47 protein-coding genes and 1 pseudogene (1 of these 48 running past the window's edge) are annotated in these 57,447 nt (G+C 69.9%); 22 read left to right on the top strand and 26 right to left on the bottom strand.

Features of this window, described 5'->3' with window-relative positions:
* From efeU to ACIBK4_RS17005, 3 genes are all read left to right on the top strand, one after another.
* Positions 1-68: the final stretch of an iron uptake transporter permease EfeU gene (gene efeU / locus ACIBK4_RS16995; RefSeq protein WP_398995523.1), read on the top strand. The gene continues 1,966 nt to the left of window position 1, outside the view; only the last 68 of its 2,034 coding nucleotides appear in the window; the start codon falls outside the window, past its left edge; the stop codon is at positions 66-68.
* A 56-nt stretch (positions 69-124) separates the two neighbouring features.
* Positions 125-1,396, top strand: a complete 1,272-nt coding sequence (efeB, locus tag ACIBK4_RS17000; RefSeq protein ID WP_398995524.1) for an iron uptake transporter deferrochelatase/peroxidase subunit — start codon at positions 125-127, stop codon at positions 1,394-1,396.
* Between the two features lie 159 nt (positions 1,397-1,555).
* Positions 1,556-2,719: a HoxN/HupN/NixA family nickel/cobalt transporter gene (locus ACIBK4_RS17005; protein WP_398995525.1), complete on the top strand. Its 1,164-nt coding sequence runs from the start codon at positions 1,556-1,558 to the stop codon at positions 2,717-2,719.
* Positions 2,720-2,751: 32 nt separating this feature from the next.
* Here ACIBK4_RS17005 and ACIBK4_RS17010 read toward each other — a convergent pair whose 3' ends face one another.
* The 4 genes from ACIBK4_RS17010 to ACIBK4_RS17025 all read right to left on the bottom strand — a co-directional run bounded on the left by ACIBK4_RS17010 (position 2,752) and on the right by ACIBK4_RS17025 (position 7,112).
* Positions 2,752-3,711 (bottom strand): hypothetical protein, encoded by a 960-nt coding sequence (locus ACIBK4_RS17010; RefSeq protein ID WP_398995526.1) that lies wholly within the window; start codon positions 3,709-3,711, stop codon positions 2,752-2,754.
* Between the two features lie 11 nt (positions 3,712-3,722).
* Positions 3,723-5,195: an APC family permease gene (locus ACIBK4_RS17015; protein ID WP_398995527.1), complete on the bottom strand. Its 1,473-nt coding sequence runs from the start codon at positions 5,193-5,195 to the stop codon at positions 3,723-3,725.
* Positions 5,196-5,420: 225 nt separating this feature from the next.
* On the bottom strand, positions 5,421-6,824 hold the full coding sequence (sthA, locus tag ACIBK4_RS17020; RefSeq protein WP_398995528.1) for a Si-specific NAD(P)(+) transhydrogenase: 1,404 nt from the start codon (positions 6,822-6,824) through the stop codon (positions 5,421-5,423).
* A gap of 81 nt (positions 6,825-6,905) precedes the next feature.
* The gene (locus ACIBK4_RS17025; protein WP_398995529.1) at positions 6,906-7,112 is read right to left on the bottom strand and encodes a hypothetical protein; all 207 of its coding nucleotides are present in this window, start codon (positions 7,110-7,112) and stop codon (positions 6,906-6,908) included.
* A gap of 186 nt (positions 7,113-7,298) precedes the next feature.
* On the opposite strand from ACIBK4_RS17025, the gene ACIBK4_RS17030 reads away from it, so the two are divergent.
* Together ACIBK4_RS17030 and ACIBK4_RS17035 are read left to right on the top strand one after the other, a co-directional pair.
* A complete protein-coding gene (locus ACIBK4_RS17030; RefSeq protein WP_398995530.1) occupies positions 7,299-9,134 on the top strand; it encodes a glycoside hydrolase family 15 protein in 1,836 nt (611 codons plus the stop codon).
* Positions 9,135-9,260: 126 nt separating this feature from the next.
* Positions 9,261-10,748, top strand: coding sequence for an esterase (locus tag ACIBK4_RS17035; RefSeq protein WP_398995531.1), 1,488 nt, complete (start codon positions 9,261-9,263; stop codon positions 10,746-10,748).
* An 85-nt stretch (positions 10,749-10,833) separates the two neighbouring features.
* Here ACIBK4_RS17035 and ACIBK4_RS17040 read toward each other — a convergent pair whose 3' ends face one another.
* From ACIBK4_RS17040 to ACIBK4_RS17050, 3 genes are all read right to left on the bottom strand, one after another.
* Entirely contained in the window at positions 10,834-13,554 is a 2,721-nt protein-coding gene (locus ACIBK4_RS17040) for a SpoIIE family protein phosphatase (protein ID WP_398995532.1), read from the bottom strand.
* 76 nt (positions 13,555-13,630) lie between these two features.
* Positions 13,631-16,168, bottom strand: a complete 2,538-nt coding sequence (locus ACIBK4_RS17045) for a SpoIIE family protein phosphatase (RefSeq protein WP_398995533.1) — start codon at positions 16,166-16,168, stop codon at positions 13,631-13,633.
* Between the two features lie 431 nt (positions 16,169-16,599).
* A complete protein-coding gene (locus ACIBK4_RS17050) occupies positions 16,600-16,749 on the bottom strand; it encodes a hypothetical protein (RefSeq protein WP_398995534.1) in 150 nt (49 codons plus the stop codon).
* Positions 16,750-16,782: 33 nt separating this feature from the next.
* Between ACIBK4_RS17050 and ACIBK4_RS17055 the strand changes: the two genes are divergently transcribed.
* Positions 16,783-17,964 (top strand): cytochrome P450, encoded by a 1,182-nt coding sequence (locus ACIBK4_RS17055; protein WP_398995535.1) that lies wholly within the window; start codon positions 16,783-16,785, stop codon positions 17,962-17,964.
* A 42-nt stretch (positions 17,965-18,006) separates the two neighbouring features.
* Here the strand turns inward: ACIBK4_RS17055 and ACIBK4_RS17060 are convergent, their stop codons facing one another.
* On the bottom strand, positions 18,007-18,501 hold the full coding sequence (locus ACIBK4_RS17060) for a MarR family winged helix-turn-helix transcriptional regulator (protein WP_398995536.1): 495 nt from the start codon (positions 18,499-18,501) through the stop codon (positions 18,007-18,009).
* A gap of 131 nt (positions 18,502-18,632) precedes the next feature.
* Between ACIBK4_RS17060 and ACIBK4_RS17065 the strand changes: the two genes are divergently transcribed.
* Complete coding sequence (locus ACIBK4_RS17065) at positions 18,633-19,910, top strand: multidrug effflux MFS transporter (RefSeq protein ID WP_398995537.1); 1,278 nt, start codon at positions 18,633-18,635, stop codon at positions 19,908-19,910.
* A gap of 217 nt (positions 19,911-20,127) precedes the next feature.
* Here ACIBK4_RS17065 and ACIBK4_RS17070 read toward each other — a convergent pair whose 3' ends face one another.
* A complete protein-coding gene (locus ACIBK4_RS17070) occupies positions 20,128-21,045 on the bottom strand; it encodes an aldo/keto reductase (protein ID WP_398995538.1) in 918 nt (305 codons plus the stop codon).
* 443 nt (positions 21,046-21,488) lie between these two features.
* On the opposite strand from ACIBK4_RS17070, the pseudogene ACIBK4_RS17075 reads away from it, so the two are divergent.
* A pseudogene (locus ACIBK4_RS17075) lies at positions 21,489-22,007 on the top strand (IS110 family transposase); the annotation flags it as partial.
* Positions 22,008-22,026: 19 nt separating this feature from the next.
* Here ACIBK4_RS17075 and ACIBK4_RS17080 read toward each other — a convergent pair.
* Together ACIBK4_RS17080 and ACIBK4_RS17085 are read right to left on the bottom strand one after the other, a co-directional pair.
* Positions 22,027-23,253 (bottom strand): hypothetical protein, encoded by a 1,227-nt coding sequence (locus tag ACIBK4_RS17080; RefSeq protein ID WP_398995539.1) that lies wholly within the window; start codon positions 23,251-23,253, stop codon positions 22,027-22,029.
* Positions 23,250-23,618, bottom strand: a complete 369-nt coding sequence (locus ACIBK4_RS17085) for a hypothetical protein (RefSeq protein ID WP_398995540.1) — start codon at positions 23,616-23,618, stop codon at positions 23,250-23,252. Before ACIBK4_RS17085 ends, ACIBK4_RS17080 begins: the two co-directional genes overlap by 4 nt.
* 95 nt (positions 23,619-23,713) lie before the next feature.
* On the opposite strand from ACIBK4_RS17085, the gene ACIBK4_RS17090 reads away from it, so the two are divergent.
* On the top strand, positions 23,714-24,634 hold the full coding sequence (locus tag ACIBK4_RS17090; protein WP_398995541.1) for a hypothetical protein: 921 nt from the start codon (positions 23,714-23,716) through the stop codon (positions 24,632-24,634).
* Positions 24,635-24,771: 137 nt separating this feature from the next.
* On the opposite strand, the gene ACIBK4_RS17095 is transcribed toward ACIBK4_RS17090, so the two are convergent.
* A complete protein-coding gene (locus tag ACIBK4_RS17095) occupies positions 24,772-24,930 on the bottom strand; it encodes a GNAT family N-acetyltransferase (RefSeq protein WP_398995542.1) in 159 nt (52 codons plus the stop codon).
* Positions 24,931-25,007: 77 nt separating this feature from the next.
* Between ACIBK4_RS17095 and ACIBK4_RS17100 the strand changes: the two genes are divergently transcribed.
* Positions 25,008-25,397: a hypothetical protein gene (locus ACIBK4_RS17100; protein WP_398995543.1), complete on the top strand. Its 390-nt coding sequence runs from the start codon at positions 25,008-25,010 to the stop codon at positions 25,395-25,397.
* 117 nt (positions 25,398-25,514) lie between these two features.
* On the opposite strand, the gene ACIBK4_RS17105 is transcribed toward ACIBK4_RS17100, so the two are convergent.
* Positions 25,515-25,877, bottom strand: a complete 363-nt coding sequence (locus ACIBK4_RS17105; protein WP_398995544.1) for a hypothetical protein — start codon at positions 25,875-25,877, stop codon at positions 25,515-25,517.
* Between the two features lie 234 nt (positions 25,878-26,111).
* Here ACIBK4_RS17105 and ACIBK4_RS17110 point away from each other — a divergent pair, with 234 nt between their 5' ends.
* The 3 genes from ACIBK4_RS17110 (at position 26,112) to ACIBK4_RS17120 (ending at position 29,390) form a co-directional block, all read left to right on the top strand.
* Positions 26,112-27,680: a hypothetical protein gene (locus tag ACIBK4_RS17110; RefSeq protein WP_398995545.1), complete on the top strand. Its 1,569-nt coding sequence runs from the start codon at positions 26,112-26,114 to the stop codon at positions 27,678-27,680.
* Between the two features lie 157 nt (positions 27,681-27,837).
* Complete coding sequence (locus ACIBK4_RS17115) at positions 27,838-28,692, top strand: patatin-like phospholipase family protein (protein ID WP_398995546.1); 855 nt, start codon at positions 27,838-27,840, stop codon at positions 28,690-28,692.
* Entirely contained in the window at positions 28,689-29,390 is a 702-nt protein-coding gene (locus ACIBK4_RS17120; RefSeq protein WP_398995547.1) for a TIGR03620 family F420-dependent LLM class oxidoreductase, read from the top strand. The genes ACIBK4_RS17115 and ACIBK4_RS17120 overlap by 4 nt, the downstream gene beginning before the upstream one ends.
* Positions 29,391-29,492: 102 nt before the next feature.
* Here ACIBK4_RS17120 and ACIBK4_RS17125 read toward each other — a convergent pair whose 3' ends face one another.
* The gene (locus ACIBK4_RS17125; RefSeq protein ID WP_398995548.1) at positions 29,493-30,404 is read right to left on the bottom strand and encodes a hypothetical protein; all 912 of its coding nucleotides are present in this window, start codon (positions 30,402-30,404) and stop codon (positions 29,493-29,495) included.
* A 363-nt stretch (positions 30,405-30,767) separates the two neighbouring features.
* On the opposite strand from ACIBK4_RS17125, the gene ACIBK4_RS17130 reads away from it, so the two are divergent.
* Together ACIBK4_RS17130 and ACIBK4_RS17135 are read left to right on the top strand one after the other, a co-directional pair.
* Positions 30,768-31,457 (top strand): DUF4232 domain-containing protein, encoded by a 690-nt coding sequence (locus tag ACIBK4_RS17130; protein ID WP_398995549.1) that lies wholly within the window; start codon positions 30,768-30,770, stop codon positions 31,455-31,457.
* A gap of 161 nt (positions 31,458-31,618) precedes the next feature.
* Entirely contained in the window at positions 31,619-32,401 is a 783-nt protein-coding gene (locus ACIBK4_RS17135; RefSeq protein WP_398995550.1) for an alpha/beta fold hydrolase, read from the top strand.
* A 9-nt stretch (positions 32,402-32,410) separates the two neighbouring features.
* Here the strand turns inward: ACIBK4_RS17135 and ACIBK4_RS17140 are convergent, their stop codons facing one another.
* The 3 genes from ACIBK4_RS17140 to ACIBK4_RS17150 form a co-directional block, all read right to left on the bottom strand.
* Positions 32,411-33,067 carry a response regulator transcription factor gene (locus ACIBK4_RS17140; protein WP_365302421.1) on the bottom strand — a complete coding sequence of 219 codons (657 nt, stop codon included), beginning with the start codon at positions 33,065-33,067 and terminating at the stop codon, positions 32,411-32,413.
* Positions 33,064-34,374, bottom strand: a complete 1,311-nt coding sequence (locus ACIBK4_RS17145) for a sensor histidine kinase (RefSeq protein WP_398995551.1) — start codon at positions 34,372-34,374, stop codon at positions 33,064-33,066. The genes ACIBK4_RS17140 and ACIBK4_RS17145 overlap by 4 nt, the downstream gene beginning before the upstream one ends.
* A gap of 142 nt (positions 34,375-34,516) precedes the next feature.
* Positions 34,517-36,754, bottom strand: coding sequence for an MMPL family transporter (locus ACIBK4_RS17150; RefSeq protein WP_398995552.1), 2,238 nt, complete (start codon positions 36,752-36,754; stop codon positions 34,517-34,519).
* Positions 36,755-37,026: 272 nt separating this feature from the next.
* Here ACIBK4_RS17150 and ACIBK4_RS17155 point away from each other — a divergent pair, with 272 nt between their 5' ends.
* Positions 37,027-38,535: a protein kinase gene (locus ACIBK4_RS17155; RefSeq protein ID WP_398995553.1), complete on the top strand. Its 1,509-nt coding sequence runs from the start codon at positions 37,027-37,029 to the stop codon at positions 38,533-38,535.
* 9 nt (positions 38,536-38,544) lie between these two features.
* Here ACIBK4_RS17155 and ACIBK4_RS17160 read toward each other — a convergent pair whose 3' ends face one another.
* A complete protein-coding gene (locus tag ACIBK4_RS17160) occupies positions 38,545-39,438 on the bottom strand; it encodes an MBL fold metallo-hydrolase (RefSeq protein WP_398995554.1) in 894 nt (297 codons plus the stop codon).
* A gap of 113 nt (positions 39,439-39,551) precedes the next feature.
* On the opposite strand from ACIBK4_RS17160, the gene ACIBK4_RS17165 reads away from it, so the two are divergent.
* The 3 genes from ACIBK4_RS17165 (at position 39,552) to ACIBK4_RS17175 (ending at position 44,214) form a co-directional block, all read left to right on the top strand.
* Entirely contained in the window at positions 39,552-40,436 is an 885-nt protein-coding gene (locus tag ACIBK4_RS17165; protein WP_398995555.1) for a LysR substrate-binding domain-containing protein, read from the top strand.
* Between the two features lie 371 nt (positions 40,437-40,807).
* Positions 40,808-41,857: a substrate-binding domain-containing protein gene (locus ACIBK4_RS17170; protein WP_398995556.1), complete on the top strand. Its 1,050-nt coding sequence runs from the start codon at positions 40,808-40,810 to the stop codon at positions 41,855-41,857.
* 215 nt (positions 41,858-42,072) lie between these two features.
* A complete protein-coding gene (locus ACIBK4_RS17175) occupies positions 42,073-44,214 on the top strand; it encodes an RICIN domain-containing protein (protein WP_398995557.1) in 2,142 nt (713 codons plus the stop codon).
* Between the two features lie 94 nt (positions 44,215-44,308).
* On the opposite strand, the gene ACIBK4_RS17180 is transcribed toward ACIBK4_RS17175, so the two are convergent.
* From ACIBK4_RS17180 to ACIBK4_RS17200, 5 genes are all read right to left on the bottom strand, one after another.
* Positions 44,309-46,663, bottom strand: a complete 2,355-nt coding sequence (locus ACIBK4_RS17180) for a glycoside hydrolase family 3 N-terminal domain-containing protein (protein ID WP_398995558.1) — start codon at positions 46,661-46,663, stop codon at positions 44,309-44,311.
* An 89-nt stretch (positions 46,664-46,752) separates the two neighbouring features.
* Positions 46,753-47,664 carry a carbohydrate ABC transporter permease gene (locus ACIBK4_RS17185; protein WP_398995559.1) on the bottom strand — a complete coding sequence of 304 codons (912 nt, stop codon included), beginning with the start codon at positions 47,662-47,664 and terminating at the stop codon, positions 46,753-46,755.
* Complete coding sequence (locus ACIBK4_RS17190) at positions 47,661-48,512, bottom strand: carbohydrate ABC transporter permease (RefSeq protein ID WP_398995560.1); 852 nt, start codon at positions 48,510-48,512, stop codon at positions 47,661-47,663. Before ACIBK4_RS17190 ends, ACIBK4_RS17185 begins: the two co-directional genes overlap by 4 nt.
* Before the next feature lie 47 nt (positions 48,513-48,559).
* Positions 48,560-49,885, bottom strand: a complete 1,326-nt coding sequence (locus ACIBK4_RS17195) for an extracellular solute-binding protein (RefSeq protein WP_398995561.1) — start codon at positions 49,883-49,885, stop codon at positions 48,560-48,562.
* Between the two features lie 368 nt (positions 49,886-50,253).
* Entirely contained in the window at positions 50,254-50,607 is a 354-nt protein-coding gene (locus ACIBK4_RS17200; protein ID WP_398995562.1) for a hypothetical protein, read from the bottom strand.
* 194 nt (positions 50,608-50,801) lie between these two features.
* On the opposite strand from ACIBK4_RS17200, the gene ACIBK4_RS17205 reads away from it, so the two are divergent.
* Positions 50,802-52,025: a PP2C family protein-serine/threonine phosphatase gene (locus ACIBK4_RS17205; RefSeq protein ID WP_398995563.1), complete on the top strand. Its 1,224-nt coding sequence runs from the start codon at positions 50,802-50,804 to the stop codon at positions 52,023-52,025.
* 384 nt (positions 52,026-52,409) lie between these two features.
* Positions 52,410-53,837: an alkaline phosphatase family protein gene (locus ACIBK4_RS17210; RefSeq protein ID WP_398995565.1), complete on the top strand. Its 1,428-nt coding sequence runs from the start codon at positions 52,410-52,412 to the stop codon at positions 53,835-53,837.
* A 108-nt stretch (positions 53,838-53,945) separates the two neighbouring features.
* Here the strand turns inward: ACIBK4_RS17210 and ACIBK4_RS17215 are convergent, their stop codons facing one another.
* Both ACIBK4_RS17215 and ACIBK4_RS17220 read right to left on the bottom strand, forming a co-directional pair.
* The gene (locus ACIBK4_RS17215) at positions 53,946-54,809 is read right to left on the bottom strand and encodes a fructosamine kinase family protein (RefSeq protein WP_398995567.1); all 864 of its coding nucleotides are present in this window, start codon (positions 54,807-54,809) and stop codon (positions 53,946-53,948) included.
* Positions 54,806-55,372, bottom strand: a complete 567-nt coding sequence (locus ACIBK4_RS17220) for an AAA family ATPase (RefSeq protein WP_398995568.1) — start codon at positions 55,370-55,372, stop codon at positions 54,806-54,808. The genes ACIBK4_RS17215 and ACIBK4_RS17220 overlap by 4 nt, the downstream gene beginning before the upstream one ends.
* Before the next feature lie 123 nt (positions 55,373-55,495).
* Between ACIBK4_RS17220 and ACIBK4_RS17225 the strand changes: the two genes are divergently transcribed.
* Positions 55,496-56,725: a PP2C family protein-serine/threonine phosphatase gene (locus ACIBK4_RS17225; protein WP_398995569.1), complete on the top strand. Its 1,230-nt coding sequence runs from the start codon at positions 55,496-55,498 to the stop codon at positions 56,723-56,725.
* A 73-nt stretch (positions 56,726-56,798) separates the two neighbouring features.
* On the opposite strand, the gene ACIBK4_RS17230 is transcribed toward ACIBK4_RS17225, so the two are convergent.
* Positions 56,799-57,263 carry a hypothetical protein gene (locus ACIBK4_RS17230; RefSeq protein ID WP_398995570.1) on the bottom strand — a complete coding sequence of 155 codons (465 nt, stop codon included), beginning with the start codon at positions 57,261-57,263 and terminating at the stop codon, positions 56,799-56,801.
* Positions 57,264-57,447: the final 184 nt, after the last annotated feature.

Genomic DNA, 57,447 nt, shown 5'->3' on the forward strand with positions numbered 1-57,447 from the left:
CCACCGGGCAGTTGCTGGAGGACCTGGCACCGGTGCCGGACCTGCTGGAGATCAGGAAGTCGGCCTGATGAGTACCGAGAACACACCTGGCTCCGAGAACGTGCGCAATGAAGGGACCCGTCCGATGCCGTCCGCCGAAACCCCTCGCTGTCCGGCTGGAGCCGGTCGTCGTTCCTTCGTTCGGACGGCGCTCGGTGCCGGGGCCGCCGGCGCGGTGCTGGCGGGTGGGGCGTTCGCGCTTGCCGAGACCGGTGGGAGTGCGGAGGCCCAGGCCGCCGACACGGTCAACGGCGCCAAGGTGCCCTTCCACGGCGCCCATCAGGCCGGCATCCTCACCTCCGCCCCGGCCGCCGCGACCTTCGTCTCCCTGGACGTGATCGCCGACAACCGGGCCGAACTGGCCGACCTGCTGCGGACGATCACCGAACGGGCCCGGTTCCTCACCTCCGGCGGTACCCCCGCCGACCTCGGTGTCGGTGCGCCGCCCGCCGACAACGGCATCCTCGGGCCGGACGTCCCCGCCGACGCGCTCACGGTCACCGTCGGGGTGGGCGCGTCCCTCTTCGACGACCGTTACGGACTCGCGAAGGCCAAACCGAGCCGGCTGACCCCGATGAAGACGTTCCCCAACGACAACCTGCGCGCGGCCGAGTGCCACGGCGATCTGTCGCTCCAGGTGTGCGGCGCGCGCCAGGACACGGTGCTGCACGCGCTGCGCGACATCGCCCGGCACACGCGCGGCGGCATGCAGATCAAGTGGCGTATCGACGGCTTCCAGAACACCCCGCGCCCCACCGGCGCCCAGCGCAACCTGCTCGGCTTCAAGGACGGCATAGCCAACCCGGACGTGAAGTCCACCCGCGAGACCGACCGGCTGATCTGGGTCGGCGACGGACAGGGCGAACCGGCTTGGGCGAGCGGCGGCAGCTACCAGGTGATCCGGATCATCCGCATGCTCGTCGAGTTCTGGGACCGGGTCTCGCTCAGCGAACAGGAGCTGATGTTCGGCCGCCGCAAGGACACCGGCGCCCCGCTGGACGGCGCCAAGGAGACGGACGTCCCGCACTACGCCAAGGACCCCAAGGGCACGGCGATCCCGCTCGACGCCCATATCCGCTTGGCCAACCCGCGCACCGCCGCCACCGACACCTCACGCATCCTGCGCCGCGGCTACAACTACGACCGGGGCATCGACGCCGTCGGCAACCTCGACATGGGCCTCGTCTTCTGCTGCTACCAGCAGGACGTGCGACGGCAGTTCGAAGCGACCCAGACGAGGCTGATCGACGAGCCGCTCGTCGACTACATCTCCCCGACCGGCGGCGGCTACTTCTACGCGCTGCCAGGTGTGAAGGACGCCAAGGACTGGCTCGGCAGGGGTTTGATGGCGACCTGACCTGGGATTTTCCCTCCCATTGGGCAAGACCTGCCGTGGTCTTTGCCGACCGTTACTGCGAATGGGTTGCAGGTACGGGAGGATGGCACGAGGTTGCTCGCGGCAACCGCACAGCCATGCTCACACCCGTACCTGTACCCGGCAGAAAGGCCCTCTTCGATGACGGCCGCCCCTGAATCCACCTCGACCCTCCCTGTCACGGCCGCGGCTTCGCGGCCTTCGCTCTGGTACCGCGTCCGTACGTCGATGACGCGGCAGGAGTGGACGCGGGTCGGCGGGATGGCCGCGTTCGTGCTGGGGCTGCACGTGATCGGCTGGTTCACGCTGGTGTGGATCGTGGCGCCGGGGCACTACAGCGTCGGCGAGAAGTCCTTCGGCGTCGGCATGGGCGTGACCGCGTACACGCTCGGCATGCGGCACGCGTTCGACGCGGACCACATCGCGGCGATCGACAACACGACCCGCAAGCTGATGAGCGAGGGCCGGCGACCGCTGTCGGTGGGCTTCTGGTTCTCGCTCGGCCACTCCAGCATCGTCTTCGGCCTGACCCTCCTGCTCTCCCTCGGTGTGAAGGCGCTGGCCAACCCGGTCCGCGACGACAACTCCCAACTCCACGACGTCACCGGCCTGATCGGTACGACGGTCTCGGGCACGTTCCTCTACGTCATCGCCGGCATCAACCTCGTCATCATGGCCGGCATCTGGAAGGTCTTCCGCCAGATGCGCTCCGGGCACTACGACGAGGCCGCGCTGGAGGAGCAGTTGAACAACCGCGGTTTCATGAACCGCATCCTCGGCCGCTTCATGAAGTCGATCACCAAGTCCTGGCAGATGTACCCGCTGGGCCTGCTCTTCGGCCTCGGCTTCGACACGGCGACGGAGATCGCGCTGCTGGTCCTCGCCGGTTCGGGCGCCGCGTCCGGCCTGCCCTGGTACGCGATCCTGTGCCTGCCGATCCTGTTCGCCGCCGGTATGTCGCTGCTCGACACGATCGACGGCACGTTCATGAACTTCGCCTACGGCTGGGCCTTCTCCAAGCCGGTCCGCAAGGTCTACTACAACCTCACGATCACCGGCCTGTCCGTCGCCGTCGCCCTGATCATCGGCACGGTCGAACTCCTGGGCCTGTTCGCCGAGAAGCTCGACCTGCACGGTTTCTTCTGGGACTGGATCGCGGGCCTCGACCTCAACGTCATCGGCTTCCTCATCGTCGGCCTGTTCTTCGCGACCTGGGTGGTGGCCCTACTGGTGTGGAAGTTCGGCCGCATCGAGGAAAAGTGGACGGCGAGCCTGGCTCAACCGGCGCAACAGCCCGCTGAATAGCCGCTGTTGGGCACAGTGACGAACCGGGCCACTCACGTCCGCACCCCCAACTCCTTCCGCCACTTCACGATCTGCTTCTCCGCGTCCCCGGTGTACGACCACGGAGTCGTCGTCGCCCGGCGTCCCATCATCCCCAGCACCGCCGCCGAGATGTCCTTCGTGCCCGCGTAACAGGCCGCGTGGGCAAGGTAGTTGAGGTCGCGGAGTTCGCCGGGCGGAAAGGGTCCGTCCTCGCGGGCCGTGATCCAGCGCTGCCAGGTGCGGCGGACGTCGCTGACGGCGCCGTCGTGGGTCCAGTGCTGGCCGAGGCCCACCGCCGCCTGCCGGCCCTTCGCGGCGTCGAGGGCGAAACGGTACTCCTCGACGCGGGCGTACTGCACGAGGACCGGAAGGGTGCAGCCGGGCGGTGCGACGCCCGCCGCGTCGCGGGCGAAGTCGTACATCAGGCCGTGACTGCCGTGCCAGCGGGACGAGTAGTAGTGGAGGACCTGGAGGTGGCCCTCGACGCTGTAGGGGTCGCGCCGGTGCAACTCGTCCCACCAGCGGGCGAGTTCCTGGCGTCGTACACCTGAGGGGTAGAGGCGGGCCACGGAGATCAGGGAGATCCACGGGGTGGGGTCGTCCGGGTACGCCTCCGCGGCCTGGAGGCAGGCCATGACGGCGGCGTCGATGCGGTTCCGGTCGATCGGCACGCCCCGGCCCGCCGCGATGGCCATGTTGAACGCCCGGGCCGTCTCCGTCGCCGCCCGCAGCGTGAGCGCGTCGGCGCTGTGCGGCTCGGCCGCCAGCCATGACTCGACCGTCGAACTGCTGGCGCAGGCCTGCGCCAGCGTCCGGACCCGGTGGCCCCGGCCGAGCCAGTGCGCGCCGGTGTTGCGCAGCAGGTCCCGCAGGCCCTGCCAGCGGCCGATGACGATGTCGTGGCGGGTCGAACTGAGGGGCGCGTCCCCGCAGTCGGGGTCGAAGTCGGGGGTGAAGCGGTCTCGCGCCATCGGGGTGCCCCTCAGAAGTCGGTCGGGAGACCCTGATGGACCCGGGACTGTTCGGGCACGAAGTCGTCCGGGACGTAGTCCGTCTCGACGGTGTGCGTGGCGTCGAGGCGCGAGGGGCGGTAGTAGTCGCTGCCCTGCTTCCAGTACCAGAGCATCGGGACCAGCCCCACGGCCAGGCCGCCCACGCCGATGGTGATCGCCGCGTTGCTCAGGCTGCTCAGCGACTCGACGAAGATCCAGAACATGAACAGGGCGCCGAACAGCGGCCACAGCCCGCCGAAGAGGAAGTTCGCCGCCGACTTGAAGAGCATCTTGCGGTACGCGACGACCACCGCGAGGCCCGCGAGGCCGTAGTACACGGCGATCTGCAGACCGATCGCCGAGATCGCGTCGGAGAGGATCTCGCCCACCGAACCGAGCGCGTTGGACGCGATGAACATCACCAGCGCCACCCCGCCGACCACGCTGATCGCGACCCAGGGCGTGTTCCAGGTCCGGTGCACCTTGCCGAGTGCGGCCGGCATCGTACGGTCGCGGCCCATCGCGAACAGGGAGCGCGTGACCTGGATGAGGGTGGTCTCCAGGGTGGCGATGGTCGACAGCATCACCGCCACGATGAGCAACTTGCCGCCCCAGCCAGGCCACAGCTCGTCGCCGAGCACCGCCAGCACGTTGGCGTCGTTGTTCTCGATCTGCCGCGAGGTCAGGATGATGTTCACCGCGATGGTGAACACCTCGAAGAGCAGGAAGACGATGCCGACGCCGATCAGGCCCGCGAGTCCGGTCGTACGACGGCTGTTGCGGGTCTCCTCGCTGAGGTTGCTGGTGACGTCCCAGCCCCAGTAGTAGAACGCGGCGATGAGCGCGCCCGACGCGAAGCCGGACACCCCGTCGAAGTGGCTGAAGCCCAGCCAGGACCAGTCGAAGGCACGGGCGTTGTCGCTGTGGACGAGGGCGAACACCGCGAACAGCGCCAGGATCCCCAACTCGATGCCGGACATGAGGAGTTGGGCCCGGACCGTGAGCCGGGCCCCGCCGAGCACCACGAGCAGCATGATCACGAACCACGCGGCACCGACCACCGTCGACAACGCCGTGTTGTCCGCGAGGCCTTGGTCGAAGAGGGACAGTGTCATCGACCCGGCGGGCAGTGACCCGGCGACCATGAAGATGGTCGCGGAGACCACCAGGGCCCAGCCGCTGATGAAGCCGAGAAAGGGGTGCAGGGTGCGGCCCACCCAGGAGTAACTCGCCCCCGCGTTCACGTCGATACGGCCGAGATAGCTGAACGCCAGCGCGATCCCCAGCATCGGTATCGCGCAGTACAGGAGCGCCGCCGGACTGGCCAGCCCCACCGCGCCGACCAGGACCGCGGTGGTCGCCGCGATCGAGTACGCCGGGGCGCTGCCCGCCACGGCCATCACCACGGTGTCGAACGTACCGAGGGCATTGGCCTGCAGCCCTCTGCCCCTGTTGTTGCTCATGGATGCGCTGCTTTCCGTCTTGCACGACGTGGGGGGTTGCGCGAACCGGCGCCGGACCCGGAGAGGGATGGCCTCGGGTCAGTGGCCGGTCGGAACAACAAAAAGGGAAGGGTGGATACCCGTTGAACCGCTGCGTCGGCGGACGGTCACACCGTGTGTGGGTGTGATGATAGCCGTACCTCTTGACCTTTCAAGATTGACCAGCCAGTAATCTCCTGTGAACGGTCAGTCGCCGAGTCGGTCGATCTGCCGCAGTTTGTTCGTCGCGTCGAGGGCGGCGACCTTGTAAGACTCGGCGAGCGTCGGGTAGTTGAAGACCGCGTCGACGAGATAGTCGACCGTGCCGCCGCAGCCCATCACCGACTGGCCGATGTGAATGAGTTCCGTCGCGCCGGTGCCGAAGCAGTGCACGCCGAGCAGGCTGCGGTCCGTGGGGGAGACCAGCAGCTTGAGCATGCCGTGCGAGTCGCCGATGATCTGGCCGCGCGCGAGTTCGCGGTAGCGGGAGATCCCGACCTCGAACGGCACGCACTCCTCGGTGAGTTGGTCCTCCGTCTTCCCGATGAAACTGATCTCCGGGATGGTGTAGATGCCGATGGGCTGCCGGTCGTCGATCCGGTGCACGGGCTCACCGCAAGCGTGGTACGCGGCCGTACGGCCCTGTTCCATCGATGTCGCCGCGAGGGCCGGGAAGCCGATGACGTCGCCGACGGCGTAGATGTGCGGCACGGCGGTGCGGAAGTTCTCGTCGACGTCGATCCGGCCGCGCCGGTCGGCGGACAACCCGGCCTTGTCCAGGTCGAGTTCGTCGGTCAGACCCTGCCGCCCCGCGGAGTACATCACGGCGTCGGCCGGTATCTTCTTGCCGCTCTCCAGCACGGTCAGCGTGCCGTTGGCGTGCCGCTCGACGGCGGCCACGGTCTCCCCGAAGCGGAAGGTGACGGCGAGGTCCCGCAGGTGGTACTTGAGCGACTCGATGACCTCCAGGTCACAGAAGTCGAGCATCCCGGCGCGCTTCTCCACCACGGTGATCTTGCTGCCGAGCGCCGCGAACATCGAGGCGTACTCCATGCCGATCACGCCCGCGCCGACGATGACCATGGACCGCGGGACCTTGGGCAGGTCCAGCACGTTGTCCGAGTCCATGATGGTCCGCCCGTCGAACTCGACGGTGTCCGGCCGCGCGGGACGCGTACCGGTGGCGATGATGATGTTCTCGGCGGTCAACAGCCGTTCGTGGCCGGTGATTTCGGTCAGCGCGACGGTGTGCGGGTCGACGAAGCGGCCCGTGCCGGCGAACAGGGAGACCTGGTTGCGGGACAACTGGTTGCGGATGACGTCCACTTCACGACTGACCACGTGCTGCGTGCGCGCGGTGAGGTCGCCGACGGTGATGTCGTCCTTCAGGCGATAGCTCTGCCCGTACAGATCGCGCTGGGTGAGACCGGTGAGATAGAGCACCGCCTCGCGCAGCGTCTTGGAGGGGATGGTCCCGGTGTGGATGGAGACCCCACCGACCATGTCGGGGCGGTCGACGACGGCGACCCGGCGGCCCAGCTTGGCCGCGGCGATGGCGGCCTTCTGGCCGCCCGGTCCTGAACCGATGACAAGCATGTCGAAGTCGGGCACCTCCGGAGTCTGTCAGCCGGAGCGCCCTCTCCGAAAGGGTGAACGGGTAACCAGGTGTCGACAAGACGCCCGGGGCCTGTCCTAAGGGAGCAGTTTGTCCAGCGCCGCCGCCCCCTCCGCGGCGATCTTCCGCCGGGCCCACTCCAGATTCTCCGGGGTCACGTCCCGCCCGGCCGCCAGCACCACGTCCTCCGGGGACACCTCGGTACCGGTGCGGGTGTGCAGCAGGTCGTCCGGGGTGGCCCGGTCCTCGGGCGGGACGGACGCGTCGGACTCTGATGTCGACATGAGGCCTCCTCCTCGGGACCGGCCCCGTCAGGACCGGCCGGCTCACCGGCATCGTACGAGTGCCGTGGGTCCCACTCCCACGATTCCCCGCCCGGCCCTTCCCTGCATCCGGAAGAGTGGCCGATCGAGAACCTGAACCTAAGCTGGAACCGGCCCGCGCGGGCCCGAACCAGGGAGGCTGCCGCGATGGTCGAGACCCCGCCCCACCAGGACACCCCCACCGGACCCGGATATCTGCCCATCGCCGAGCACGGACTGATCGGCGATCTGCGCAGTGTGGCACTGGTGGGGACCAACGGCACGATCGACTGGTACTGCTGCCCGTCCTTCGACGCCCCCAGCGTCTTCGCCGCGATCCTGGACGCGGAACGCGGCGGCTCCTTCGAGCTCGCCGCCTCCGTCCCCGCGCGCACCAAGCAGTTCTACTTCCCCGACACCAACGTCCTGATCACCCGCTTCTTCACCGAGGACGGCGTCGGCGAGGTCCAGGACTTCATGCCGGTGACCGGCGAGTCGGACGCGTCCGCCCGGCACCGGCTGATCCGGCGCGTGGTGTGCGTCCGCGGCTCGGTCCCGTTCCGGACCCGGGTCGCCCCGAGGTTCGACTACGGCGCCTCGCCGCACACCGCGCGGATGGTCGGCGACGTGGCGCTCTTCGAGTCCGCCGAGAAGTCCCTCGCGCTGACCGCCACCGTCCCCCTGGAGTGCGACGAGGTCGACGTGTGGGCCGACTTCAAGCTCGACGAGGGCGAGTCCGAGGTGTTCGCCCTCGACCAGGTAGACGGCGAGGTGGCCTCCCGGCCCTGCGCCCGGCAGGAGGCCGAGGACGAGTTCGCCTCGACGGTCGACTACTGGCGGCGCTGGCTCTCCCAGTCCCGCTACCGGGGCCGCTGGCGCGAGATGGTGCACCGCTCCGCCCTCACCCTCAAGCTGCTGACCTACGCCCCGACCGGCGCGATCGTCGCCGCCCCCACCACCAGCCTCCCCGAACAGCTCGGCGGCGAGCGCAACTGGGACTACCGCTACGTCTGGATCCGCGACGCCGCCTTCTGCGTCTACGCGCTCCTGCGCCTCGGCTTCACCGGCGAGGCGAAGGCGTTCATGCAGTTCGTGACCCGCTACATCAGCCCCGGCGACGGCAACCCGTCCGGCCCGCTCCAGATCATGTACGGCATCGACGGCCGCACCGAACTCACCGAACACGAACTCCCGCACCTCGAAGGCCACCAGAAGTCCGCCCCGGTCCGCGTCGGGAACGCGGCCGCAGATCAGCTCCAACTCGACATCTACGGCGCCCTGATCGACTCCATCTACCTCTACGACAAGTGGGCCGAGCCCATCTCCAGCGCCCAGTGGGACGACGTGTGCGCCTTGGTCGAGTGGGTCTGCGAGAACTGGGACCAGCCCGACGAGGGCGTCTGGGAGACGCGGGGCGGCCGCAAGAACTTCCTCTACTCACGGCTGATGTGCTGGGTCGCGATCGAACGCGCGATCCGCCTCGCCAACCGCCGCGGGCTGCCCGCGAACCTGCCGTACTGGGGCCAGTGCCGCGACACCATCTACCGCCGCATCATGGACCGCGGCTGGTCCGCCAAACGTCAGGCCTTCGTCCAGTACGAGGGCAGCGACGTCCTCGACGCCGCCCTGCTGATGATGCCACTGGCGAAGTTCATCGCCCCCACCGACCCCAAGTGGCTGTCCACACTGGACGCGTTGACCGAGGAACTCGTCTCCGACTCCCTCGTCTACCGCTACAACCCGCAGGCCAGTCCCGACGGTCTGCGCGGCGACGAGGGCACGTTCTCGATCTGCTCCTTCTGGTACGTCGAGGCCATGGTCCGCGCCGGCCGCGTCGACGAGGCCCGCCTCGCCTTCGAGAAGATGCTCACCTACGCCAACCACCTCGGCCTGTACGCCGAGGAGATCGGCCGCACCGGCGAGCAACAGGGCAACTTCCCGCAGGCGTTCACCCATCTCGCCCTGATCAGCGCCGCGTTCAACCTGGACAAGGCCCTGGGCTGATCCCGTCTGTGTCGCGCAACAAACGTCACTGAGGTGTCACAGCCCTCCGTGACGCCACAACCACCGCGTCATGTCTCGTGTCGAACCCGGTGACCGCAACACAATTGATCCACGGGGGAACACATCATGACGAACGTGTCACGCAAGAAGGTCTCCGCCGCCGTCGCGTCCGCGACCTTCCTGCTCCTGGCCGGCGCCGGCATCGTCGCCGCACCGGCCAGCTACGCGGGCGTCCCCGGCGGCACCAGCGCCGTCGACCGCAACAGCGACTTCAACGGGGACGGCTACGACGACGTCCTGATCGGCGCCCCGGAGGGCACCGTCGACGGCAAGCAGGGCGCCGGTTACGTCACCGTCCAGTACGGCGCCCCGAACGGCATCGCCACCAACAACACCGTCCCCAAGGGCAGGACGGCCGTCATCAGCCAGTCCACGCCCGGCGTCCCCGGCACCTCGGAGACCTACGACTCCTTCGGCCAGGCCATCGCCACCGGCGACGTGAACGGCGACGGCTACGACGACGCGCTCATCGGCGCCCCCGGCGAGGACGAGGGCAACCTTGAGAACGCCGGCCGGGTCACCGTCCTGTTCGGCTCCAAGGCCGGCCTGGGCGCCGAGGCGAACACCTCCTTCACCTCCGCCAAGCCCACCGCGGGCGCCCGCTTCGGCCAGTCCGTGACGGCGGCCCGCTTCACCGGCGCCACCGACGCCGACGAGATGGCCGTCCTCGACGACAACGGCGCCCAGCTCTTCGCCTACCACACCGACATCCTGCACTTGATGGGCACGCTGAACACGACCACGGCCCCCGGCGGCCACCGCATCCAGCCCGCCTACCTCACCACCGGCGACTACGACCGCAACGGCTTCGCCGACCTGGTCATCTCCGGCTACAGCCCCGACGACGACTACCAGCAGGGCTGGTCGGCCCTCTACGCGGGCGGCGAGACGGAGTTGACGTACCGTCAGGACCTGAACGGCGGCCTCGGCACCGCCTCCGGCGACATCAACCGCGACGGCTACGACGACCTGGTGGTCGGCCAGCTCAGCAGCGCCGATGACAAGGCCGAGGGCGACGACGGCGGCAAGATCGCCGTCTACTACGGCAGTTCGGAGGGCACGACCGGTCCCGCGGACTGGTGGTCGCAGAACTCCCCGGGCGTACCCGGCACTTCGGAGCACGGCGACGCCTGGGGCAACGACCTCTCCGTCGGTGACGTCAATGGCGACGGTTACGCGGACATCGCCGTCGGCGCGCCCGGCGAGGACATCGGCACGGTCCAGGACGCGGGCGCGGTATGGCTGTTGCGCGGTTCGAGCAACGGCGTGACCGCGACCGGCGCCCAGTCCTTCGACCAGAACACGGCGAACATCCCCGGCACCGCCGAGGCCGACGACGCCTGGGGCACCCAGGTCCGCCTCGCCGACACGGACGCCGACGGCCGCTCCGAACTGGTCGCCTCCGCCCCGGGCGAGAACACCGGTGACGGCTATGTCTGGTTGCTCCCGGCCGGCCCCAACGGCCTCCTGGCGGAAGGCTCTTCGCTCTACAGCGCGGCGGACCTCGGCGGCGCGGCGAAGGGCGCGCACTTCGGGGCGGCGATCGACGAGTAGGCCTTCGACGACTCAGGGGAAGCAGTGTGGCAGCGCCCGTACCGGCTCGGCAGCCGGTACGGGCGCTGCCCGTGAACCGGGGTGATCACAGCGCCTGTTCGGCCCAGATCACCTTGCCCGCCGGGGTGTACCGGGTGCCCCAGCGTTCGGAGAGCTGGGCCACCAGGAACAGGCCCCGGCCGCCCTCGTCCGTCATCGCCGCGTACCGCAGATGCGGGGACGTGGTGCTGCCGTCGTAGACCTCGCAGATCAGGGTGCGGTCGCGCAACAGGCGTACGCGGACGGGGTCGTTGCCGTAGCGGATCGCGTTGGTGACCAGTTCGCTGAGGATGAGTTCGGTGGTGAACGTCAGCTCGTCCAGGCCCCAGTGGGTGAGTTGGCGGGTGACCGAGGCGCGCATGTCGGAGACGGCCGCCGGGTCGGACGGGACGCGCCATTCGGCGATGCGGTCGGCGCCGAGGGCGCGGGTGCGGGCGACGATCAGGGCGATGTCGTCGCTCGGGCGTACCGACAACTCCGAGTCCAGGACGGCCCGGCAGGTGTCCTCGGGGGAGTCGCCGGAGTCGGTGAGCGCGGTGCGCAGCATCTCCAGGCCGACGTCGATGTCCCGTTCGCGGTCCTCGACCAGGCCGTCCGTGTAGAGGACCAGCCGGCTGCCCTCGGCCAGCTCCAACTCGGCCGTCTCGAAAGGGAGTCCGCCCAGGCCGAGCGGGGGACCGGCCGGGACGTCCGGGAACTCGACGGTGCCGTCCGGGCGGATCAGCGCCGGTGGCGGATGGCCGGCGCGGGCGACCGTGCAGCGCAGGGTCACCGGGTCGTAGATCGCGTACAGGCAGGTCGCTCCGGTGACCGGGGCGACGCTGTCCTCGGTCGTCTCGTCCTGGTCGATGCGGCCCACCAACTCGTCCAGGAGGCCCAGGAGTTCGTCCGGGGGAAGGTCCAGCGCGGAGAAGTTGTGGACCGCCGTGCGCAGTCGGCCCATCGTGGCCGCCGCGTGCAGACCGTGTCCCACGACATCGCCCACGACCAGGGCGACCCGGGCGCCGGACAACGGCAGGACGTCGAACCAGTCGCCGCCGACCCCGGCCTTCGCCGGCAGATAGCGGTAGGCGACGTCGAGCGCGGTCTGCTCGGGCAGCCGACGGGGCAGCAGGCTGCGCTGGAGGGTCACCGCCATGCCGTGTTCGCGGGTGTAGCGGCGGGAGTTGTCTATGGACACGGCGGCGCGGGCGACCAGTTCCTCGGCGAGGGCCAGCTCCTCCTCGTCGAAGGGCTCGGGCTTGTCGGCGCGCCAGAAGTTGACCACGCCGAGGATGAGGGCCCCGGCCCGCAGCGGCACCGTGATCAGCGAGTGGATGCCGTACTCGACGACCTGCGCGGTGCGTTCGGGGTCCTGGGTGAGCCAGCCGGGGGCGTCGCTCAGCCGGGGTTCGATGACGGCCTCGCCGGTGTCGAGGCTCCGCGCCTGCGGAGAGGACGCGATGAACTGGATCTGCTTGCCGACCGGGTAGAGCGGGGCGTCGTCCCGGACCCCGCTGGAGGCCGTGCGGCGCAGGTCGGTGCCGGGCTGCGGTTCCTCGCCGCTCAGTACGGCGTCGTAGAGGTCGACCGTGACGAAGTCCGCGAAGCGGGGGACGGCCAGTTCGGCGAGTTCCTCGGCGGTGCGGGTGACGTCCAGGCTGGTGCCGATGCCCACTCCGGCGTCGTAGAGCATGTTGAGGCGTTCGCGGGCGACCTCGGCGCGGCCGGAGAGGGCGCGGAGTTCGGTGGAGTCCCTGAGCGTGGTGACGCTGCCGGCCGGGCCGCCCTTGAGGTCGGTGGGGCGCTGGTTGACGGCGAGCAGCCGGTCGCCGACCCGGTGCACCTCGTCCGTCGCGACCCGCGCGGAGGCCAGCAGCGCGGTCATGTCGGCATCGAGCCCGAGGTCGAGGACCAGGCGCCCCTCGGCGTTCTCGGGCAGGTCGAGCAGCTGGCGCGCCTCGTCGTTGGCGAGCAGCAGGCGGCCCTCGCCGCCAACGATGATCACGCCCTCCCGTACGGCGTGCAGCACCGCGTCGTGGTGCTCGTACATCCGGGTCATCTCGTGCGGGCCCAGGCCATGGGTCTGGTGCTGGAGGCGTCTGGTGACCAGGGCCGTGCCCCCGAGGGCGAGGATGAGTGCCGCACCGGCGGCGGTCAGCAGGAGCGGCAGCTGCTGGTCGGCGGCGCCGCCGACGTTCGCCTTCGTCACCCCGGCCGACACCAGGCCCACGACCTTGCCGCCGGCACCCCGGACCGGGACCACGGCCTGCACCAGCGGTCCGATGGTGCCGGTGAGCTCCTCGGTGACGACGTGCCCGGCGAGCGCGGGGGCGATGTCGCCGACGAACTTCTTGCCGATGCGGTCCGGTTTGGGGTGGGTGTAGCGGATGCCCTCGGTGTTCATCACGACGATGAAGTCGACCTTGGACGTCTTCCGCGCGGCCTCGGCGCTCGGCTGGAGGATCGCCGTGGGGTCGGAGCTGCGCAGGGCCGCGACCGTGCCCGGCGCGTTGGCGAAGGTCTCGGCGACGGCCACCGACCGGTTGCGGGCCTCCTGCGTGCTGTCGTGCCGGACCTGGAGGACCTGCGCCACCACGGCCGCCACGACCAGCAGCAGCACGATCACCACCTGCAGCATGAACACCTGCCCGGCGACGCTACGACCGCCCAGCCGCACGCGCCGGTGTTCGGGCGCCCGGCGGGCACGGTCGTACGGGCGCTGCGCGCGCAGACCGTCGGAGCGGTGGGTCGACCGGGCCTCGGGCCGACCCGTCAGGCGGACCATGTGCCCATGTCTACACTGCCCGACCTCAGGAGGCGAGGGGCGTCACGGGTGGTGACAGGCCGTGGCCGGCGGGGGGTCACGGGTGCCGTCCGGGTTTGGCGCGGCGGGCGGCGAGCAGCAGCGCGATGTCGTCGGGGCGGTCGGCCGCGTGCCGGGCCGTCGCGGTGAGCCGGTCGGCGACACCGGCCAGGGACCGCCCGCCCGGCCGCGCGGCGGGACCGCCCGCCTTCGCGAGGGCGACGCGCAGGGCGGCGATGCCGTCGTCGATGTCGACACCGGGCCGCTCGACCAGACCGTCCGTGTAGAGCGCGAGGATGGAGTCGGGCTCCAGGTGCAGCTCCGCGACCGGGTACTGGGCGTGCGGATCCACCCCGAGGACTACTCCTCCGGGTATGTCCCAGACGCGGGTGCGGCCGTCCGGGGTACGGATCAGCGGCGGCGGATGCCCGGCCCGCGCGACCCGGACCAGCCCGCTCGCCGGGTCGAGCCGGAGATAGCAGCAGCTCGCGAACTGCCCGGGGTCGAGATCGATGAGGAGATGGTTCGTGCCGCTCATCACCTCGTCGGGCGGCCGGTCGCCGAGCGCGAACGCCCTTACGGCACTGCGGAGTTGACCCATGGTGGCGGCCGCCTGCACGCCGTGTCCCTGGACGTCGCCGATGACCAGGGCCAGACCGTCGCCGGCCTCGACGACGTCGTACCAGTCGCCGCCCACCTCCATGCCCTGGGTGCCCGGCAGGTAGCGTCCCGCGGTCTCCACCTGCGGGTGGGCGGAGAGCCGGCGGGGGAGGAGCGCCTGCTGGAGGCCGCGGGCGAGGGCGGCCTCCGAGTCGTAGCGCTGGGCCTTCTCCATCGCGTGGGCGATCAGTCCGGCGAGGGCGGTGAGTACCGCGCGCTCCTCGGTGCTGAAGCTGCGGGAGCGGTCGAAGCCCAGGATGGCCGAGCCGACCGGGCGCCCGGACGCGATCAGCGGCAGGAACGCGCGGGCCCCGACCTCCGCGTCCAGGGGGATGCCCGGGTAGGCGTCCGCCAGTTGCTGCATGGAGTCGAAGAAGAGCGGGCGTCCGGTGGTGAGGGTCTCGACCCCGGGGAGCCTGGTGTCGAGTCCGACGCCGTCGAAGGGGGCGAGGAAGCCCTGCGGGAAGCCGGTCTCCCAGGCCAGGTACAGATGCCGTTCCTGGAGCAGGTAGATCGCGAGCCGCCGGCCGCCGAACGCGGGCAGCAGCTCCTTCATGACGACCGCGGACACCTGGCGGGCGGTGACCGCCTCGGTCAGCGCGATGGCGAGCACGATCGGGCGGTACAGCGGAGCCAGGGAGGTGACGCCGTTCGCCGGCCCGCCGTCCGCTTCGGCGTGCACGGGCACGAGCGGCGGTCCCACCACCCGGGTCGAGGGAGCGACCGTGCACGTCAGCTGGTCCTGTCCCGGATGGACGGCCATCGCGAGCCAGTCGCTCTCGTACGGCTCCTCGCCCTGCTCCCGCTCGTCCGGGCGCCGGACGTGGAAGTGCACCGGCCCCAGCGACAGCAGGGCGCCGCGCAGCTGGTCCTCGCAGCCGATCTGGTTCAGCCAGGGCACGCCCTCCCACAGCGGGCGCCCCAGCAGCTCCTCGCGCGGCCGGCCCAGCAGCTGTGCGGCGCGCGGATTGACGTAGGTGACCAGCCCCAGCCGGTCCAGGCAGAACACCCCGTCCGGGAGCAGATCGGCCGCGCTGTCGGTCTGCGGCGCGTGGCCCGGGTCGACGACGGCACCGCTGACCGGGTGGCCGCCGTCCGGCGGGAGCGGCCCGGTGGCGGGCGTCCACAGGTCCAGCAGCCGGGCCGAACCGTCCGCCGCCCGCACCCGCAGGGGGAGCGGCGGGGGTTTCCCGGCAGCCGTGGCCCGTAGCGCGGCCATGACCTGGTACGTGTCGCCGGGCGCCACGACGTCCGCGAGCGCCTGCGCGGTGCCGGGGAACTCCGCGGGCTCCACCCCCAGCAGGGCGTGCAGGGAGCCGTCCCCGGTCACGGCCGCCGTCTTCGGATCCCACGAGAACCGTGCCATACGGCCCTCGGGGCGATGCGTGGCCGCCGTCCGGACGCACACGGGCTCGCCGTCCCAGGCGACGTACGGTCCGTCCTCGTCCTTGTGCTCGTCCTCCAGCTCGGCCAGCGCCCGGCCCAGCTCCTCGGCCAGCCGGGTCATCCGGTCCAGCCCGGACAGCACCTCGGTGGTGTCCGGGGCGGAGGGCCGCAGCACGGTCAGCACGCCGTACGTCGTCGACCCGCCGATGACGGGGACGTACAGGGACCCGAACTGGAACGGCAGGCTCGCGGCGAACTGGGGATAGCGGCGCATGGTCTCGGTGGCGTTCGGCAGGACCACGTGGACGCCGAGCCGGTACGCGTCGGCGACGGGGAACTTGCTGTCGACGTGCAGCCGCCCCCAGGGCCGGAACAGCGGCCCGGGCAGTCCCGCCAGCACGCCGAGACGCAGCAGTCCGGGCGTGCTCGACCGCAGGTAGACGCCCCCGGAGTGGCCGCGGGCCGCGTCGACCGCCTCCGTCGAGGCGTCGACGAGCAGCTCGGCGAGCCGTCCGGGCGTCCCCTTCTCGCGCTCGGCACTCCCAGTCATTGGGGCTCTACCTCGTCCCTGTGGCGCCGGGTGGGTGACACAGCAAGAATGCGCCAGGACGCGGCCGGGGTCACCTGGGCGGACGGGATGGGCTGGTGAGGCACGGGTATCGCCGGTCCGTCGGGGGCTGATGAAGTGATCAAGAGTGACTCAAGTGTGGGTGGGGTCGGGTACGGGGTCCCGTCGGCGTTTCGCGGGTCAGGCGACGAGGGTGCGCTGACCGGGGGTGGTGCTGCGGTCACCGGGGGTGCGGTTGTCGTACGCGAGCGTCCTTCCGGCGGACCGGGGTGTGGCCATGGGGCTGAGCCCTTTCGGATCGACGCGACGAGTGAACAGGCGGGGATGATGAGCAGGCAGGCAGGAAAAGGGAGTTGAGGTCCGACCCGCGTCAACGATCGGTCCTCGACCCATGGCGTTCAGGATGGCGCAAACTACGCCTCGCGCGGGGCGAATTCGATCTGTTGCCCTAGTCGGTGGTGACCGGCCGACCGCCGATTCGCCAGCCATGTGCCGTGGATCAGCGCCCACAGCAGCAGCCCCCCGCCCCCGCCCACCTCACCCCGATTGTTAGCCTCGGTCATGCCCAGTTATCCCCTGCCCCGTCATGGCTCGCGATGAGTACGACCGCCGCCGCACCCTTCCCCCTCGGCGCCGCGACCACGCTCGCCGAACTCGCCCAGGACCCGCACCCACGGCTGGCGCGGCTCCGTGAGAGTGAACCCGTGTCCTGGCTGCCGGAGTTGGGCGGCTGGCTGGTCACCCGGCGTGATCTCGCGCTGAGCGTGATGCGGGACGCGGCCACCTTCACCGTGGACGACCCACGCTTCTCCACTGCCCAGGTGGTCGGCCCGAGCATGCTGTCCCTCGACGGGGAGCGGCACGCCCGGCACCGTGAACCCTTCACCGCGCCCTTCCGCCCGCGCGAAGTACGGGACGGCTTCGCCTCGTTCATCGAGCGCGAGACCGACCGGCTCGTCACCGCACTGCGCCCGGCGGGCGCCGGTGAACTGCGACGCGCCTTCGCGGGCCCCCTCGCGGTCGCCGTGGTCACCGAGGCGCTCGGCCTGACCGGCACCACCCCGGACACGGTCCTGACCTGGTACGACGCGATCGTACGGTCGGTCTCGGACATCACCGCCGGCCACGAGGCGGGAGCCGCCGGCACCGAGGCGTACGCGGAACTGCGCGCCTCCGTCGAAGCCACGATCGCCGACAAGGGCGGAGCCTCGCTCCTCGTCTCCGCCGCCGGACAACTCACCGTGCCCGAAGTGGCCTCCAACGCCGCCGTGTTGATGTTCGGCGGCATCGAGACCACCGAGGCGATGATCACCAACGCGCTGCTGCACCTGCTGCGACACCCCGACCAACTCGCCCTCGTCCAGGCCGACATGGGCCTGCTGGACGGCGCCATCGAGGAATCACTGCGCCTCGAACCCGGTGCCGCCGTCGTGGACCGCTACGCCACGCGTGACACCGTCCTCGGCCCGGCCACGATCCGCGAGGGCGACCTGGTCACCGTCTCCCTCACCGGCGCCAACCGAGACCCGGCCGTCTTCACCGACCCCGACCGCTTCGACGTCCGCCGCGAGAACGCCCGCCTCCAACTCGCCTTCGCCCACGGCCCGCACTACTGCCTCGCGGCACACCTGGCCCGGCTGGAGACCCGCATCGCCCTCCAGCACCTCCTCGAACGCCTCCCCGCCCTGCGCCTCGACCCGGACCACCCGACCGCCCCGCACGGCCTGGTCTTCCGCAAGCCGCCGACGCTGCGTGTGCTGTGGGACGCCGTGACCTGACACGGAGGGGTGCGACCGTTCTGACGTGCCGTCAGGGACCCTTCACTCCCGGCCCACTTGGCGCTCCATGACCTCCACCAGGCGCCCCAGCGCGCTCAGCACCTGAGCCCGGTCCCCGCCCAGACCCGCCAACAGCTGCACCTCGGCGGAGAGTTGGCGGGGGAACAGGTCGTCCACGGCCTTCGCGCCGGCCGGGGTGATGGTCACCAGGGCGGCGCGCCGGTCGGCCGGGTTCGGGGTGCGGGCGATGAAGCCGCGCCTCTCCAGTTTGCCGAGGGCCTTGCTGACTCCCGCGCGGGACAGACCCAGCCATTCGGCGAGGCGGCGGGCGATCACCGGGTCGGTGGCGTGCCGTAGGGGGATCAGCATGTCGACCTCGGGGGCGGTGAGCTCGGCGCCCGCGTAGAGGGGCTCGACGGCCCGGTTCAGGAGCCCGGTGGCGTGCTTGAGCAGGCCGATCAGTTCCATGGGGGAGGTGTCGAGGCCGGGGTTGTGCTCGGTCCACTGGGCGCGGACATCGGCGGCGGAGGGTGACATGCGGCTCGTCTTCTCACTTCCTGGATCGGGTCTTCGGGGACTTTGAGGCCTTCATAGTCCTTCACGGGCTTTCGAAGGCCTCCACCGATCCGTCATTGTTAACCGGTGAACCATCGGTTACCGTTACGGTCATGGTATCGCCGTCCCCCTCCAGTTCCGCCGCCGCGCGCGCCGCCGCACCGGCCGAACCCGCCGACCCCTCGCGGCGCACAGCCGTCGCCCTGGTCGCCGTCCTCGCCGCGCTGACCGCGGTCGCCCCGCTCGCGACCGACATGTACGTCCCCGGATTCCCCGCGATGGGGGACACGCTCGGGGCGAGCAGCTCGGCCGTACAGCTGACGATGACCGCGTTCCTGGCCGGACTCGTCGTCGGCCAGCTGCTGATCGGCCCGCTCAGCGACAGCCTCGGCCGCCGCGGACTGCTGCTGTCCGGAACGGCCGCCTTCACGGTGTTCTCCGTCGCCTGCGCCCTCGCCCCCGACATCGAGGTCCTCACCGGCGCCCGATTCCTCCAGGGCGTGTCGGGCGCGGCCGGCATGGTGCTGGCCCGCGCCGTACTGACCGACCGCTTCCAAGGGGCCGAACTGCCGCGCTACTTCGCGGTCCTCTCCCAGATCATGGGCGTCGCGCCGGTCGCCGCACCGGTGCTCGGCGGGGCGGTCCTCGCCGTGTCGACCTGGCGCGCGGTGTTCGTCGTACTGACCGTGATGGGCGGCCTGTTGGTGCTCGGCGTGGTCCGCAAGGTCCCGGAGACCCTGCCGCCGGAGCGGCGGCACGCCGGCGGGATCACCAACACCTTCCGCGCGATGGGGGAGTTGCTGGGCCGCCGTACGTTCATGGGGTACGTCCTCGTCCTCGCGTTCATCTCGGCGGCGCTGTTCGCCTACATCAGCGGCTCCAGTTTCGTCTTCGAGAACCTGCACGGGGTCTCCGCCACGACGTACTCCCTGATCTTCGCGAGCAACGCCGTAGCCATGCTGATCGCCGGCGCTGCCTTCTCCCAACTCGCCGGACGGGTACGGCTGAACAACCTCCTCGTGGGCGCGGTCGCCGTCGCCGCGGTCGGTGCGCTGGCCCAGGTGCTGCTGGTGCTGACCGTGGGGGAGACCCTCGCCGGCACCTGGATCTCCCTGTTCATCACGGCCGGCGGCATCGGCATGGTCTTCCCGTCGACCCTGAGCATCGGCCAGGCGCTCGGCCGCAACGCCCCCGGCGCGGCCTCTGCGCTCCTCGGCGGACTGCAGTTCCTGTTCGGCGCGGTGGCGGCGCCGTTGGTGGGGGTGTTCGGGGAGGACAGTTCGCTGCCGATGGCGGTGATCATGCTGATCGCCGTGGCGGCGGCGGGAGTTGCGCTGGTGGGGCTGGCCAGGCCCTGGGAGGGGCGAGGGGAGCCGACGGCGACGGAGTAGTGGCCGGGGGGCTGTCCGGGCCGCGAACCCGGTCGCCGGCGAGCCGGACGTCGCACGACAACTGCCGGGACCCGGTGCGACCTTGCGGCCGAAATGCCGGAACCTGCCCTCGCGCTACGGCAGTTGGCGGATCGGATTCTCTATGGCGTTGGCCGGTGCCCCATGGGCGGATGGCTACGGCTTGCTATGCGTCAACCGGGCTGATGGCAGCGGCTGGTCATGCGCCCACCGGCCGCGCCGAGGCGAGTCGAGCCATCTCCTCGTCCGAGAGCCGTAGCGCGCCTGCGGCCACGTTCTGCGCAAGGTGGTCCGGGTTGCCTGTTCCGGGGATCGCAAGGACGTGAGGCCCATGCTGCAAGGTCCAGGCCAGCCGGACCTGCGCGATGGACACACCGTGCGCGTGGGCTACAGCGCGTACTGCCTCGCCGTCGTCGGCCGCCGGGCCCGCCTCGCGCCCGGTACCGGCGATCGCGAAGAACGGGACGAAGGCGAGGCCGAGTTCACCGCAGAGCTGTAGGAGAGCCTGGTCGTCGCTCGGTGCGCCGATCCCGTAGGGGTTCTGGACGCAGACGACCGGGGCGATGGTCCGGGCCTCGGCCAGTTGGTCGGACGTGGCGTTGGAGATGCCGAGGTGGCGGATCAGGCCGGCATCGCGCAGGTCGGCCAGCGCGCCGAAGTGCTCGCCGATCGAACCGGAGCCGTTGTGCCGGCTCGGCGGTATGCGCAGGTTCACCACGTCCAGGTGGTCGCGGCCGAGTTGGCGGAGGTTCTCCTCGACCTGGCCGCGCAACTGCGCCGGTGTGGCCCACCACCACGCACCCGAGGAATCACGGCCCGGCCAGACCTTGGTGGTAATCACCAGATCCTCCGGGTACGGCGCCAGCGCCCGGTTGATCAGCTCGTTGGCGGAGCGTGTCGCCGAGAAGTAGAACGCGGCGGTGTCGATCAGATTCACCCCGAGCCCGACCGCCCGCCGGAGCACGCCGATCGACTGTTCGCGGTCACGCGGTACGTCGTGCTCGGCGAACGGCGCGGTACCGGTCAGGCGCATCGCGCCGAAGCCGACGCGGTTCACGGTCAGATCACCGAGTCGCCAACTTCCCGCTGCTGCGGCGGTGTTCGGCTGTGCGCTCATGATTGGGGTCTCCTCTTGCGGTGGGGAACGGAAGCCTGATGGGTGGGCGCGCCGTGTTCAGGGCGCTCGGCGGGGCGAGCACCTCGAAGTGGGCCCAGCAGAGCCGGGGCAGGCGGACCCCGGGCATGAAAAAAGCCTCCTCAGCGGATCGGAATCCGCACCGAGAAGGCTCGCGTGATGGTCAATATTCTAGCAGGGTATGGCAGTTGGGGATTTCGGCAGAGGGGTGCGAGGACGGCCGGCACCCGAACGCTCAACCGCCTGTTCCACCTCCACAGAACCCGACGAACAGCTCGACTCGTCTGCCAGCAGGGCTCTGAACTGGTCTTATGAGCCGGACGGGGCCCTTTCCCGCGTCCGGGGGCTTCCCGCTTCTACCTGCGATTTCCCGGGAGTTCCCGTGGAAGTGTGCACGCGTTGTGCACTGGGATGGCCCCCCGGTGATGGGTCTGATGAGTGACGCCACCGACCTCACCCCGGCCGACAACAAAGTCTTCGACAAGCAACTGCCCAACACCGAGGGGAAACTGCGGGACGTCTTCGAGAAGCTGAAGGCCAAGTTCGGCACCGTCCTGGTTATCGTGGACCAGCCCGCTTCGATCGGCGCCCTGCCGCTGACGGTGGCCCGGGATGCCGGCTGCAAGGTCGCCTATCTGCCTGGCCTGTCGATGCGGCGGATCGCCGATCTCTACCTCGGCGAGGCGAAAGCCGACGCCCGCGACGCGGCCGTGATCGCCGACGCCGCCCGCACCCTGCCGCACACCCTGCGCTCGCTGGAGGTGACCGACGAGATCACTGCCGAGCTCACGGTCCTCGTCGGCTTCGACCAGGACTTCGCAGCCGAGGCCACCCGCACCTCCAACCGGATCCGCGGCCTGCTCACCCAGTTCCACCCCCGCTTCGAGAGGGTCCTCGGACCGCGTCTGAACCATCAGGAACTCTCCGAAGTGCTCAGCGCGTGGCCCGTCTCCGGTTGGCGGATCACTCCATCCATTGGCGGTACGTCATGGCATACGCCTTGTCCATCGCGTGGTTGTAGGAAACCTTTTCGCCAAGGAGCCGCTGCAGGCCGTAACGTACCCCGAGCATGAGGTCGACACGGTTGAGTTCCAGACATGGCGCTGTCCCGAAGGTTGGGAAGAAGCCGCAGGTGAGTGTCGCGCGCCGCTGCCGATCCTTGGTGCTGGACAGCGAGAAGACGTCACCGTAGGCAGCTCGGATGTCTGCCTTGCGAACGAACGGAAGCCGTCGCTCGTCGACCATGTCGGCGTCGGCGAAGAACCCGGTGGCTGGTATGGGGAAGTCACGGACGTTGCGCAGATACGCGTCGACCCGGAACTTCGATTCCCGCATGAGGGCCATGCACCAGGCGTGGAGTTCGGTGATGTCGCCGGCGTTGGTGAAGAATCGTCGTGCTTGACTCTGGGTCTCGAAGATCGTGAACAGGCCATAGTTGCGGCGCTTTGTCGTCTCCGCGAGCTGTTTTCCGATGACTTGGGCACCACACAGGGCATCGATCTCCCGCTTCGGAAGGCTGACCACTTCGTTGAGAAGGGCGGCCGACGGATCGGGCCGGTAGCAACACCACATCAGCACGTTGGCGACTCGTTGAAGGTCTTCACCAAAGGACTTCCGAGCGCGGACGAAACGGCCGATGATTTTGGTGTACTTGGTCGGCAGAATTGAGAGCATGGTCAGCCAGTGGTCGTATCCGCTTTCGCGGAGGGTCTGGTGCAGGAAGGTGAGTTCTGTGACGAGTGCGTTCGCCTCAAGCAGATCGACCAGGTTGACCGCGGGCCCGATTCCGGGGATCTCGGCGGGCTCGTACGCGACGGCGTTACGGTGCTTGAAGTCGGCAGCCATCTCACGGTGTATCTGGATGAGAGTCAGTTGCTTCTCGCCGAGCGTCTTTTCCGGATCCCGCTCGCCGTTCTTCGACAGGTCCGCCAGTACGGCTGTGGTCACCGCGTTGCGTTCGGCCTCGACCATGAAACGGTCATAGAGCGGAGGACAGAGCAACGCATCATGGAAATGGCGTATTTCGTGGAGGATCGTGGCTTCGGCTAGGAACCGTGCTCTGTCCGGGTCAGCGGGCGGGCCTTCCTGCGCGGTCCAGATCTCCGGCCGATGCCTGGCGAGCACGTCGGAGCGGACCAGGATCACCGGGATACCGATGATGTGTGAGCCGATCCGGCCTGTGTGGGTCATGGTTCGAGCAGGCGCCTGATCTGTTCGGGAGTCAGCTCGGCGATGTTGTAACGCACGCCCTCGACTGTGATGTTGATCTCGACAGGTGCCGCGTTCGTGGCTGGTGGGATCACGGATTCGGTGCGCTCCCGTCGAAGCCTGACCAGTTCGACGAGTTGGGCCAGAGCCAGACTCGCTTGGGCCGCGCTGACCACCACCGTACCGAGACTCACCAAGGTGTCGAATTCGAAGTTCAATTCGCTGTCGACGGTCGGTATTTCATCGCTGCGTACGAGTCCCGAATCGGTCCGGAACATCAGACCGAGAACGTCCTCGAAGGGCAGGGACGCGGAGACACGGAAAGAGACATCGGCCTTGACGGTCACTGTTCCCCCTGTTAGCTCGGCCGGCGGCCTGAAGGCCAGTATGACAGGAGGGCGATCACACCACCCGGACTTCACGGCAGAAGTACCCTTGTTTCGTGAGATCCGAGAAGATCCCAGGCTATGGGTCCGCACGCCTCTACTACTCTGTCTCGCCCACGCAGGTAGGTGACCCGGAGGCGCTCACGCGGAACAAGGCCGAGGCGCTCTTGGCCCACGTCGGCGGTGACCTCGAACTGCGGGTGGAGAATACGCCGTTCAGCCCCCAGCTCTTCGGTGTCACCCGGAGGTCCCCGTACGCCGAGGCCACGTTGCGGCTCGTCGAGGCGGAGTGGTCCGACGACCTCATTCCGCAAGTGCGTGGCATGGACGGATCGTTGCTCCTCAGATTCCGCCTGGACGACAGACAGTTCCTGCAGCAGCTCATCGACCACCGTGACCCCGACTGGGGTCCTGAACTCGCGTTGCGGCGCCGAATCCTGCACTGGGGCACGCAGAACTGGGGAGGTCTCACCTGGACTCTCTCCGCCGACGGCACCCACCTGTACTGCTGCGATGTTGACGTGTTCCTCCCGGAGGAGCCGGAGGAAGTCACCAGAGACCTGTTCCTGTTCGTCCTCTCCTTCGACCCGGTGGCATATGCACGCGTGTTCTCCGACGCCGACGGCGAAGCCGGGGATGACCCCGATGAGCCCGCTGAGTCCAGCCAAGCCGAGGAGCCCACGGATTCGCGCCTCGGCGAGACCGCGCCCTCTGAGTCCGTCCGGGACGAGGATCCGTACATCGGCCGGTGCACGGACTGCGGAACCCGACTGCGCATCTCGTTCGCCGTGATGACGGTGATAGAGGAGGCGGGCGGAACAGCCATCCTGGCGTGCACCGGGTGCGGCAAGCGTCAGATGGTGCGCATCGCTGGCGCGTCCGAACGTCTGTTGGGCGGCGTCCACTTCGAGGTGCTGATGCCTCCGGACCTCTCATCCATCCACGAGGCGAGGCGACGCGCCGACCCGGAAGACTAGGACCTCGGGTCAGTGGGCACCGCCGCGTCGGTCCAGGTGATCTTGTAAAACTTCAGTCGTTCGTCTTCTGCGACCAGTTGCATGCCGACTGCGGTCATGACGTGCTTGGACGCGACGTTGTCATGGTCGATGTCGCCTTATACGCAGGTGATGCCGTGTGCGCGGGCGAACGCCGGCAGTGTGCGGAGCGCCTCGGAGGCGTATCCCTTGCCTTGCGATGACGGGATGAGGTCGTAGCCGATTGTGACGCTGCCGTTGTGACCCGCGGAACCGTGGAAGCCCAGCCCGCCGATCACATATCAGTCCTCGAGCCGCCGGATCTCATAGGCGCTGAACGGCTGGGGGTACTGGTGCTCACGTCGACGAGCAACTGGTGAACCTGCCTACCTGGTTGTGGCTGGCCCGCGGCGACTGGGGAGCCGTATCAGCAACTGCGGCGGTGCCCGGCGTGTCGGTGACCGCCGTGGCACGACCAACCTCCGTGGTGTGGACGACGGGCGACGGCAGTTCGGTGACGTGCAGAGGGCCTGGGACACCGTACGGGTCGCGCACGATCCCGAAGAGCCCCTCTCCTGACTGCGGCCACACCTACAAGGTGTCCTCCGCGGGCCAGCCGGACAGTGCCTTCGCGGTCTCGGCCACGGTGCACTGGACAGTGACCTGGGCCGGTGCCGGCCAGACAGGTGTCTTCCCCGACATGACGACCACGTCGAACGCCGACTTCCGCGTTGCGGAGAGTCAGGCACTGAACAACGGCGGCTGACGCCGAAGCGCGACTTCGCGTCCCTTGTCGGCGGTCGTCCGTGCGGGAGTCGCCACAAACGCTCGCGGACGGCTTGCTTCTCTGGTCGATGTCTGTCAGCACCCCACCCGTTCTAGATCAGCGCGAGCAGACGGTCGTTGGTCTCCTGCGCCGATGGTTCGGTTCGCCACTGCCGCAGCGCACGCCCAGCGGAGAACGCCAGATCAAGACCGCCGCCGTCATACGCAAGATCGGTTCATCGCGCTCAGGAAGACTGAGCGACAAGTAGCAGCTGCCCGTCGGCCGGTTGAACTCGTTCACCGTGTAGCAGGGCGCGGCCACATTATCGGGGTGGACATGGTCGAACTGCGCCTCCGCCTTTCTGAGCGCCGCTTCGCAGTCGGTGAGCGCACCCGCCATCGCGTGCCCCTCGGCTGCCGGTTCGGCGAGCGTCACACCACGAATCGCGTTCTTCTCGCCGTACAGCGCACCGAAGCTCATCCGCAGCGCGGCGTACGCCTCCGCCGATGGGCCTCGGGCAACCCGAACACCCCTGCTCAGCAAGGAATTCGCGGCTCTCCGACGGCGCGATCGGCGGCGGCGTCAAGGTCCCATCAAGCCCGCCCGAGAACGCGTCAGAAGCGTGTCAACGCGCGTCGCTCCCGGCCGGATCCGGTCCCAGACTGATCGGCACGGGGGACGGGCGACCGTCCGTGGCGTGAGCTGGGAGGGACCGTGACCATCACGGCCGGTACATCGCGGAGACCTCGGCCGGAGGCCGCCGCGCCGCCACGAGGGGAAGCGGTCGTCCCGCCCGGGGACGGTCCCGGTCCGCGGCCGGGAGCGAGGTCCCGGCCGGGCGGCCCGGAGCACCGTCCCCGGGAGCGGACCGGGGCCGCGCGGGCCGCTCTGCGCCGCCGCTTCCGGGCCACCGTGCCCGCGCGGCTGCGCCTTCTGCGCGCGGCCACGGTCCTGCTCGCCACCGCCCTCGCGGTACTCCTCACGCTGGCCGGCTTCGCCGCCGCCGGCACCTGGAACACCGTGGCCGGCCGCGACGCACCCCGCACCACCAGCGCCGCCGACCTCGAACTCGCCCTCAACGACATGGACGCCCAGGCCGCCAACCTCCTGCTCGCCAACGGCGACGCGGGCAAGGGGCGCCTGACGACGCCGTACGAGAAGGCGGTCGGGTTCTACGGCGACGCCCGGGACCGGATCGGGCACGATCTGCGGACCCTGGCCGTCGCCGCGCAAGGGGACCGGGCCGATGAGAGGACCGTGGAGTCCCTCACCGACTCCTTCGCCGAGTACCAGGAACTCGTCGGCCGCGCCCTGGAGAACGACGACCACGCCGGCGGCAGGACGGCCGCACTGACCGACTATCGCCGGGCCACGGATCTGCTCCAGCGACAACTCCTGCCGATGGCACGGACGTTGGTGACCTCCAACAACGCGGTGTTCAACGCGGAGTACACGGTGGCCCGTTCCACACTCTCTGCCCAGCTCGCCGCGGTCGTGGCACTGGGTGTGCTGCTGCTGGCGGTGCTCGGTCTCCTGCAGTGGTACCTGTCCCGCCGCTTCCAACGAACCCTGAACGCAAGCATGTTGGCCGCCACCGTCTGCACCCTGCTCGCCGTCCTCCTCGGCATCCAACTCCTCTCCGCCACCGGGGAAAACCTGCACGGCGCCCGCCGCGATGCCTTCGACTCCGTCGTCGCCCTCTCCCGCGCCCGCGCGATCGCCTACGACGCCAACGCCGACGAGAGCCGCTACCTCCTCGACCCGCAGCGCCGCGACCAGTACGCGCGGTCGTTCCTCACCAAGTCCCAGGAGCTGTACGGCATCCGGGGCGCGACCCTCGACACGTACGACGCCCAACTCGCCGCCACCTGGCGGGAGTACGAGGCTCACCACCAAGACGCGCGCTTCACCGGCGAGTTCCGGCGCGAGCTGGACAACATCACCTTCGCCGGGGAACGCCGCGCGGCCGAGAAGACCGTCGAGGCATACGCCGTCTACCAGCGCGACGACCGGAAGATCCGGGCACTGCTGGCCGCCGGAAAGGAGCGCGAGGCCGTCGAGTTCTGCATGGGCTGGGAACCGGGCACCTCGAACGCGCACTTCGAAGCCTGGATGGGTGCGCTGGACAAGGTGACCGTCATCAACCAGCGGCACTTCGACGGGTTCGTCGCGACCGGCCGCTCGGACGTGACCGGGCTGCTGCCCTGGGCACTCGCAGCCCTCCTCGCGACCATCGCGCTCACCGCCCTCGGCCTGCGGCCGCGGCTCGCCGAGTTCCGCTGAGGCGAGCTGCGTGAGGGCAAGGGCGAGTGTTTCGTCGGGGAAGGGGCCGCCGCCAAGTCCGGTGACACAGAAGGAAGTTCGGTACCGCGCCCGGAATGCCTCCGGGGCTGCCCCTTCGTTCCTTGTACGCGATACGGGGTCGACATAGGGTCGACGCATGACAAACGGCGCACTGGTTCTGGCCGGCGGAGGTCTCGCGGGGATCGCGTGGGAGACGGGGGTGTTGCTCGGTATCCAAGACGTCGAACCCGAGGCGGCCGCGCGCATCATCGGGGCGCCGACGACTCTGATCGGCACGTCGGCCGGGTCCAACGTCTCCGCTCAGCTCTCCGCGGGTACACCGCTCGAAGAGCTCTTCGAGCGGCAAGTCCACGAGTCGGCCGGCGAAGTGTATGTCGAGGTCGACTTCGAGGCCTTCATGTCGACCATGGCCGCGGCACAGAGCGAAGCGACCTCGCCGGACGACGCGCGACGCCGTATCGGCGCAATCGCCAAGAACACCACGACAGTTGACCGCAAGATTCGCCGCGGCATCATCGAGGGCCGGCTGTCCGGCGCGACGTGGAACGACCGCGACCTCCGCATCACCGCGGTGGACGCCGACACGGGGGTGCCGATCGTGTTCGATCGGACCTCAGGGGTCTCGCTCGTTGACGCCGTCGAGGCGAGTTCGTCGGTTCCGGGCATCTGGCCCGTCGTTCCGCTGGCGGGGCACGTCTATATGGACGGAGGCGTGCGCACAATGGCGAACGCGGACTTCGCCGTCGGATTCGACCCTGTTCTCGTGCTGATCCCGCTGCCGGAGAGCACGGCCAACGGATACTCGATCGACCCCGCGGAGCTGGAGTCGCTCGCGCCGTCCCGCGTGCACGTGATCCACGCGGATGCCGCCGCTGTCGCCGCTTTCGGCACCAACCCGCTCGACCCGGGCGTGCGCAAGCCGTCCGCCCTTGCCGGTCGCGACCTGGGACGGGACATCGCGGCGGAGGTCGCCGCGTTCTGGAGAGGTTGAGCCACCTGGAGAGGTCGACCCACTGCACGCGCCGCCCCGCGCAAGTCGCCGCCACCTACGCCGAGTTGAGAGAGGCGCACGGCGACCGGTTCCTGCTCGGCATCGGCGTCAGCCAGGCGGCGGTGGTCGACGCGTCGTCGGAACCCGGCCGGTACCGGAAACCACTCGCCGCGATGCGCACGTACCTCGACGACCTGGACGCCGCACCCGTCCCGGTACCCGGCGACCACCGGGTCCTCGCGGCGATCGGCCCCAAGATGCTGAGCCTCTCCGCCGAGCGCGCGGGCGGCGCGCACCCCTATCTGATCCTGCCCGACAACACACGCGAGGCCCGCGCAGTCCTCGGTACCGAACCGCTGTTGGCACCGGAGCAGACGGTCGTCCTCACCACCGACGCCGACGAAGCGCGCACCATCGGCCGGGAGTTCCTCAGCGGCTACCTGACCTACGCCATCTACGCCAACAAGATGCTGCAGTCGGGGTTCACCTCCGACGACGTGGAGACCGTCAGCGACCGGCTGGTGGACGCGCTGGTCGCGTGGGGCGACGAGGACGCCATCCTCCGCCGCGTCGACGAACATCTGGACGCCGGCGCCGACCACGTCGCTCTCCAGGTGCTGACCGGCGACATGATAGAACTCCCGCTGCACCAGTGGCGTCGCCTGGGAGCCGCGCTCGGCGACCGACACACCACATGAGACCTCCCGCTCACGCGAAAGGGTGCCCGGCCGGGGGAAGTCCGCTGGGCACCCCTCTGTCGTCACTGTCGTTCCGGACCAGCGGACGACGTGCCTACCGCCTCATCGCGACGTCAGTCCGCTCAGCCGCCACAGGCCGTCGCCGGAGCCGCCCGAGGTGTACGCCTCGCCGGACGCCGTCAGGGAGAAGCTGAAGATGTTGAGCCCGACGATGTTGGCCACGTGGGACTGCGCCCCCGTGGCCGGGTTCACCCGCTTCACCTCGTCACCGACCAGGAAGTAGACCAGGCTGTTGCCGTCGACCGAGATCGACGTGGGCTCGTAGTTCTCACTGGCCAGCACGCGCGTCGCACCGGTGGTCACGTTCGTCTGCAGAATGCGGCCTTGGCCCATGTCCGCCGTGTAGGCCAATCCCGCCTTGTCGAACGCCAGGCCGTAGGAGAAGCCGAGCCCCGTGGCCACCACACGCGAGGACCCGCCGTCGGGGACGGCGACGATCTCTCCGTTGCCGTCGGTGACATAGGTCGTGGTACCGAAGCGGGCCACTCCGAAGAGCGAGGGCAGTCCCGAGGCCAGGGTGCGGCGACTGCCCGTGGCGAGGGTGACCTGCTGAAGCACGCCGTCGAAGTTGGTGATGTACGCGCTGCCGTCGGCGACGGCCACACCCCGGAGATTGCCCAGACCGGTGGTGACCGTGCTGAACGCTCCGGTGGCCAGGTCGAGCTTGAGCAGATCGCCTCCCGAGTACGCCAGATACAGCGCGCCCGCGTTGTCGGAGGCGATGGCGACCGGGGAACCGGCCGCCGGCGCGATCCGCGCGCATTCCGTGGACGGGCACTTGATGTCACCCGTCGCGGCAACTGCCGGTCCGGCAAGGGTCATTGTCGCGCCCGACGCCAGCAACGCGCCCAGCGCAAGCGCCACGCCCAGCGTGCGCCCGCGTCTGGTCAGCGAGCGGGCGGGACGGTCGAGCGGGAGTCGTGTGGCGGTCCTAGATCTCACCATGGAGTCCATCCGTTCCTGTCCGTCGACGATCGATGGGCCCACGGGATCGCCATGGGCACTGCACTGGCTACGCACAGGAATGCGGCGAGGTTCACCAACTGGAGCCCGGACTTCGGAAGTTGGTTCGCCCGGCGGGATGCGGGAGACGGGTGATCGGTTGTGACCGGTCGGGTCACGGGTCTGTCCCAACGGACGGTGGCCGCGACCAAGTGCCAGCCGGTGGCTGGCGGTTCGTGTAACAGGCATGTCTTATGCGGTGGCCGTGCGGAACGGCCGACCGGGCCGGACCGCTCTTGAAGATCGGAAACGCCGGCACGCACCGACTCGTACGGAGCGGCCGGCCCCGACACCACCGATTCCGAGGATGCAACGATGCGCGTTCACAAGGTCACCTTCGCCGCCCTGGCCGTCGCCGCCGGTCTCTCGCTCACGGCCTGCCAGAGCGGCGACGCCGACGCGGGACAGAGCGACCCGTCGTCCACGTCCACGGTGTCGTCCGGGTCCAACGCGTCTTCCACGGGCGGCAGTTCGGGCTCGGGGAGCTCGGGCCAGAGCGTTGCGAAGCCCTCCGCGGCGACCGGTTCCGGTGGGTCGAGTTCCGGCGGCACGGCTGCTGGCACCGGCACCGATGCGAACGCCAAGGTCGGCAAGTGCAGTACCGACGAGCTGGAGTTCACGGCGAAGGACAACACCATCGACGGCGACCCCGACGGCACCGTCGTGGTCGAGCTGACGAACGGCGGCGGCCGGGACTGCGCGATCTCCGGGTACGCGGGCGTCGACCTGAAGACCAACGCAGGGACGCTGTCCGCGAAGCGCACCGGTCAGGCGACTACGTCGACCGTCCTCAAGAACGGCAAGTCGATCGACTTTCCCATCAACTACCCGCTCAACAAGTCGGGTGGCTCCGGCGTCCGCATCACCGGCCTGGTGGTGACCCCGCCGGACGAGACGAAGTCGGTCACCCTCACCTGGCCGGGCGCCGCCTCGCTGCCCGTCACGGACGGCTCCGGCTCCTCGGTGAAGGTCGGCCCGGTCGGCAGCGCGGGCCAGGGCGGCTGACCCCGCCACCGCTCGGGCACCGGACTCCCGACGATCTCGATCTCGTTGCGGACAGCTGTCCGCAAGGCCAACTCCCTTGATTTCAGGGCAAGATCGGGATCACGTCGGTCGTCGCGATGAGGCCGCACCCTCGCACCTCACCCGGCGCCCCCAGGAGCCCCATGCCGCAACTCGAAGTCAACGGCGCAGTACTCGTGTACGAGAACGAGGGCCCCCGCGACGGAGACGGCGTACCGCTCGTGTTCATCCACGGCTGGACGGCCAACCGGCACCGCTGGGACGACCAGTTCGCACACTTCGCGACCGGGCGGCGGGTGATACGGCTCGATCTGCGGGGGCACGGGGAGAGCACCGGGGCCGGGGCCCGGACCATCGACGAACTCGCCGCCGATGTCGTCGCGTTGCTCGACCATCTGGAGGTCGACCGGTTCGTGCCGGTCGGGCACTCCATGGGCGGGATGATCGCCCAGACCCTCGCGCTCGCCCACCCCGAGCGGGTCGGGCGGATGGTGCTGGTCGACTCGATCAGCCGCATGACGTACAGCCGGTCACGCGGTCTGCTGCTCGCGGTGTCCACCCTGCTGCCGTTCAAGCTGTTCGTCGCCATCAACATCCAGCGCGCCTTCGCCCCCGGCTTTCCCAAGGAGAAGATCCGCGCGTACATCGAGGCCTCCGCCGCGACACCCCGCGAGGTCGTCATGACCTGCTACGGCGCGATGCGTGCCTTCGACGTCCTGGACCGCGTCGGCGAGATCACCGCGCCGACGCTCATCGTGCACGGCTACCACGACATCCAGTTGCCCCTCTCCCAGATGCTGCGGATGGCCAACGCCTACCCGGACGCGGTCGTACGGATCGTCGACGCCGGGCACGAACTGCCCGTGGAGAAACCTGCCCAACTCACCGCGCTGCTCGGGCAGTTCGTGACCGTACCGGCAGCCTGAAGGGATACCTCAAGCCGGCCGTACCAGCCCCGCGTCGTACGCGAAGATCACCGCCTGGACGCGGTCCCGGGCGCCGATCTTGGCGAGGATGCGGCTGACGTGGGACTTGACGGTGGACTCGGCCAGGCAGAGGCGTTCGGCGATCTCGGTGTTGCTCCAGCCGGCCGCCATCACGGTGAGGACCTCGCGCTCCCGGTCGGTGAGGGCGTCCAGGCGGCGGTCCTGTTCGGCGGTGCGGCCGGGCATGCGGTCGGCGAAGGCGTCGATGAGTTTGCGGGTCAGGCCGGGGGAGATGACGGCGTCCCCGGCGGCCACCGCGCGGATGCCGGCGACGAGTTCCTCGGGCAGCGCGTCCTTGAGGAGGAAGCCGCTGGCCCCGGCGCGGAGTGCCGCGTACGCGTACTCGTCGAGGTCGAAGGTGGTCAGCACCAGGACGCGGGAGCGGCCGCCCGACTGCACGATCCGGCGGGTGGCCTCGATGCCGTCCATGCCGGGCATGCGGACGTCCATCAGGACGACGTCGGGGCGCAGTTCGGCCGCCAGCCGGACCGCCTCGACGCCGTGGGTGGCCTCGCCGACGGTGCTCAGGTCGGGGTACTGCTCGATGAGCATGCTGAAGCCGAGGCGCTGGAGGGCCTGGTCGTCGACGATGAGGACGGTGGTCATGCCGGGTGCTTCTCCGTCAGGTCGGGGGCGGTGGGGAGGGGGACGAGGAGGGCGCGGACGGTCCAGCCGCCACGGGAGTTGGGGCCCGCGACGACCTGTCCGCCGTAGAGCGCGGCCCGTTCGCGCATGCCGACCAGGCCCTTGCCCTGTTCGTCGGTGCCGGACGCCTTGTGCGGGCCGGTGTCCTCGACGGTGACCAACACCCCCTCCGGAGCGGCCGTCACCGTGACCTCGACCGTCGTGTTCGGTGCCGCGTGCTTGAGCGTGTTGGTGAGGGCCTCCTGCACGATGCGGTAGACGGCGAGCTGAAGTCCCTGGGCAAGACTGGTGAGTTCACCCGTTAGATGCAGGGTGGCGGCGGGACCCGCGGCCCGCACCCGCTCCATCAGGGCGCCCAGATCGGCCAGTCCGGGCTGGGGCGCGAGCGGGGTGTCGTCGGGCTCGTCCTCGTGGATGACGGCGAGCAGCCTGCGCAGCTCGGCCAGCGCGCCGCGCCCGCTGTCGGCGATGATCCGCAGGGTGTCCGCACCCCGCTTCGGTTTGCTCTCGGCGAGCCCGGCGGCGCCGCCCGCGAGGCCCACGATCACGGCGAGGGTGTGGCCGAGGATGTCGTGCATCTCCCGTGCCACACGGGCGCGTTCGGTCGCCGCGGCCAACTGGGCGCGCTGGTCGCGCTCCATCTCCAGCCGTACGGCGTGCTCCTGGAGGGCCTCGATGTAGGCGTTCACCAGTTTTCCGGCCAGTCCCAGCGCGGCCATCGACAGGATGGCGACCACGGCCAGGAACGCCAGCACCGGAGTACCCGCTTGGCTCGACCCCTTGAGGCCGTTGAAGAAGACGATCGACACGAAGGTCTGCACGAGGTTGTACACGACGCCGACGGCCAGCTGGCCGGGAGCCCCGAAGCGCCCCAGGTTGAGCAGCGCCACCAGCTGGGTGGAGCTCGAACCCGTGTCCACCCCCAGGAACAGGGACACCTCGGAGAGGACGACCAGGAAGGCGAAGACCGGCACGGGCCGCTGCCGCCGCCACAGCAACGGCACGGTGTACCCCGCAGTGATCGCCAGCACCAGGAGGAAGGAGGCACCGGAGTCCTGGGCCGCCCGCACCAGGGCCGGAATACCGCCGAGGGCGTAGAGCGCGGGCACCCCCCACCGCCTGGCCCGCGGATGCGCCACATCGACCGCTCGCACCCGCCCCAGCCAGGTGAGCAGCCGGACGACCGAGCGGTACTCGGAGTCGCCCAGCCGGGTCCGTCCGATCAGGTTCTCGGGATGGACGGACCGGTCCTTGGGCGGTGCGGTCACGGGAGACACCCTCCATGGTGCAGGCGGGCCGCCCGCCGGTCCCGGGGGGAAGGGGACCGGCGGGCGGGGACGGTGTGGTCGACAGGGGCGGCAGCCGTACGTCCGGCACAGGCGTCCTGGTCTGGATCGTACGGCCGCTGCCTCAGCTCCTGCCGGTGACGCCGGACGACACGGCCGTCTGGTCCGCGCCGGCGGATTGCTCCTCGGGGGTCTCGGCCAGCAGGTGGCGCAGCCGCTCGCCCTCGACGTCCACGTTGGGCAGGATCCGGTCGAGCCAGGCGGGCAGCGCCCAGGCGCGGCGGCCCAGCAGGGTCATGATCGCGGGCACGAGCGTCATCCGGACCACGAAGGCGTCGAAGAGGACGGCGGCGGCGAGGCCCAGGCCGATCGACTTGATCAGCGCCACGTCGTCCAGCAGGAACCCGGCGAACACGGAGATCATGATGACCGCGGCGGCCGTGACCACCCGGGCGCTGTGCCGGAAGCCCGCGATCACGGCCTCCGTGGGCTCGGCCCCGTGGACGTACTCCTCACGCATCCGGGTCACCAGGAACACCTCGTAGTCCATGGCGAGTCCGAACACCACGCCGATCATGAAGATCGGCAGGACGCTCACGATCGGCGAGGTCTGGTCGACGCCGAACAGGTCCGCCAGCCAGCCCCACTGGAAGACCGCGACCACCACACCGAGCGTGGCGAGCACGCTGAGCAGGAAGCCGACGGCCGCCTTGAGCGGGACCAGGATCGAGCGGAAGACGAGGAGCAGCAGGATCAGGGCCAGGCCGACGACCACCCCCAGATAGGGGATCAGGGCGCCGCTGAGCTTGTTGGACGCGTCGATGTTCAGCGCGGTGGTGCCGGTGACCATCAGTTCGGCGCCGGTGTCGTCCTTCAGGGCGGGGCCCCGGTCGCGGATCTCGGAGACCAGGTCGACGGTGGCCGCGCTGGTGGGCGAGCTCTTCGGCACGACGGAGATCAGCGCCACGTTGCCGCTCTGGTTGAACACCGCGGGGCGTACGGCGGCGACGTCGGACAGCTTGCCGAGCTGGGCGACCGCGTCCTGCGCGGCCGTCTTGGCGCCGCTGCTGTTCTGGCCGTCGATGACCACGGTCAGCGGGCCGTTGTAGCCGTCGCCGAATCCCTTGGTGATCGTGTCGTAGGCGATGCGCTCGCTGGTGCCGGGCGCGGACGTGCTGTCGTCGGGCAGGGCCAGGCGCATCGACAGGGCGGGGATGGCGAGGACACCGAGTCCGACGACCGAGACGACCAGCGTCTTCAGCGGGTTGCGGGTCACGAACCGGGCCCAGCGCACGCCCGTCGTCTCCCCCTTGCCGCCCGCCTGCAGGGCGCGCATCCGGCGGCTGGTGAACCGGTCGCCCATGATCCGCATCCCGGCGAAGCCCAGCACCGCGGGCAGCAGGGTCAGCGCGATCAGTACGGCGACCACGACCGCGAAGGCGGCACCCAGGCCCATCGTGGTCAGCATGCTGATGCCGATGATGCTCAGACCGGCCAGCGCGATCACGACGGTGAGACCGGCGAACACCACCGCGGAACCGGCGGTGCCCAGCGCGCGGCCCGCGGCCTCCTCCGGCTCGTGGCCCTCCCGGATCTCGCTGCGGTACCGGGAGACGATGAACAGGGCGTAGTCGATGGCCACGGCGAGGCCCAGCATCAGCGCGAGCGTCGTGGCGGCCGAGCTGAGGTTGAAGACCGAGCTCGCAAGCGTGATGGCGGCGACCGCCGTGCCGACCCCGAAGATCGCCGTCAGCAGCGGCAGCCCGGCCGCGAGCAGCGACCCGAAGGTGATGACGAGTGCCACGGCCGCGATCAGCAGACCGATCAGCTCGGTGCTGCTGCTCCCTGCCTTCTCCTGTACGGCGTTGCCGCCCATGCTGACCGCGAGGCCGGCCTTCTCGCCCCGGTCGGCCACGGAGTGCAGCGCGTCGCGCGCCGCGTCGGTGACGTCGGGCTGGCCGACCTTGTAAGTGACCTGGGCGTAGGTGATGGTGCCGGACTTGCTGATCAGTCCGCTCTGGTACGGGTCGGAGACGTTCGCGACCTGGGGCGCCTTCTTGAGGTCGGCGATCAGCGACTGGACCTCGGTCCGGTCGGCGCCGGATGCCAGGGTGTGCCCCTTGGGCGCCTCGAACACCACGCGGGCGGTGGCGCCGGAGGCCGATGCCTGCGGGAACTCCTTCTCCAGCAGGTCGATCGCCTTCTGCGACTGTGTGCCCGGGAGGCTGAAGCTGTCGGACGTGCTCGTCGAGACGTTCATGGCACCGATGCCGACGACCGCCAGGACGGCGATCCACAGCATCAGGACGAGCCGTCGCCGCCTGAACGAGAACCGGCCCAGCCGGTAGAGGAAGGTGGCCATGGGGTACTCCCACCAGGTTCGATAGAAAGAGGAGGGCCTGCGCGACCCACGGCTTCACGCTATGAGCGGCTTTCCTCGCATCCGCAGCACCGGGGAAGTGAAAACGGCCGGGGTGACTAGTACCGGGGTACTAGGCCCTCTCCACCCTCCAGTCGAGGTGGGGGACCCTCACGGTGATGGTGGGCACCGTGATCCGCCCCACACGATCCGGGACAAGAGCCGGTTATGGTGACCAGGCGAATCGAACAGGGACAGAACCGGCGGAGGACACCGTGTCGGACGAAGGGCGTCGCATCGCCGGGCGCTACCGGCTGACCGAGCAGATCGGCCGCGGCGGCATGGGCACCGTCTGGCGCGCCGACGACGAGGTGCTCGGCCGCCAGGTCGCGATCAAGCGGCTCCACGCCCGCCCCGAACTCTCCGCCGACGAACTCGCCACCCTCTACGAACGCACCCGCCGCGAGGCCCGCAGCGCCGCCCGCATCGCCCACCCGAACGTGATCGTCGTCCATGACGTCGTGGACGACGAGGGCCGCCCCTGCATCGTCATGGAGTACGTCCCGGGCCCCACGCTCGCCGAACTTCTCAAGGACGGCCGGACCCTCCCGTACCAGGAGGCGGCCCGCATCGGCCTCGACATGGTCGCCGCCCTGCGCGCCGCCCACGCCGCCGGGGTGCTGCACCGCGACGTCAAACCCGGCAACGTCCTCCTCGGCGCCGGCGACCGCCTCGTCCTCACCGACTTCGGCATCGCCATGACGGACGGGACGTCGACCCTGACCAAGACCGGCGAGATGGTCGGCTCCATCCACTACATGGCCCCGGAACGCATCCGCGGGCTCACCCCCGGAACGGCCTCCGATCTGTGGGCCCTGGGCGCCACGCTCTACCAGGCCGTCGAGGGACGCCCACCGTTCCGCCGGGTCACCGCCATGGAGACCGCGTACGCCATCGCCGTGGACCCACTCGAACCCATGAAGCAGGCCGGACCGTTGGAGCCGCTCATCGAGGCTCTCCTCATCAAGGAGCCCGACGAACGGCCGACGGCGCAACAGGCCGAGCGGGCCCTGCAGACCGCGTGGTGGGGCGAGTCGACGGCCCAACTCCAGCCACCGGAAGCCGACTTGACCGCCGCGGCGCCGGAGCCGAAACCCGCGGGAGACGTCGGCCGCGGGCGGCGCCGGAGCCGCAAGGGGCTCGTGATCGGGGCGATCTCCATCGCCGTGGCCGGAGCCGTCGCGGCCACGGCGTTCGTGCTGCACACGACGTCCAAGTCCGCACCCGGGCACGCGACTTCGCAGCCCACGACGACGGCCTCGGCCTCCGCATCACCCGTCCCGGAGGGCTATCACCTCGTCCGGGACCGTCAACTCGGCGTCTCCTTCCCGGTTCCGGACGGCTGGAAGGCGGGCAAGCGGACGGCGGAGGGCGTCACCTACACCGACGAGACGGGCCTGGCCGGGCTCACCATCGGGGTCGTGGACCCGGCGGGCCCCAACCCGAGCACGCACTTCGCGGACATCGAGGCCAACACGAAGGTCAACTACCCCTCGTACCGCAGGCTCCGTATGCAGCAGACCACCTTCCAGCAACAGCCCGCCGCCATCTGGGAGTTCACCTTCCAGGGCCGGGTCCGGGTGTTCCGCGCCATCGACCTCGGCTTCGGCAGGGAGGGCGGTCGCGAGTACGACATCTACCTCTCGGCCCCGGACGCGAAGTGGGACACCTACCGTCCCGTCTTCGACACGGTCAGGGACGGCTTCGTGACGAGCGCGTCGTAACTCGCTCGCTCACGACGGGTGTTCGGTGCACAGGCAGCCAACTCCCTTGTCGATCCAGTCCCGTTCGGTCCACTCCGGATGCCGCTGGATCATGAGCGCCCTGACCTCTTCGACGATCGTCTCCTCGCTCATCGCGGAGTCGCGCCGCGCCCACGTCTCGTCCCGCAGCAGCCGCAGATAGTCACGCACGTCGGCGAGCAACTCGGGCCCGCCGACGGCCCCGTGGCCCGGTACGACGAGCCGCGCCCCCTCACCCGCGAGCCGCTCCATGACGGTGATCCAGCGCGTGCCGGACACATCGGTGTCGTACGGCGGGAACCACGGGAAGATGGCGAACTGCCCGGTCTCCACGAGGTCCCCGGTGAACAGCACGCCCGCGTCCGGCACCCGCACCACCTGGTCGCCCTTGGTGTGCGCCCGGCCGGTGGCCCGCAACTGCACGACCCGGCCGCCCAGTTCGAGGTCGTAGACATCGTCGTAGACGAGGTCGGGCTCCGGCAGGACGACATCGTCGAGGTGCCGGGCGGCCCGCTCGCCGAGACCCCGGAACATGTCGAGATAGCCGGGTCCCTTCACCTTCAGGTCCTCCGCCTGCGCCCGGTTGAGGAGGAAGGTCGCCTCACCCGCGAAGACCTGCGCCCCGAAGGCGTGTTCCGGGTGGAAGTGGGTCGTCGTCAGATACAGCCTGCGGCCCTTGGCGTACTCGGTCGCGAACTCCAGCACCTTCTCGGCGTTCCCCGGCCCCAGACCCGTCTCCACGACGAGCACCGCGTCCCGGCCGCCGATGACACCGATGTTGGGCACCAACTGCACCCGCCCGTCGGGTACGACCACCAAGTCGTGGTCCAGTTCCCGGACATCGGCGATGTGCACGACGGGGTCCGGCAGCACGTGGTCGGCCATGGCGACTCCTCAGCAGTACGGCGATCTTGTCCACCTCCACTCCACTGCCAGACCTCGGTGGTGTCCAAGACCGATCCTGTACCGCCGATACCGCTTCGGTATCATCACTGGTCATGGAGCTACGCACGCTGCGCTACTTCGTAGCGGTCGCCGAGGAACTCCACTTCGGCCGGGCCGCCGCGCGTCTGCGGATGACCCAGCCGCCGCTGAGCCGGGCGATCAAACAGCTGGAGACCGAGCTCGGCTCTGTCCTTCTGCTCCGCTCGCCGACGGGGGTCGCGCTGACCCCGGCCGGTGTCCTGCTCCACGAGGAGGCCCGCGCCCTGCTGGCGCAGGCCGACCGGGTGCGCGCCCGCGTCACCGCGCTGGCCGGACCGGTCACCCTGACGGTGGGCACGCTCGCGGACAGCGTGGTGCAGTTCGGTACCCGTCTCGCCGCCGCCTACCGCGAGCACCACCCCGGCGCCCGCATCCTCATCCGCGAGTCGGACCTCACCGATCCGACCGCGGGACTACGGGCCGGACTCGTCGACGTGACGCTGACCAGGACACCCTTCGACGACACCGGTATCGCCACCCGCACCCTGCTCTCGGAGCGGGTCGGCGTGGTCCTCCGTACGGACGACCCACTGGCCCACCGCGAGGGGCTGCTCCTGGCCGACCTCGCCGAGCGCCGCTGGTTCCGCTTCCCGGACGGCACGGACCCGGTGTGGCAGGCCTATTGGACGGGCTCGGCGGGCGACGGCCGACGCCGTGACGGGCCCGTCGTCCGGACGGCCCGGGAGTGCCTGCAGTCCGTGCTGTGGAACGGCACCGTGGGGCTCATGCCGCTCGGGCACGCCCTGCCGGAGGGGCTGACGGTGGTGCCGTTGACCGACATGGCGCCCAGCGCACTTGTCATCGCCTGGCGCGAGGCCGACGCCAGGCCGCTGATCGGGTCCTTCGTGCGGATCGCCGAGTCCGCGCATCGCACGACCGACCCGGCCGGGGCGGGTTAGGGGCGGGCGACGAGGGGGTCGGTACGCGGGGCAGGGCGATCAAGTGGTTGAGTGCCGGGACCCGCGCTCGCACCGCGCGGCCGAACCGGAGGGTCGCGCCGCCCGCGAGCACCGTGCTGCCCGCGACCGGTTCCCGCTCGACACCGGTGCGGCGGTCGATGCCCGGTCCGCCCGCCTCGGCCACGGCAGGCGCGGCTCGCGCGCCGGTCGCCCTGGTCGGACCGCGCGTCTCCCGTCCGTCGAACCGCGGGAGCGGGGCTGCACCGGTCTTGCCTCCGCGCCCCGCGCCCCGTTACCTTGCGGCAAAGTTACTGGCCAGCTACGCGATGCGGTCCGGCGCATCGGTGTTCGGCGAGCGGAACGGACATCGGGTGACAGGTCGCGGCAAGGGACAACTGGAGGCGCAGTACGGCCTCTTGACGAGCATCGCCACGGAGGCGGGTGTCTCGCTCAGCACCGTGTCCAAGGTGGTGCACCGGCGCCGGGACGTCGGCGCGCGGACTCGCGAGCGGGTCGAGGAACTCCTCGCCCGGCACGGCTTCGTCCGCCCCTGGGAGCGGGACCCCGCGACACCCCGGCAGATCATCGCCGTGTTCCGTGATCTGTCCGGGCCGTACACGCTGGAAGTGGTCCGCGGCATCGTCGACGCGGCCGGCGCGCTCGGCATCGACGTGGTCACCGGCACGACCAGCCGGCGGTCGATCTCCGGGTGGCTGGAGGAGTGCGTGGCGCTCGGCGCGGCCGGCATTGTCATCGTGATCTCGATGCTGTCCGAGGAGGACCAGCGCCGCATCGTCGAGCAACGCCTCCCGGTGGTCCTGATCGACCCGCTCAGCGCACCCTCCGAGGACATCCCCAGCATCGGCGTCACGAACTGGAGCGGCGCCCGCGACGCCGTACAGCACCTGCTGGGGCTCGGGCACACCCGGATCGGCATGGTCGCCGGCCGCTCGCACTCGCTGGCCGGGGCCGCGCGCGTGCACGGATACCGGGCCGCGCTGGAGGAGGCCGGGATCGCCTACGACCCGGCGATCGTCCGCTCGACCGACTTCGACTACGCCGAGGCCCTCGCCACCGCCGGTCAGATCCTGCGCGCCGACGACCCGCCCACGGCCGTCTTCGCGGCCAGCGACGCACAGGCGCTCGGCGTCCTGGAGGCGGCGCGCCAGCAGGGGCTCGCCGTACCGGACGACCTGGCGGTCATGTCCTTCGACGACACCCTCGTCGCGGCCATGGCCTGCCCACCGCTGAGCGCCGTACGCCAGCCCTTCGAGGAGTTGGGGCGCGAGGCGACGAGGGTGCTCCTCGAACTCGCCCAGGGGCGGCCGCCGGTGTCGCCGCGCATAGAGCTGGCCACGGAACTCGTCCTGCGGACTTCGACGTCCGTGCGCCGTTCCGTGAAGCACGTCAATACCGCGTAACTCCCCATCCTGCGAAACACTTTCGACACGTGCCGGTGACATCGCGGTGCCGCATCCGAATACTGGCTTCCTGCTCCGCACCCCCATTCCATCCCCCTGGGACCTCCGGACATTCCGGCACCCCTGGAACGTGGTGCGCGCCTTCCCCGGTGAAAGGAACGCCATTGACCAGATCTTGGGCGCGAAAGGCTTTCGCTGCGGCGACCGCCTTCGGCATGGGCGTGGCATTCGCCATCGCCTCCGCGACAAGTGCCTCGGCCTATCAGCCGAGTCCCGCCAATCTGTATACGGCGACCAACACCGCCGCGTGCAGCAAGAGTCCGTGTGTTCTCTACCCGAAATCGGCCCAGCTGGCGGACGGCCGGATCGTGGCCACCTTCGAGAACGACCAGACCGCTCCGGTCGGCCAGACACTGCCCGTGTACAAGAGTGACGACGACGGTACGACCTGGGCGAAACTGTCCGACGTCAAAGCCCCCGCGTATCTCTCCAGCGACTCCAAGTACGCGAAATACACGAGCAATTGGACCAACCCGTATCTCTACGTCCTCCCGCAGAACGTCGGCAGCCTGAGCGCCGGCACCCTGCTGCTCGCGAGCATCGTCTCGGGCGACGACTACTACTACCAGGAGCAGAAGGCCGCCAACTCCAGCTGGACGCCCACCAGTGACGGCGACCGCAAGGACGTGGCGCTGGCCCTGTACTCCAGCACGGACGACGGCGCGACCTGGACCATCCAGAACATCATCGCGGCCGGCGGCTGGCAGGGCGGCAGCGCGGGCAGTGTCGGCCGGGTCTCCACCGCCAACACCTACGCGCAGGTCGACCCGGTGTGGGAACCCCATCTCCTCGCCCACAACGGCACGTTGATCGCCTACTACTCCGACGAGGACGACTACACCGGCTACAACACCACCACCGGCGCCCCGACCCTCGACCCGGACAACGCCACGGCGACGGACTCCGGAGGCCAGGTCCTCCTGCACCGCACCTGGGACGGATCCAGCTCAACCGCCTGGAGTTCCCCGGTGATTGACGTCCCCGGCTCCACGGTGAGCATGGGCAACGGCAAGACGGAGATCGGCGGCGGCCGCCCCGGCATGACGACCATCGCCCCGACGACCGACGGCAAGTGGCTTCTCACGTACGAGTACTGGGGCGGCGGCACCAACGTCCGCTACCGGATATCCGACGACCCGACGAAGTTCTTCTCGGCCACCGACGCTGCGATCACCTCACTGCCCGTGCCCTCCGGCGGAGCCACTCTGGCCACCGGCGGCAGCCCCGTCCTGCTCCCGATGCCGGACGGCCGGATCGTCTACAACGCCGCCGGCAGCGGCGACGTCTGGGTGAACGAGTCCGGGCTGTCCACGGGCACCTGGAAGGAGTACAAGACGTCGATCGCCGCCGGCTACAGCCGGATGCTCCAGTACGTCGACGGCACCGGACGCGTCCTCGTGCTCCAGGCCTCGTGGAGCGGTACCAGCGTCGGCCCCGTGACGTACGCCGAGGTCGACCTCGGCCGCTCCGACGGCGCCTATTACAGCCTCGTCAACCGGCTCACCGGCCAGGTGCTCAGCACCGCGTCCGGCAAGACCCAGGACGCGAACCTCACCGGGAACACCCCCGACATCGTCCTGAGCGCCGCCAACTCCACTGACGCCACCCAGCGTTGGCACCTCACAGCCAAGGGCAGCAACGTCACGCTGCTCAACAAGGCCGGCGGCCGCTCGGTCGCCATCTGGACCGGCACCGCCACGGCCGGACAGAAGCTGGCCCAGTGGGTCGACGACGGAGCCACCGACAAACAGTGGACCCAGGTCGCCTCGTCGACCAGCGGCTACTACAAGCTCCGCTCGGTCCTCAACACCAGCCTCTACATGACCGGTTCGACGGCAGGCGGCTCCGTCACCGTCGCGGCGGCGACCACCGACGGCTCCCAGGACTGGCAACTGGTCGAGGACCCACTCCCCACCGCCTCCACCTTCACCCTGAAGGGCACGTACTCCAGCCGCTGCCTCGACGTTCCGAACGGCGCGACGGGCGTCCAGGTCCAGATCTACGACTGCTCGGGCAACGCCTACCAGACCATCACGCAGACCGCCGCGGGCGAACTCCGCGTCAACGGCAACTGCTTGGCCGCGAACGGTGACGGCACCACCGCCGGCACCACGCTCATCCTCTGGGCCTGCAACGGAAAGAACAGCCAGAAGTGGGCCTTCCGCGTGGACGGTACCATCGTCAACCGCTCCAACGGCCTGGTCATCGACGTGACCAACTGGGGGACGGCCAATGGCTCGAAGGTCGAGCTGTGGACGGGGCTGGGCAACGCGACCCAGCAGTGGACCCGGAGTTAGGCACCGACTGACAAGAGGGTGGCCCCGCCGATCGGATCGATCGACGGGGCCACCTTTTATATGCGCCGCTGTGTCGCTATGCGTGTCGCTCGGCCTACTCCCGCTCGACGCTCACCGGCACCGCATGCTGCCGCAGAACGGTCGCATCCCTTTCCTCACCCACGAGTTGGATCGCCTCCCGCACCGGCGTGTCCAAGCTGGAGGAGCCCACCTCCAGCAGGATCTCGCCGGGCTCCACGATGCGCGTGCCGGCCAGACCGGTGAACGCCAGCCGATCCGTGTGGACATGGAAGCGGACCGTCGCCTGCTCACCGGGTTCAAGGGTCACCTTGGCGAAGGCGAGCAGGGACCGCACCGGCCGGGTCACCTGGGCCACCGGGTCGATCGCGTACAGCTGCACCGTCTCGGCACCCGCGACCGCCCCTGTGTTCCGCACCCGCGCGCCGACCGTGAACTCACCGTCCACCGATACCAGTTCACTGTCGATCGCCAGTCCGTCGATCTCGAAGCTCGTGTACGACAGTCCGTGCCCGAAGGGGAACGCCGGTGTCGGATCGAGGTTGGACAGCCAGCTCTGCCGGTCGCCGAGCGGTGCGTGGAGGTAGGTGTAGGGCTGGCCGCCGGGCGTGGTCGGTATCTGCACGGGCAGCTTGCCGCTGAAGTTGGCCTTGCCCGCTAGGAGTTGGGCCACCGCACGGCCGCCCTCCTCGCCCGGCAGGAACACCTGCACCATGGCGGCGGCGGTGGACGCGAACCGGCCCACCGCGTACGGACGGCCGCTGCTGATGACCAGGACGACCGGCCGCCCGGCCGCCAACACCGCCTCGACCAGCTCCTCTTGGACCCCCGGCAGCCGCAGATCCTCCACGTCACAGCCCTCGCCCGAGGTGCCGATGCCGAACATGCCGGCCTTGTCGCCGACGACCAGTACGGTGAGGTCGGCTCCGGCGGATGCCTCGACGGCGGCGGCGATACCGGAGCGGTCCGCTTCCCGGATCGGGCAGCCCTGGGTGAACTCCCACTCCACACCGGGCAGTTCGGCTGCCAGGGCGTACCGCAGGGAGACCGCCTCGACACCGTTGCCAAGGTCGTCGCGTTCGGCGAGGACGTGGTTGGGGAAGCTGTAGCAGCCGAACATCGTGCGGACGTCGTCCGCGCACGGGCCGATCAGCGCGATGCGGCCGGTCGCCGGGAGCGGAAGGGCTCCGTCGTTCGACAGCAGGACAGCACTCGACTGGGCCACGGCATGGGCGAGTTGACGACTCGCCGCCTTGTCCAGGTCCAGTTCTCCGGCCCGCAGGGCAGGCGGGCGCGGATCCCAGTCGGCGTCGAGCAGGCCGAGGTCCACCTTCTGGCGCAGCACCCGGCGCACCGCACGGTCCACGAACTCCTCGTCCACCAGGCCCTGTTCGGCGGCCTGCACGAGCGCGTCGCCGAAGCCGCGCTGGTCGGGCAGCTCGACGTCCATCCCGGCGCGGAGGGCGAGCGCGCCGGCGGCGGGCAGGTCGGCGGCGACGCGGTGGGCGTTGACCAGGAAGGGCAGGGACCAGTAGTCGGAGACGACAGTCCCCTCGAACCCCCAGGCGTCGCGCAGGACTTCGGTCAGCAGCCAGCGGCTCGCGGCCGGTGCCTCGCCGTCGATCTCGGCGTACGAGTTCATGACGGATCGCACGCCGGCGGCGACGAGGCGCTCAAACGGCGGGAGGATCACGTCGAAGAGTTCGCGGCGGCCCGCGTGCACGGGGGCGTGGTTGCGGCCGCCCATCGACGCGGAGTACCCGGCGAAGTGCTTGAGGGTCGCGTACACCCCGGCGCTCTGCAGTCCGGTGACGTACGCCTCGGCCAACTCGCCCACCAGGTACGGGTCTTCGCCGTAGGTCTCCTCGCAGCGCCCCCAGCGGTAGTCGCGGATGACGTCGACCACGGGGGAGAGGCCCTGGTGCACGCCCGCCTCGGCCATGTCGGAGCCGATGGCCTCGCCGACCCTGTGGATCAGTGCGGGGTCGAAGGTCGCCGCCATGGCGAGTGAGGTGGGGTAGATGGTGGCGCCGTAGGCGGTGAAGCCGGTGAGGCACTCGTCGTGGGCCATCGCCGGGATGTCGAACCGGCTCTGCGCCACGACCTGTTGCTGGTGCTTGGCCAGGAGGCGGGCGTGTTCCAGCGCGGGCCGGGGGAGGGTGCCGTAGGGGCGGGTGAGTTGGCCCAGGCCGTGTCGGGCGGTCTCGTCGAGGTCGCCGACGCGGCCGAAGTGGTTGCTGCCCGGGGCCACTTCGGGACCGTCGGCCTCGATGTCCTCCCAGGTGCTGCTGAGTTGCGCGACCTTCTCCGGCAGGGTGAGCCGGGCGAGCAGTGCCTCGACGCGGTCGGCGGTGGGCAGCGCGGGGTCGGTCCAGGGGCGGTCGTCTTCCCGGTGGGGGAGGCCGCCGTGGTCGGGCATGGTGGTCGTCATTCACGACTCCTCGGTGTTGCGCGGGCACGCCGACGGGGCCGGGCGCCTGGCTCGGCCGTCGTGGCGCGTGAACTGCCCGGTAGTGGGGGCTACTTGGAGAAACCGGCGGTGAGACCGGCGACGAGCTGACGGCGGGCCAGGATGAACAGGGCCAGCATCGGCAGGGTGGACAGCACCACCGCGGCCATGGTGGCCGGGACGTCGATGCCGAACTGGCCCCGGAACAGGGTCAGCGCCAGTGGCAGGACGGCCTTGTCGCCGCTCTGGGTGAGGATGAGAGGGAAGAGGAAGCCGTTCCAGACCTGGAGACCGTCGTAGACCGCGACTGTCATCAGCGCCGGGCGGGCCAGCGGTGCGGCCAATGACCAGAGCATGCGCCAGTCGCCGGCGCCGTCGACGATCATCGCCTCGAACAGCGAACGGGGCACGTCCCGCAGGAAACTGACCAGGATCATCACGGTGATCGGCAGTGCGAACGCCGCCGAGGGCAGGACGATCGCGAGCAGGCTGTCGTAGAGATGCATGCGGATGATCAACAGGTAGACCGGGATGATCACCGCTTGGAGGGGGATCGCCAGGCCGAGGAGGAACAGACGGAAGGACACTCGGGAGAAGCGGGTGCCGGCGTTGCGGACGATGGAGAACGCGGCCATCAGGGCGACGGCGACGGCGATGACGACCGTGCCCGCGGTGACGATCACGCTGTTGAGGAGGTAGGTGGTGAAGTCGCCGTCCAGGACCGTGCGGTAGCTGTCCAGGGTCGGGTGGCTGGGCAGGGCGAGGGGGCTGTCGGAGGTGAAGTCGGACTGGCTGCGGAGGCTGGTGACGACGAGCCAGTAGATCGGGACGACGACGATCGCCGTCCAGAAGAGCGCGGCACCGCTGGTGAGGGTGCGGCGGAGGAATCCCGGTACGGGGTTGCGCCGGACGGGCCTTGCCGGCGTCGGCGGCACCGGCCGTTCGGTGGCGATGGGGCGGGACTTGGTCACGGTGGTGCTCACATGCCCTCCTGCTGGCTGTCCATCCGGGTGAAGCCGGACAGGCGGGTGGTCAGCAGCGACAGGCCGAGGCCGACGACCACGAGCAGGGTGGCCACCGCGCTGGCCCGGCCCATGTCGTGGGCCTGGAAACCGGTGATGTACATGGAGAGGGGAAGGACGCGGGTCGCGGTGCCGGGGCCGCCGGTGCCGCCGGACAGGACGAAGATCAGGTCGAAGTAGGTCAGCGAACCGACCAGCATCAGCGTGCTCGACGTGACCAGCGTGTACTTCAGCTGCGGCAGCGTGATGTGCAGGAAGCGCGTCACGGGCCCGGCGCCGTCGAGCGCGGCGGCCTCGTACAGGGCGGTCGGGATCTGCCGTATCCCCGCTTGGTAGAGCAGCGCGTGGAACGGCACGAACTGCCAGGCGATCACGAAGATGACGGTGTACAGGGCGAGTTGGGGCGAGCCGAGCAGTGGCTTCGCCAGCCAGTGCAGGCCCGGGGTGGCGCCGATGCCGAACGACGGGTCGAGCAGCGCCTGCCAGGTCAGGCCGATCGCCACGGCGGACAGCAGCAGCGGCAGGAAGAACAGCACGGCGAGCAGTGCGCGCAGCCGCCCCTTGGGCGCCTGGAACAGGCCGAGCGCCAGGGCGATCGGCGTCTGCACCAGCCAGCTGACCACCATCACCTTGACGGTGAGCCACAGCGACTGCCAGGTGGCGCTGTCGGTGAGGACGGACGTCCAGTTGGTGAGGCCCGCCCAGCTGACGGAGCCCAGGCCGTCCCAGCGGGCGACGCTGAGCGCCGCCACACCGACCAACGGGACGAGACCGAACAGACCGAAGAGGATCAGGGCCGGGGCGGCCATGAGGAGGCCGCTCCCTCCTCTCCGGCGCGTAGGGGTGGTGGTGATCGTCACGACCCCGCCTTGCTCATGTTCGTACCGAAGTCCGCGGGCGCGATCTGCCGCAGGAACGACTTGTCGGTGTTGGTCAGCAGCGGGTCGGCCTGGTCGGACGGCAGCGCCTGGTCCCACGAGAGCTGGAAGCTCGGGGCCTTGTCCACGAGGTCGTAGACGAAGGTCAGCCACGCCTTGTCGGACGAGGACTTCACGGCGGCGAGCTTCGCGTCGAGGCCCTTGACGGGCGGGACGCTGCCGGACGCGAGGTAGGCGTCGACCTGGGAGCCGTTGAGGATGTAGTCCTTCAGGTAGGTCAGCGCCTCGGACTTGTGCTTGGTCGACTTGTTCAGCGACAGGAAGTTCGACGGGTTGCCGACGATGTTCGCCGGGCTGCCCGCGCCGCCGGTCAGGGCCGGGAACGCGGTGTAGCCGAGGTCGCCCTTCTTCAGGAAGTCGGGCGCGGCCTTGGCTATGTTCGCGTACTCCCAGGTGCCCATGACCTCCATCGCGGCCTTGCCCGTGTAGAGCAGCGCGGTCGAGGCGCCCTGGTCGTAGCTGACGGAGGACGCGTTGTCGCCGAAGGCGCCGGCCTTCGACAGCTCCTGGAGCTTCTCGTTGGCCTTGGTGACCGAGGCGTCCTTCCAGGCGGCCGCGTCACCGGAGGCGATCTTCGAGAACACGCGGGAGCCGCCGGTGCGGTCCAGCAGGTACTCCAGGTACATCAGCGTCGGCCACTTGGAGTTCGCCGCGAGGGACAGCGGGGTCACGCCCTTGCCCTTGAGCTTCTTCACGGCCGCGAGCAGGTCGTCGTACGTCTTCGGGGGCTGGACGCCCGCGTCGGACAGCACCTTCTTGTTGTAGTAGAGGACGACCGGGGCGAGGCCGTTGACGGGAACGCCGTAGACCTTGCCGTCGAAGGTCGCGCTCTGCATCACGCTGTCGGTGTACCGGTCCGCGTTCACGTCCGACGCGTTGAGGACGTCGACCTTGCCCGCCTTGACGTAGTCGTTCAGGGCGCCGCCGCCCCAGTTGAAGAAGAGGTCCGGGGCCTGGTTCGCGCCGAAGGCCACGCGCAGCTTCTGCTTGTAGTCGTCGTTCGCGAACAGGCGCAGGGTGATCTTCGCGTCGGCGTGGTCCTTGTTGTACGCGTCGACGGACTGCTTGAGGATCGTCTGGTCGTTCAGCGCCCATACCGTCAGGCCCTTGGACGACGAACTCGTGGACGGGCCCGAGGACCCGCAGCCGGCAAGGCTCGCGGCGGCGGCCAGAGTGACCGCGGCCGCGACGGCGCGTCGAATTCTCGGGCTTCCGAGATGTCCGGTGACCGGGATTCCCCGCATGGTGTGCCTCTCTTCTTTCGGCATGCCGTAGGTCAGCCAGGCAGATCGAAAACGGAAGCCGGACCGAAAGATTTTCGGATGCCCCCACCGCGGGTCGCCTGCCTGCTGGCCGGGACACTGACACGGAATTCACACCCAGGACAAGCACGGGAAATTCCTCGGTTACGAAACACTTTCGCACTCCGCCCGGGACAGCGGTCCTACGGCGACCCGCACATCCGGTGGCCGGGAGTCGCCGTCCGGGAAGCGGCGGCGCGGTGGCCGTCGAGGGTGTCGGATCCCTCGACGGCACCCGCCCGGGCAACTGGTGTTGCCGGACACGTCAGTTGAACTCCCTGGCCTGGTTCACGGAGCCTCGCCCCGGAGGCTCACCGGAACTCGTGCACCACCCGGATCTCGCCGACGATGTGGGCGTTGAACTCGGCCAGCTCCTCGGCCGGCACCCACAGCTCCAGGATCGTCCGGCCGCCCGCCTGCTGGACGGGATACCGGGACAGGAACTCCGACTCCACCTCGAAGCGCGTCACGAAACCGGCGCCGTCGTGCTTGACGTTCCAGTCCCTGGCGATCCTGATCGCGTAGTCCTCGTTCAGCACCGGGTAGAAGATCGGCTGCTCGGGCAGCCGGGGCGGCCAGGCACGCCAGTCGAGAGCACGGACCAGGTCCAGCTCCTTGGGGCCGGTCGGGCGCCAGAGGGTGGTCGTCGGTCGGCGGTTCGTCATCGGAGTGGCTCTCTGCAAGGGGGATCAAGGGGTCGGACCGGGTCGGACGATATCGGCGGTGAGGGCCGTGCGGCCAGGGAGTTTCGCCCCCGCGACCAGCCCCGCGCCCCGACCCGATGGCACCGCACCACGGGTCGCTACCGGCCGAACGCCCGCGCGGGTGTTGGTATGGGGAACGGCAGAAAGGGACGGTCTTGGACGGCGACGGGGTTACCGGGTCAGAAGCGGGTGCGACGGATCGGTTCGCGCTCGCGCAGCGGGCCGTTTCGGCCATCGGGTCGACGCTCGACGAGCGCAGGACGGCGGCGGAGTGCGCGCGGTTCCTCGTCGACGGGCTGTGCGACGCCGCGGCCGTGGACCTGTTCGCCCAGGACGAGGAGCGCCCGGCGCGGCACGCCATGCTGCACCCGATGGCGAAGGCGGGCCGCAGCGAACTGCTCGACAGCCTGCGGACCGCACCCCGCGAGGACGTCATGGTCCGCGCCCTGGACGAGGGCCACCCGATCACCACGTCCTTCACCACCAACGACCACGGCGTACTGGCCGCCCTCTCCGTCCCGTTGACCGCCTGGGGCAAGGCCTACGGCGCACTCCTCGCGATCCGCGCCGGCCGGACCTTCGGCGACGACGAGGCCGCCGCCGTGCACTACGCGGCCCGGCTCACCGCCGCCCATCTGCACCACGCCGTCGAACACCACCGCCTGCGCACCACCGCCCTGAACCTCCAACAGGTCCTGCTCACCGAACCCAGCCGCCCCCACCCCAACGTCGAGATGGCCACCCGCTACCTCCCGGCGGGCAGCGGCACCCTCGTCGGCGGCGACTGGTTCGAGGCCGTACGCCTGCACTACGGCCGCACCCTCCTCGTCATCGGCGACGTCATGGGGCACGGCCTGGACGCGGCCGTCGACATGAACGCGTACCGCTCGATGCTGCGCTACGTCGCCTCCACCGACCTCCCGCCCCATCGCATCCTGCGCCAGATGGACGCTGCCATGTCCGAGGAGCACAACCGGCGCCCCGCGACCTGCCTGCTCGCCCTCCTCGACCCGGACCGGGGCACGGCCGCCTTCTCCAGCGCCGGCCATCTCTCGCCCGCCGTCTTCCACCGCGACGGCGCCGGCGAACTGATCCCCGTCCCCGTCGGCCCACCCCTCGGCACGGGCCTCGCCGACTACGAGATGACCACGCTCACCCTCACCCCCGAGGACACCCTGGTCATGTTCACCGACGGCCTGGTCGAGCGCCGCGGCGAGGACATCGACATCTCCCTCGCCCGCCTGGCCCGCCTCCGCCTCCACCCCGGCCAGGGCGTCTCCCGCCTCCTCGACGACATCGTGCTGCGCCTCCACGTCCAGGAGGCCGAGGACGACGTGGCCGCGATCGCCGCCCGACTCCGACCGAGAAATCCGGCATAACGGGTCAGTCGCGCTACGGGCTACTGCGGGCTGCTTCCGGGTGGTTCTCGCCGATCCACCCGATCTTTCCGTACGCGTGTCCGCGTTCCCGTACGGCTGTCCGGGCGCGGGCCGGATGTGGCGCCCGGTGAACTTCGCAATCGGGAAACGAATCGGCCACCGGAGCCCTCGGTCCCGCCGGCTCATGCGCAGGCCAGCCGTCTCCCAATGTTTGGCAACACCCGAGCAACGCCCCGATGTTGCCGGTCACGGCTTGGCCAACCCCTTTCCGCACGTTGGCCGCAAATTCATCGCACGCCCCTGACACCCCATACCGAAAGGGGCGGAGAGTGATCCGAGGTCTGGTCCACGAGATCCCTCGAAGCTCTTCAAGAAGGGGCAATCATGGCCGAGTTGACACGTCGCAGACTCCTGGGTTCCGCCGCGGGCGCGGTGGGCGGCGCCGCGGCGCTCTCCCTCCTCCCGCCGAGCGTCCAGAAAGCCGTCGCCGCAGAACCGCCGAAGAACGGCTCGCTGCGCGACATCGAACACGTCGTCATGCTGATGCAGGAGAACCGGTCGTTCGACCACTACTTCGGCACGCTGTCCGGCGTTCGCGGATTCGCCGATCCGCACGCACGCAAACTCGACACCGGGCGCAGCGTCTTCTACCAGCCGGACGCGGTGAACCCGAAGGGCTACCTCCTCCCGTTCCACCTCGACACGCACACCTCCAGCGCGCAGGCCATCCCGTCCACCAGCCACGCCTGGTCGGTCCAGCACCAGGCCTGGAACAACGGCAAGATGGACCAGTGGCTGCCGGCCCACCGCGCGGCCGACGGCGTCAACGGCCCCTACGTGATGGGCTATTACACGCGCGAGGACATCCCGTTCCAGTTCGCGCTCGCCGAGACCTTCACCATCTGCGACAACTACTTCTGCTCGGTGTTCGGGCCCACCTGGCCCAACCGGCTGATGTGGATGACCGGTTCGATCGACCCCGGCGGCACGCAGGGCGGCCCGATCATCAGCAACGTCGCCCCGACTCCGTACCGTTGGACGACATACGCGGAGCGCCTCCAGAACGCCGGCGTGAGCTGGAGGGTGTACCAGGAGGAGGACGACTACGGCACCAACATGCTGGAGCAGTTCGCGTCCTTCAAGAACGCGCAGCCCGGCTCCGACCTGTACGAGCGGGGTGTACGCCCGCAGCCGCACGGCACGTTCGAGGACGACGCGCGCAACGACCGGCTGCCGACGGTGTCGTGGATCTGCCCCACGAGCTACCAGTCCGAGCACCCGGACTACCTCCCGGCCGCCGGCGCGGACTACGTCGCGTCGAAGATCGAGGCGATCGCGTCCAACCCGAAGGTGTGGCGCAAGACCGCGTTCATCCTCAACTACGACGAGAACGACGGCCTGTTCGACCACGTCGTGCCGCCGACCCCGCCCGCGGGTACGGCGAACGAGTTCATCCAGGGTCTGCCGATCGGCGGCGGCTTCCGCGTCCCCGCGATCATCATCTCGCCCTGGACCGTGGGTGGTTGGGTCGCCTCGGAGGCCTTCGACCACACTTCGGCACTGCAGTTCCTGGAGCGCTTCACCGGCGTCGAGGAACCGAACGTCACCGACTGGCGCCGTGACACCTTCGGCGACTTCACCTCCGCGTTCCGCTTCCGCGACGCCCGCCCGCGCTCGCCCCGCCTGCCCGACGACACGGCGGAGCAGCTGGAAAAGGCGAAGGAGGAAGTGGCAACACTCCCGAAGCCCACGCTGCCGGGTGCGGACCAGAAGTTCCCCCACCAGGAACGGGGCCGCCGCCCGCACGTCTGACCCGAACTGGTGTGGTGGGCGGCCCTGGTTGGTGTCTTCCAGCCGGGGTCGCCCGCGCGACAGGGGCGTTGGTCGTCGCCTACGGCCTGGCCCTCGTCGCGGGCGGTGTCACCCCGAGAGAGCCCTTCGCGCCGCAGCCACCGCCCGATCGGCATAGCCCCGGCCGAACAGCACCACATGCACCAGCAGCGGAAACAACTGGTGCAGCCCGATGCGGTCGGTCCAGTCGGGGGCGAGTGGGGTGGCCTCCTGGTAGCCCTCCAGTACCTCGGACAGGTGCGGGCAGCCGAAGAGGTGCAGCATTGCCAGGTCGGTCTCCCGGTGTCCGCCGTGTGCGGCCGGGTCGATCAGCCAGACGTGCCCGTCCGATCCCCACAGGACGTTTCCGTTCCACAGATCGCCGTGCAGCCGCGCGGGCGGCTCGGCGGGACCGGCGAGTTGGGGCAGGCGCTCGCAGACCTGCTCGATCACGGTCGCCTCGGTGGGCCGGATGGTGCCCGCGTCGACCGCGCGGCGCAGATACGGCAACACCCGTTGTTCCGCATACCAGTTGGGCCAGTCGGTGCCGGGCACGTTGCGCATGGGCGCCAGCCCGATGTACGCCTCCGTCGGGCCGCCGGGCGGAGGTGACCCGAACGCGGGTGCGCCGGAGGCGTGCAGGGCGGCCAGGTCGCGGCCGAACCGGACGGCCGCTCGCGCACTCGGCGGCCCGGTCGGGACGCGGTCGGTGACCAGCCAGTTCCCGTCCTCCCCGCGCACCGCAGGCACCAGGACCGCCCCGGCCTCCGCCAGCCAGCGCAGCCCCGCCGCCTCCGCCCGCACCGCCCCCGGCGCCTCATCACCCTTGACCACCACCAACTGCCCGCCGTCGAGGGCGACTTCGGTGACCGCCCCGGACAGCGGACGCTCACCGGTGACCGCGCACCCGGTCAGCCGGGACGCGGCGGCGCCCGCACGCTCGCCTTTGATCACGGTGCCGGCGTACGAGCGGAATCCGGGCGGACGTGCACGCACGGTGAGGTGCAGAGCCCGGACTCGTGCAGTACCCGGTCGACCGTCCCGTCCAACGGGCTCGTCGCCGGGATCACCGTCTCGACGCCATCGGGCAGCAGGTCCAACGGCGTGTACCACTCCCGGAGTTGCTCCTCGGTGACCTCGTCGGCGATGGGCTTCGTCGCGTGCCGGGCCAGGGTCTCCTCGAACGGTACGTCGAGGTAGTAGCAGTGCGTGCGGCCCGGATGATCGGAGAGCAGACCGGCCAGCATCTCGCCGTAGTGGGGGAAGTAGAGGATGCCTTCCAGCACGGTGTGGAAGCCGTGCGCCAGGGCGTGCCGGACGGTCAGGTCGATCAGGCCGATGTTCGCGCCGCCGGGGATGTCCCGCTCGCGCAGCACCTCGCGCCGGAGGACGTCCTGGCGCACCAGAGCGACACCCCGGCCGTACCGCTCACGCAGACCGGTGGCCACAGAGCTCTTGCCGGAGGCGCTGTTGCCGCGCAGCACGATCAGCCGGGTGGGGGAGGAAGGCGTTGTCACCGGGGCACCCTATCCACCGTGTGGCACTGAGTGACCGGCTGTACGCAAAGTGCCCCCTGGGGTGCATCCGGTCTGCTTATATCGTGGGAAAATGGTGTGATAGCGGCGATTGGTGGCAGGGCCATGACGGACGCGAAGATCGACTACGCGGCGGTGTTCCAGGGGCTGCCCGGCATGGTGGCCCTGCTGACCCCCGACCTGGTGTACGCGGACGCCAACGAGGAGTTCCTGCGCATGTCCGGCCGCACCCGCGAGCAGGTTGTCGGCCGCTTCCTCTTCGACGTCTTCCCCGACAACCCGAACGACCCGGCCGCCACCGGCATGCGCAACCTGGAGACCTCCCTGCGCCGGGTCATAGCCACCGGCGAACGCGACGCGATGGCCCTCCAGCGCTACGACGTCGAGTCGACGACGTGTCCCGGCGAATGGGAGCAGCGCTACTGGAGTCCGGTGAACGCCGCCGTGCTCGACCCGGACGGCAAGGTGGTGCTCCTCGTCCACCGGGTCGAGGAGGTCACCGAACTGATCCGGGCCCGCGCCGGGTCCGGCGGCGGCCGCACCCGCGTGCTGGAGGCCGAGCTGTACACCCGCGCCCGCGAACTGCAGGAGGTCAACGAACGCCTGCGCAGCGCCCACGCCCGCGAACGCGAGGTCGCCCTCGCCCTGCAAGAGGCGATGCTGCCCACCCGCCGCCAGGGCGCGAGCCACCAGATCGCCGTGCGTTACCGGCCCGCCGTCGGCTCCCTCAACGTCTGCGGCGACTGGTACGACGTCGTCGACCTGGTCGGCGGCAACCGCATCGGCGTCTCCGTCGGGGACGTCGTCGGCCACGGCCTGGCCGCCGCCGGCGTCATGGGCCAGCTGCGCAGCGCCCTGAGCGCCACCTCCCGGGTCGCGGACGGCCCTGCCGAGGCCCTCGACGTCCTGGGCCGCTACGCCAACGTGGTCGACGGCGCCGAGTCCGCCACGGTGGTGACGACCTTCGTCGACTTCGACCGCCTCACCATCACCTACAGCAGCGCCGGACACCCACCGCCCGCCCTGGTCCATCCCGACGGCCGCGTCGAATTCCTGGACCGGGCCACCGACCCACCGCTCGACGCCCGTCCCGACCCGATGCCCCGACCGCAGGCCGAGACCACGTTCTCGCGCGGCTCCACCCTGGTCCTCTACACCGACGGCCTGATCGAACGCCGCCGCGAGGACATCGACAAGGGCCTGGCCCGCCTCGCCGACTCCCTGCTCCGCCACCAGAACACAGACCCGGAATCCCTCGCGGACGCCGTACTCCTCGAACTCCTCCCGCACGGAGGCGCCACCGACGACACGGCCCTGATCATCGTGCGGCTCTGACCAGTCCGACAGCGGTCCGTGTCGGCCCTGTTCTCGTACTAGCCAGCGCCAGGTGATGTGTGGCACTGAGTAACTACTTGGGGCTGTGGTCGCATTGCTTGAGGGCGGCGAAGTCGGCATGCGCGGTCTCGACGGCCTCCGGGTACGCCTGGGTCTTCTCGTGCTCGGCCAGCGCCTGGTAGATGCTGGAGAGGCTGGGGCACTGTCCCTTGCGGCGGCCGGTGGGGATGAGCAGGTCGGGCTGGATGGCCCCGACCATCTCGCCGTTCGCGCGACGGCGGAGCACGGTGTGCAGCATGTCGTCGGTGATGGCCGGGGGCCGGCCGCCGTGGTTGCCCTTGCGGGCCGCAGTGTCCAGTACTTCGAGGGTGGCTTCGCGGATGTTCTCGCGCTCGGTCTGGAGTTCCGGGGTGAGAGTGGAGCAGCGTGCGTATCCGATGCGGATGTCGGCGCCGGGGGTGTCCGGGTCGACGGGCGCGGGCGCGGGGGTGCCAGGTCGCCACGGCTGGCCTGGGCCACGGTCGGCAGGGGTGGGCATACGCAGGAGTTTCGCGAGCCGGGGCACCTTGGTGAAGCGGCCGGTGTGCCGAGTCCCGGCGACCGCACCCGAGCGCGAGCGGCAGGGCGAACCTGGGTGTGATGGCCCGTCCTGAGCCCGGATGCTGTCACAAACATTTCCCAGAACATGCTCGATTCCACTTTTGAGTGAGAACGAGTTGTGA

This window comes from Streptomyces sp. NPDC050528, assembly GCF_044457795.1.
GTDB lineage: Bacteria > Actinomycetota > Actinomycetes > Streptomycetales > Streptomycetaceae > Streptomyces.

What these genes read in the sequence shown, in the direction of transcription:
- efeB (WP_398995524.1), top strand. Translation starts at nt 125, where the DNA reads ATGCCGTCCGCCGAAACCCCTCGCTGTCCGGCTGGAGCCGGTCGTCGT.
- ACIBK4_RS17005 (WP_398995525.1), top strand. Translation starts at nt 1,556, where the DNA reads ATGACGGCCGCCCCTGAATCCACCTCGACCCTCCCTGTCACGGCCGCG.
- ACIBK4_RS17010 (WP_398995526.1), bottom strand. Translation starts at nt 3,711, where the DNA reads ATGGCGCGAGACCGCTTCACCCCCGACTTCGACCCCGACTGCGGGGAC.
- ACIBK4_RS17015 (WP_398995527.1), bottom strand. Translation starts at nt 5,195, where the DNA reads ATGAGCAACAACAGGGGCAGAGGGCTGCAGGCCAATGCCCTCGGTACG.
- ACIBK4_RS17025 (WP_398995529.1), bottom strand. Translation starts at nt 7,112, where the DNA reads ATGTCGACATCAGAGTCCGACGCGTCCGTCCCGCCCGAGGACCGGGCC.
- ACIBK4_RS17030 (WP_398995530.1), top strand. Translation starts at nt 7,299, where the DNA reads ATGGTCGAGACCCCGCCCCACCAGGACACCCCCACCGGACCCGGATAT.
- ACIBK4_RS17035 (WP_398995531.1), top strand. Translation starts at nt 9,261, where the DNA reads ATGACGAACGTGTCACGCAAGAAGGTCTCCGCCGCCGTCGCGTCCGCG.
- ACIBK4_RS17040 (WP_398995532.1), bottom strand. Translation starts at nt 13,554, where the DNA reads ATGGTCCGCCTGACGGGTCGGCCCGAGGCCCGGTCGACCCACCGCTCC.
- ACIBK4_RS17045 (WP_398995533.1), bottom strand. Translation starts at nt 16,168, where the DNA reads ATGACTGGGAGTGCCGAGCGCGAGAAGGGGACGCCCGGACGGCTCGCC.
- ACIBK4_RS17050 (WP_398995534.1), bottom strand. Translation starts at nt 16,749, where the DNA reads ATGACCGAGGCTAACAATCGGGGTGAGGTGGGCGGGGGCGGGGGGCTG.
- ACIBK4_RS17055 (WP_398995535.1), top strand. Translation starts at nt 16,783, where the DNA reads ATGAGTACGACCGCCGCCGCACCCTTCCCCCTCGGCGCCGCGACCACG.
- ACIBK4_RS17060 (WP_398995536.1), bottom strand. Translation starts at nt 18,501, where the DNA reads ATGTCACCCTCCGCCGCCGATGTCCGCGCCCAGTGGACCGAGCACAAC.
- ACIBK4_RS17065 (WP_398995537.1), top strand. Translation starts at nt 18,633, where the DNA reads ATGGTATCGCCGTCCCCCTCCAGTTCCGCCGCCGCGCGCGCCGCCGCA.
- ACIBK4_RS17070 (WP_398995538.1), bottom strand. Translation starts at nt 21,045, where the DNA reads ATGAGCGCACAGCCGAACACCGCCGCAGCAGCGGGAAGTTGGCGACTC.
- ACIBK4_RS17080 (WP_398995539.1), bottom strand. Translation starts at nt 23,253, where the DNA reads ATGACCCACACAGGCCGGATCGGCTCACACATCATCGGTATCCCGGTG.
- ACIBK4_RS17105 (WP_398995544.1), bottom strand. Translation starts at nt 25,877, where the DNA reads ATGAGCTTCGGTGCGCTGTACGGCGAGAAGAACGCGATTCGTGGTGTG.
- ACIBK4_RS17115 (WP_398995546.1), top strand. Translation starts at nt 27,838, where the DNA reads ATGACAAACGGCGCACTGGTTCTGGCCGGCGGAGGTCTCGCGGGGATC.
- ACIBK4_RS17125 (WP_398995548.1), bottom strand. Translation starts at nt 30,404, where the DNA reads ATGGACTCCATGGTGAGATCTAGGACCGCCACACGACTCCCGCTCGAC.
- ACIBK4_RS17130 (WP_398995549.1), top strand. Translation starts at nt 30,768, where the DNA reads ATGCGCGTTCACAAGGTCACCTTCGCCGCCCTGGCCGTCGCCGCCGGT.
- ACIBK4_RS17135 (WP_398995550.1), top strand. Translation starts at nt 31,619, where the DNA reads ATGCCGCAACTCGAAGTCAACGGCGCAGTACTCGTGTACGAGAACGAG.
- ACIBK4_RS17140 (WP_365302421.1), bottom strand. Translation starts at nt 33,067, where the DNA reads ATGACCACCGTCCTCATCGTCGACGACCAGGCCCTCCAGCGCCTCGGC.
- ACIBK4_RS17150 (WP_398995552.1), bottom strand. Translation starts at nt 36,754, where the DNA reads ATGGCCACCTTCCTCTACCGGCTGGGCCGGTTCTCGTTCAGGCGGCGA.
- ACIBK4_RS17160 (WP_398995554.1), bottom strand. Translation starts at nt 39,438, where the DNA reads ATGGCCGACCACGTGCTGCCGGACCCCGTCGTGCACATCGCCGATGTC.
- ACIBK4_RS17165 (WP_398995555.1), top strand. Translation starts at nt 39,552, where the DNA reads ATGGAGCTACGCACGCTGCGCTACTTCGTAGCGGTCGCCGAGGAACTC.
- ACIBK4_RS17175 (WP_398995557.1), top strand. Translation starts at nt 42,073, where the DNA reads ATGGGCGTGGCATTCGCCATCGCCTCCGCGACAAGTGCCTCGGCCTAT.
- ACIBK4_RS17180 (WP_398995558.1), bottom strand. Translation starts at nt 46,663, where the DNA reads ATGACGACCACCATGCCCGACCACGGCGGCCTCCCCCACCGGGAAGAC.
- ACIBK4_RS17190 (WP_398995560.1), bottom strand. Translation starts at nt 48,512, where the DNA reads ATGGCCGCCCCGGCCCTGATCCTCTTCGGTCTGTTCGGTCTCGTCCCG.
- ACIBK4_RS17195 (WP_398995561.1), bottom strand. Translation starts at nt 49,885, where the DNA reads ATGCGGGGAATCCCGGTCACCGGACATCTCGGAAGCCCGAGAATTCGA.
- ACIBK4_RS17200 (WP_398995562.1), bottom strand. Translation starts at nt 50,607, where the DNA reads ATGACGAACCGCCGACCGACGACCACCCTCTGGCGCCCGACCGGCCCC.
- ACIBK4_RS17210 (WP_398995565.1), top strand. Translation starts at nt 52,410, where the DNA reads ATGGCCGAGTTGACACGTCGCAGACTCCTGGGTTCCGCCGCGGGCGCG.
- ACIBK4_RS17225 (WP_398995569.1), top strand. Translation starts at nt 55,496, where the DNA reads ATGACGGACGCGAAGATCGACTACGCGGCGGTGTTCCAGGGGCTGCCC.
- ACIBK4_RS17230 (WP_398995570.1), bottom strand. Translation starts at nt 57,263, where the DNA reads ATGCCCACCCCTGCCGACCGTGGCCCAGGCCAGCCGTGGCGACCTGGC.